The organism is Acinetobacter sp. YH16042 (genome assembly GCF_013417245.1).
GTDB lineage: Bacteria > Pseudomonadota > Gammaproteobacteria > Pseudomonadales > Moraxellaceae > Acinetobacter > Acinetobacter amyesii.
In genome coordinates this window covers 1-57,671 of sequence record NZ_VPEJ01000011.1, presented here as the reverse complement: position 1 = coordinate 57,671, position 57,671 = coordinate 1, and the positions used below count along the sequence as shown (strand labels likewise).

General features: G+C 39.3%; 51 protein-coding genes, 6 tRNA genes and 1 pseudogene (1 of these 58 running past the window's edge). 33 read left to right on the top strand and 25 right to left on the bottom strand.

Going from position 1 to position 57,671, the window contains the following annotated elements; genetic code table 11:
* From FTV37_RS09740 to FTV37_RS09715, 6 genes are all read left to right on the top strand, one after another.
* Positions 1–149, top strand: partial view of an extracellular solute-binding protein gene (locus FTV37_RS09740; protein WP_180063717.1) — the 3' end only. It extends 1,690 nt beyond the left edge of the window; 149 of the gene's 1,839 nt are visible here — the last part of the coding sequence; its start codon lies beyond the left edge, outside the window; its stop codon occupies positions 147–149.
* Positions 150–182: 33 nt separating this feature from the next.
* Positions 183–1,250 carry a microcin C ABC transporter permease YejB gene (locus tag FTV37_RS09735; RefSeq protein WP_168379372.1) on the top strand — a complete coding sequence of 356 codons (1,068 nt, stop codon included), beginning with the start codon at positions 183–185 and terminating at the stop codon, positions 1,248–1,250.
* A complete protein-coding gene (locus FTV37_RS09730) occupies positions 1,250–2,263 on the top strand; it encodes an ABC transporter permease (protein WP_180063715.1) in 1,014 nt (337 codons plus the stop codon). The genes FTV37_RS09735 and FTV37_RS09730 overlap by 1 nt, the downstream gene beginning before the upstream one ends.
* Complete coding sequence (locus FTV37_RS09725) at positions 2,238–3,839, top strand: ABC transporter ATP-binding protein (protein WP_180063743.1); 1,602 nt, start codon at positions 2,238–2,240, stop codon at positions 3,837–3,839. Before FTV37_RS09730 ends, FTV37_RS09725 begins: the two co-directional genes overlap by 26 nt.
* A 112-nt stretch (positions 3,840–3,951) precedes the next feature.
* Positions 3,952–5,196: an NADH:flavin oxidoreductase/NADH oxidase family protein gene (locus FTV37_RS09720; protein WP_180063713.1), complete on the top strand. Its 1,245-nt coding sequence runs from the start codon at positions 3,952–3,954 to the stop codon at positions 5,194–5,196.
* A gap of 88 nt (positions 5,197–5,284) precedes the next feature.
* Positions 5,285–5,884, top strand: a complete 600-nt coding sequence (locus FTV37_RS09715) for a YiiX family permuted papain-like enzyme (RefSeq protein ID WP_180063711.1) — start codon at positions 5,285–5,287, stop codon at positions 5,882–5,884.
* Between the two features lie 66 nt (positions 5,885–5,950).
* Here FTV37_RS09715 and FTV37_RS09710 read toward each other — a convergent pair.
* The 6 genes from FTV37_RS09710 to FTV37_RS09685 all read right to left on the bottom strand — a co-directional run bounded on the left by FTV37_RS09710 (position 5,951) and on the right by FTV37_RS09685 (position 9,029).
* A tRNA-Glu gene (locus tag FTV37_RS09710) sits at positions 5,951–6,026 on the bottom strand.
* A 58-nt stretch (positions 6,027–6,084) separates the two neighbouring features.
* Positions 6,085–6,160 (bottom strand) — tRNA-Glu (locus FTV37_RS09705).
* Positions 6,161–6,185: 25 nt separating this feature from the next.
* Positions 6,186–6,261, bottom strand: a tRNA-Glu gene (locus FTV37_RS09700).
* Between the two features lie 132 nt (positions 6,262–6,393).
* Entirely contained in the window at positions 6,394–7,299 is a 906-nt protein-coding gene (locus tag FTV37_RS09695; protein WP_180063709.1) for an alpha/beta fold hydrolase, read from the bottom strand.
* 112 nt (positions 7,300–7,411) lie between these two features.
* On the bottom strand, positions 7,412–8,830 hold the full coding sequence (locus FTV37_RS09690) for an amino acid permease (RefSeq protein ID WP_078189154.1): 1,419 nt from the start codon (positions 8,828–8,830) through the stop codon (positions 7,412–7,414).
* 123 nt (positions 8,831–8,953) lie between these two features.
* Positions 8,954–9,029: transfer RNA gene (locus FTV37_RS09685), tRNA-Glu, on the bottom strand.
* A gap of 155 nt (positions 9,030–9,184) precedes the next feature.
* Between FTV37_RS09685 and FTV37_RS09680 the strand changes: the two genes are divergently transcribed.
* Positions 9,185–9,706 (top strand): hypothetical protein, encoded by a 522-nt coding sequence (locus FTV37_RS09680; RefSeq protein ID WP_180063707.1) that lies wholly within the window; start codon positions 9,185–9,187, stop codon positions 9,704–9,706.
* Between the two features lie 39 nt (positions 9,707–9,745).
* On the opposite strand, the gene FTV37_RS09675 is transcribed toward FTV37_RS09680, so the two are convergent.
* The 9 genes from FTV37_RS09675 to pyrC all read right to left on the bottom strand — a co-directional run bounded on the left by FTV37_RS09675 (position 9,746) and on the right by pyrC (position 17,694).
* Positions 9,746–11,176: an amino acid permease gene (locus tag FTV37_RS09675; RefSeq protein WP_180063705.1), complete on the bottom strand. Its 1,431-nt coding sequence runs from the start codon at positions 11,174–11,176 to the stop codon at positions 9,746–9,748.
* 128 nt (positions 11,177–11,304) lie between these two features.
* Positions 11,305–11,457 carry a hypothetical protein gene (locus FTV37_RS09670; RefSeq protein WP_168379378.1) on the bottom strand — a complete coding sequence of 51 codons (153 nt, stop codon included), beginning with the start codon at positions 11,455–11,457 and terminating at the stop codon, positions 11,305–11,307.
* Positions 11,458–11,522: 65 nt separating this feature from the next.
* Entirely contained in the window at positions 11,523–12,194 is a 672-nt protein-coding gene (locus tag FTV37_RS09665) for a hypothetical protein (protein ID WP_180063703.1), read from the bottom strand.
* A 92-nt stretch (positions 12,195–12,286) separates the two neighbouring features.
* Positions 12,287–13,123, bottom strand: coding sequence for a hypothetical protein (locus tag FTV37_RS09660; RefSeq protein WP_180063701.1), 837 nt, complete (start codon positions 13,121–13,123; stop codon positions 12,287–12,289).
* Between the two features lie 59 nt (positions 13,124–13,182).
* Entirely contained in the window at positions 13,183–14,448 is a 1,266-nt protein-coding gene (locus FTV37_RS17910; protein ID WP_257224275.1) for a hypothetical protein, read from the bottom strand.
* Positions 14,411–15,718 (bottom strand): TonB-dependent receptor plug domain-containing protein, encoded by a 1,308-nt coding sequence (locus FTV37_RS17905; RefSeq protein WP_257224274.1) that lies wholly within the window; start codon positions 15,716–15,718, stop codon positions 14,411–14,413. Before FTV37_RS17905 ends, FTV37_RS17910 begins: the two co-directional genes overlap by 38 nt.
* A 201-nt stretch (positions 15,719–15,919) precedes the next feature.
* Positions 15,920–15,995, bottom strand: a tRNA-Glu gene (locus FTV37_RS09650).
* Positions 15,996–16,015: 20 nt separating this feature from the next.
* Positions 16,016–16,675 (bottom strand): ribonuclease T, encoded by a 660-nt coding sequence (gene rnt / locus FTV37_RS09645; RefSeq protein WP_078192915.1) that lies wholly within the window; start codon positions 16,673–16,675, stop codon positions 16,016–16,018.
* On the bottom strand, positions 16,660–17,694 hold the full coding sequence (pyrC, locus tag FTV37_RS09640) for a dihydroorotase (protein ID WP_111885770.1): 1,035 nt from the start codon (positions 17,692–17,694) through the stop codon (positions 16,660–16,662). Before pyrC ends, rnt begins: the two co-directional genes overlap by 16 nt.
* 151 nt (positions 17,695–17,845) lie before the next feature.
* Between pyrC and FTV37_RS09635 the strand changes: the two genes are divergently transcribed.
* Positions 17,846–19,102 carry a diguanylate cyclase gene (locus tag FTV37_RS09635; protein ID WP_180004192.1) on the top strand — a complete coding sequence of 419 codons (1,257 nt, stop codon included), beginning with the start codon at positions 17,846–17,848 and terminating at the stop codon, positions 19,100–19,102.
* A gap of 82 nt (positions 19,103–19,184) precedes the next feature.
* Here FTV37_RS09635 and argG read toward each other — a convergent pair whose 3' ends face one another.
* The gene (gene argG / locus FTV37_RS09630; protein ID WP_078189146.1) at positions 19,185–20,528 is read right to left on the bottom strand and encodes an argininosuccinate synthase; all 1,344 of its coding nucleotides are present in this window, start codon (positions 20,526–20,528) and stop codon (positions 19,185–19,187) included.
* A gap of 619 nt (positions 20,529–21,147) precedes the next feature.
* Here argG and lldP point away from each other — a divergent pair.
* The 7 genes from lldP (at position 21,148) to FTV37_RS09595 (ending at position 30,070) form a co-directional block, all read left to right on the top strand.
* Positions 21,148–22,815 carry an L-lactate permease gene (gene lldP / locus FTV37_RS09625; RefSeq protein ID WP_180004194.1) on the top strand — a complete coding sequence of 556 codons (1,668 nt, stop codon included), beginning with the start codon at positions 21,148–21,150 and terminating at the stop codon, positions 22,813–22,815.
* 32 nt (positions 22,816–22,847) lie between these two features.
* A complete protein-coding gene (gene lldR, locus FTV37_RS09620) occupies positions 22,848–23,591 on the top strand; it encodes a transcriptional regulator LldR (RefSeq protein ID WP_180004196.1) in 744 nt (247 codons plus the stop codon).
* Between the two features lie 2 nt (positions 23,592–23,593).
* Positions 23,594–24,748, top strand: a complete 1,155-nt coding sequence (gene lldD / locus FTV37_RS09615) for an FMN-dependent L-lactate dehydrogenase LldD (protein WP_078192909.1) — start codon at positions 23,594–23,596, stop codon at positions 24,746–24,748.
* A 320-nt stretch (positions 24,749–25,068) separates the two neighbouring features.
* Positions 25,069–26,760, top strand: a complete 1,692-nt coding sequence (gene dld / locus FTV37_RS09610) for a D-lactate dehydrogenase (protein WP_180063741.1) — start codon at positions 25,069–25,071, stop codon at positions 26,758–26,760.
* 182 nt (positions 26,761–26,942) lie between these two features.
* On the top strand, positions 26,943–28,979 hold the full coding sequence (locus tag FTV37_RS09605) for an NADPH-dependent 2,4-dienoyl-CoA reductase (RefSeq protein WP_180063700.1): 2,037 nt from the start codon (positions 26,943–26,945) through the stop codon (positions 28,977–28,979).
* 87 nt (positions 28,980–29,066) lie between these two features.
* Positions 29,067–29,156: transfer RNA gene (locus FTV37_RS09600), tRNA-Ser, on the top strand.
* A gap of 701 nt (positions 29,157–29,857) precedes the next feature.
* The gene (locus FTV37_RS09595) at positions 29,858–30,070 is read left to right on the top strand and encodes a hypothetical protein (protein WP_078189132.1); all 213 of its coding nucleotides are present in this window, start codon (positions 29,858–29,860) and stop codon (positions 30,068–30,070) included.
* Between the two features lie 59 nt (positions 30,071–30,129).
* Here FTV37_RS09595 and FTV37_RS09590 read toward each other — a convergent pair whose 3' ends face one another.
* The 4 genes from FTV37_RS09590 to FTV37_RS09575 form a co-directional block, all read right to left on the bottom strand.
* On the bottom strand, positions 30,130–30,423 hold the full coding sequence (locus FTV37_RS09590) for a hypothetical protein (protein ID WP_111885765.1): 294 nt from the start codon (positions 30,421–30,423) through the stop codon (positions 30,130–30,132).
* A gap of 167 nt (positions 30,424–30,590) precedes the next feature.
* Positions 30,591–30,947 carry a hypothetical protein gene (locus tag FTV37_RS09585; protein WP_078189130.1) on the bottom strand — a complete coding sequence of 119 codons (357 nt, stop codon included), beginning with the start codon at positions 30,945–30,947 and terminating at the stop codon, positions 30,591–30,593.
* A 217-nt stretch (positions 30,948–31,164) separates the two neighbouring features.
* Complete coding sequence (locus tag FTV37_RS09580) at positions 31,165–31,911, bottom strand: hypothetical protein (RefSeq protein ID WP_168379386.1); 747 nt, start codon at positions 31,909–31,911, stop codon at positions 31,165–31,167.
* 88 nt (positions 31,912–31,999) lie between these two features.
* Positions 32,000–32,698 carry a 3'-5' exonuclease gene (locus FTV37_RS09575; protein WP_168379387.1) on the bottom strand — a complete coding sequence of 233 codons (699 nt, stop codon included), beginning with the start codon at positions 32,696–32,698 and terminating at the stop codon, positions 32,000–32,002.
* A gap of 625 nt (positions 32,699–33,323) precedes the next feature.
* Here FTV37_RS09575 and FTV37_RS09570 point away from each other — a divergent pair.
* The 5 genes from FTV37_RS09570 to FTV37_RS09550 all read left to right on the top strand — a co-directional run bounded on the left by FTV37_RS09570 (position 33,324) and on the right by FTV37_RS09550 (position 38,553).
* Positions 33,324–34,547, top strand: coding sequence for an alpha/beta fold hydrolase (locus FTV37_RS09570; protein WP_180063698.1), 1,224 nt, complete (start codon positions 33,324–33,326; stop codon positions 34,545–34,547).
* A 156-nt stretch (positions 34,548–34,703) separates the two neighbouring features.
* A complete protein-coding gene (gene glyA, locus FTV37_RS09565) occupies positions 34,704–35,957 on the top strand; it encodes a serine hydroxymethyltransferase (RefSeq protein WP_180035998.1) in 1,254 nt (417 codons plus the stop codon).
* A gap of 160 nt (positions 35,958–36,117) precedes the next feature.
* Positions 36,118–36,522 carry a nucleoside diphosphate kinase regulator gene (gene rnk / locus FTV37_RS09560; protein WP_180051201.1) on the top strand — a complete coding sequence of 135 codons (405 nt, stop codon included), beginning with the start codon at positions 36,118–36,120 and terminating at the stop codon, positions 36,520–36,522.
* 246 nt (positions 36,523–36,768) lie between these two features.
* Entirely contained in the window at positions 36,769–37,731 is a 963-nt protein-coding gene (locus FTV37_RS09555; RefSeq protein WP_180063696.1) for a TauD/TfdA family dioxygenase, read from the top strand.
* A 117-nt stretch (positions 37,732–37,848) separates the two neighbouring features.
* Entirely contained in the window at positions 37,849–38,553 is a 705-nt protein-coding gene (locus FTV37_RS09550; protein ID WP_180051207.1) for a Crp/Fnr family transcriptional regulator, read from the top strand.
* Positions 38,554–38,615: 62 nt separating this feature from the next.
* Here FTV37_RS09550 and FTV37_RS09545 read toward each other — a convergent pair whose 3' ends face one another.
* Complete coding sequence (locus tag FTV37_RS09545; RefSeq protein ID WP_078189122.1) at positions 38,616–39,104, bottom strand: TIGR00645 family protein; 489 nt, start codon at positions 39,102–39,104, stop codon at positions 38,616–38,618.
* Positions 39,105–39,431: 327 nt separating this feature from the next.
* On the opposite strand from FTV37_RS09545, the gene FTV37_RS09540 reads away from it, so the two are divergent.
* The 3 genes from FTV37_RS09540 to FTV37_RS09530 are packed head-to-tail and all read left to right on the top strand — an operon-like array spanning position 39,432 to position 42,332.
* Positions 39,432–40,223, top strand: a complete 792-nt coding sequence (locus tag FTV37_RS09540) for a tellurium resistance protein (RefSeq protein ID WP_180063694.1) — start codon at positions 39,432–39,434, stop codon at positions 40,221–40,223.
* A 16-nt stretch (positions 40,224–40,239) separates the two neighbouring features.
* Positions 40,240–41,370: a toxic anion resistance protein gene (locus FTV37_RS09535; RefSeq protein ID WP_180009477.1), complete on the top strand. Its 1,131-nt coding sequence runs from the start codon at positions 40,240–40,242 to the stop codon at positions 41,368–41,370.
* A gap of 41 nt (positions 41,371–41,411) precedes the next feature.
* Positions 41,412–42,332, top strand: a complete 921-nt coding sequence (locus FTV37_RS09530; RefSeq protein WP_180009481.1) for a hypothetical protein — start codon at positions 41,412–41,414, stop codon at positions 42,330–42,332.
* A gap of 85 nt (positions 42,333–42,417) precedes the next feature.
* On the opposite strand, the gene FTV37_RS09525 is transcribed toward FTV37_RS09530, so the two are convergent.
* A complete protein-coding gene (locus tag FTV37_RS09525) occupies positions 42,418–43,029 on the bottom strand; it encodes a DsbA family protein (protein WP_180063692.1) in 612 nt (203 codons plus the stop codon).
* A 432-nt stretch (positions 43,030–43,461) separates the two neighbouring features.
* Between FTV37_RS09525 and ahpF the strand changes: the two genes are divergently transcribed.
* Positions 43,462–45,027 (top strand): alkyl hydroperoxide reductase subunit F, encoded by a 1,566-nt coding sequence (ahpF, locus tag FTV37_RS09520; RefSeq protein WP_078189029.1) that lies wholly within the window; start codon positions 43,462–43,464, stop codon positions 45,025–45,027.
* Between the two features lie 286 nt (positions 45,028–45,313).
* Here the strand turns inward: ahpF and FTV37_RS09515 are convergent, their stop codons facing one another.
* The 3 genes from FTV37_RS09515 to FTV37_RS09505 all read right to left on the bottom strand — a co-directional run bounded on the left by FTV37_RS09515 (position 45,314) and on the right by FTV37_RS09505 (position 47,469).
* Positions 45,314–45,568: a YfhL family 4Fe-4S dicluster ferredoxin gene (locus tag FTV37_RS09515; protein WP_168379317.1), complete on the bottom strand. Its 255-nt coding sequence runs from the start codon at positions 45,566–45,568 to the stop codon at positions 45,314–45,316.
* 9 nt (positions 45,569–45,577) lie between these two features.
* Positions 45,578–46,972: a tRNA 5-hydroxyuridine modification protein YegQ gene (yegQ, locus tag FTV37_RS09510; protein ID WP_180063690.1), complete on the bottom strand. Its 1,395-nt coding sequence runs from the start codon at positions 46,970–46,972 to the stop codon at positions 45,578–45,580.
* Positions 46,973–47,052: 80 nt separating this feature from the next.
* A complete protein-coding gene (locus FTV37_RS09505) occupies positions 47,053–47,469 on the bottom strand; it encodes a Cd(II)/Pb(II)-responsive transcriptional regulator (protein WP_180063688.1) in 417 nt (138 codons plus the stop codon).
* Between the two features lie 76 nt (positions 47,470–47,545).
* Here FTV37_RS09505 and FTV37_RS09500 point away from each other — a divergent pair, with 76 nt between their 5' ends.
* The 9 genes and pseudogenes from FTV37_RS09500 to FTV37_RS18090 all read left to right on the top strand — a co-directional run.
* Positions 47,546–48,181: a cation transporter gene (locus FTV37_RS09500; protein ID WP_180009473.1), complete on the top strand. Its 636-nt coding sequence runs from the start codon at positions 47,546–47,548 to the stop codon at positions 48,179–48,181.
* A gap of 302 nt (positions 48,182–48,483) precedes the next feature.
* Positions 48,484–49,047, top strand: coding sequence for a TetR/AcrR family transcriptional regulator (locus FTV37_RS09495; RefSeq protein ID WP_168379321.1), 564 nt, complete (start codon positions 48,484–48,486; stop codon positions 49,045–49,047).
* A 689-nt stretch (positions 49,048–49,736) separates the two neighbouring features.
* Complete coding sequence (locus FTV37_RS09490) at positions 49,737–52,628, top strand: type VI secretion system Vgr family protein (RefSeq protein WP_180063686.1); 2,892 nt, start codon at positions 49,737–49,739, stop codon at positions 52,626–52,628.
* On the top strand, positions 52,628–54,028 hold the full coding sequence (locus FTV37_RS09485) for a hypothetical protein (RefSeq protein ID WP_180063684.1): 1,401 nt from the start codon (positions 52,628–52,630) through the stop codon (positions 54,026–54,028). Before FTV37_RS09490 ends, FTV37_RS09485 begins: the two co-directional genes overlap by 1 nt.
* A 14-nt stretch (positions 54,029–54,042) precedes the next feature.
* Positions 54,043–55,023: a PoNe immunity protein domain-containing protein gene (locus FTV37_RS09480; protein ID WP_180063682.1), complete on the top strand. Its 981-nt coding sequence runs from the start codon at positions 54,043–54,045 to the stop codon at positions 55,021–55,023.
* A 38-nt stretch (positions 55,024–55,061) separates the two neighbouring features.
* Positions 55,062–56,042 (top strand): PoNe immunity protein domain-containing protein, encoded by a 981-nt coding sequence (locus FTV37_RS09475; RefSeq protein ID WP_180010880.1) that lies wholly within the window; start codon positions 55,062–55,064, stop codon positions 56,040–56,042.
* Positions 56,043–56,109: 67 nt separating this feature from the next.
* Positions 56,110–57,378 (top strand): type VI immunity family protein, encoded by a 1,269-nt coding sequence (locus FTV37_RS09470; RefSeq protein ID WP_180009468.1) that lies wholly within the window; start codon positions 56,110–56,112, stop codon positions 57,376–57,378.
* Positions 57,375–57,587, top strand: a complete 213-nt coding sequence (locus FTV37_RS09465; protein WP_180063680.1) for a hypothetical protein — start codon at positions 57,375–57,377, stop codon at positions 57,585–57,587. The genes FTV37_RS09470 and FTV37_RS09465 overlap by 4 nt, the downstream gene beginning before the upstream one ends.
* A 17-nt stretch (positions 57,588–57,604) precedes the next feature.
* Positions 57,605–57,671 (top strand): annotated as a pseudogene (locus FTV37_RS18090) (helix-turn-helix domain-containing protein); the annotation flags it as partial.

The following is a 57,671-nucleotide window of genomic DNA, read 5'->3' as shown; positions in this document are numbered from 1 at the left end:
CAATGTTTGGGCAAAGTGAGAACTGGTTTGCCTATTGGCATATGTATAAGCAACCTTATGTCAAACCTAAACTTTCTGCAGGGATTGACTATTGGTGGAGTGATGCAGCTCAAGCCAAGCAAATAACACAATATCTACGGCAGCAATAAATACACCTGAATGACAAGGAATGTGAAAGCAACATGGGCACATATATTTTAAAAAGATTGCTCCTGATTATTCCAACATTGTTTTTCATTTTACTGATTAACTTTGTCGTGATTCAGATTGCGCCGGGAGGACCTGTTGAGCAAGCTATACAGCAAGCAGAATCCTTTCAAGGTATGGGAAACACAGATGGTGGTGAAACTGCGACGACAGGCAGTAAATACCAAGGTGCAAAAGGCCTCAGTGAAGAAATGGTGGCAAAAATCGAAGCGCAATATGGTTTCGATAAACCATTATTCGAACGTTTTTGGCTCATGTTAAAGGGCTATGTAACGCTAGATTTTGGTACAAGTTTCTTTAAAGATAAGCCTGTGACTCAGCTGCTTTGGGAAAAGCTGCCTGTATCCTTATCCCTTGGCTTATGGAGTACCTTGCTGATCTATATGGTGTCTATTCCATTAGGCATTAAAAAAGCCCGTCAACATGGTCTGTTATTTGATAAAAGTACGTCTATTTTATTGGCTATCGGCTACGCCATTCCTGCTTTTGCCTTTGCCATTTTACTCATTGTCTTTTTTGCAGGTGGTTCATATTTTCAGTGGTTTCCTCTGCAAGGTTTAGTTTCAGAGAATTTCGCTGAGTTAAGTGTATTTGGCAAAATTGCAGATTATTTTTGGCATATGGCGTTGCCTTTGTTTGCTATGGTAATTGGTGGTTTTGCAGGCTTAACTTATCTGACCAAATACTCTTTTATGGAAGAGTTGAATAAGCAATATGTTCTTGCTGCTCGTTCTAAAGGTTTGACCGAATCACGTGTGCTGTATGGGCATGTATTTCGTAATGCAATGCTCATTGTCATTGCTGGTCTGCCAGAAGCATTGATTGGGATCTTCTTTGTGGGAAATCTATTTATTGAAATTATTTTCAATTTAGATGGTCTGGGATTGTTGGGGTTTGAAGCCATCGTACAGCGCGATTATCCAGTCATTTTTGGCACCTTGTTTATTTTTACCTTGATGGGGCTGATCTTAAGATTAATCAGTGATGTCATGTATCAAATGATTGATCCGCGAATTAATTTTGATTCGCAGGGGGCAAAATAATGTCTCCGATCATGCAAGCACGTTTTCAACGTTTTAAAGAAAATAAATTAGGCTTTACATGCTTTATCAGTTTTGCCTTGATTTTTATGTTGTCCCTAGCTGTCAAGTTTATTGCCAATGATAAACCGCTCTTGGTTAAATACGATGATTCTTTATATGTGCCCGTATTGAAAAGTTATCCAGAAACCGCTTTCGGTGGGGTATTTGAAACTGAGGCAGATTATAAAGATCCTGTTGTTCAGCAACTGATAGAAGATAAAGGCTGGGCGGTTTGGCCACTGATTAAATTTTCCTATCAAACACCGAATTTAGAACTGGCTGTGCCCGTACCATCTGCACCAACTGCACAAAATTGGCTCGGTACCGATGACCAAGGGCGTGATGTGCTCGCACGTATTTTATATGGATTACGTGTGTCGCTCCTGTTTGGTTTTGCATTAACTTTTGCTTCAGCCATATTGGGCATCATGGTTGGGGCGATACAGGGCTATTATGGTGGCTGGGTAGACCTCATTGGTCAACGGATTTTAGAAGTCTGGGGCGGACTACCGATGCTATTCATGGTGATGATTTTGGTCAGCATGTTTACGCCGAGTGTGTATTGGCTCTTTGTCATTATGCTGCTGTTTGGCTGGCCCACTTTGGTCGGCTTGGTTCGTGCAGAGTTTTTGCGTGCTCGTAATTTTGATTATGTCCGTGCAGCACGGAGTCTTGGCGTTACAGATAGCACCATTATGTTTCGGCATATCTTACCAAATGCGATGAGTTCCAGTCTTTCACAGCTACCTTTCATGCTCACGGCAAATATTACGGCACTGACAGCCTTAGATTTCTTAGGTTATGGCTTACCGCCTGATGCCGCGTCCTTAGGTGAGTTATTGCTTCAAGGGAAAAACAATCTGAATGCACCATGGCTTGCCTTATCGGGGTTTTTTACCTTAGCGATCGTGCTGTCTTTATTGATTTACATTGGGGAGGCGACACGTGATGCATTCGATCCTAGACGTCAATAATCATCAAGTTAATGTACCTTCCATCGTATTAGCGGTTGAACATTTACATATTTCCCATGCAGCACAGGTCTTGGTTGAAGACCTGAATTTTAATTTGCATGCAGGTGAAACGATAGCCATTGTTGGAGAAAGCGGTTCTGGTAAATCGATTAGCAGCCTAGCTATACTCGGTTTGTTGCCAAGTGATCTGCAGGTCACAGGCAGCGTCAGCCTGAATGGACAGAATATTCTTGGACTGAGTCCTGAGCAGCATCGAAACATTCGTGGACAGAAAATTGCCATGATTTTTCAAGAGCCGATGACGGCCTTAAATCCCTTACATCGTGTGGAAAAGATTGTTGGTGAGTCATTGTTGTTACAGGGATGGTCGAAGGCAAAAACACGACAGCGCGTTATAGAATTATTAAATGATGTGGGTATTCCTGATGCTGAAGATAAGTTAAGGCGCTATCCACATGAATTATCAGGCGGGCAGCGGCAACGTGTCATGATTGCCATGGCATTGGCCTTAGATCCTGATATTTTAATCGCTGATGAGCCAACCACGGCTTTAGATGTCACTTTGCAGGTGCAAATCTTAAATTTATTAAAGTCGCTACAACAGCAGCGCAATATGGCGATGATATTAATTAGCCATGACCTGAATTTGGTCAAGCGCTATGCCGAACATGTGATTGTGATGAATCGTGGGCAAGTGGTGGAGCAAGGTGGTGTTCAGGAAATTTTTGAGCAGCCGAAGCAGGCGTATACCAAAAATTTATTAGACCATGATTTTGGTTCAGCAATACAGGTTTCGCAAACGCAGACACTTTTAGAATTACGCCAGTTAGGAGTGAAGTTCCCAGTCAAACAAGGCTTATTGAACCGCATTAAAAATTATGTCGTTGCGGTAGAAGCTTTGGATTTAACAGTGGCTGAAGGTGAGTCGATCGGTATTGTTGGTGAGAGTGGTTCAGGGAAAAGCTCTTTAGCACTGGCTATTGCTCGGCTCATAGAAAGTGATGGTGAAATTATGTTAAATCAACACGCCATCAATCAACTTTCAGAAAAACAGCTCAGACCTTTACGTCGTGAATTTCAAATCGTCTTTCAAGATCCATTCAGTAGTTTAAATCCACGGCTCAATGTAGAGCAAACCATTGGCGAAGGTTTGGCCTTACAGCATTTATCTGCAAATGAAATTGTACAGCGTATAGATGAAGCTTTGCAGAAAGTCGAATTAGCCAGCTCATTTAAGCAGCGTTATCCACATGAATTATCGGGTGGGCAACGGCAGAGAGTCGCCTTAGCACGTGCGTTGGTATTACGTCCTAAATTATTGATACTCGATGAACCCACATCGGCACTAGATCGGACGACACAAAAAGCCATCGTGAAGCTGCTACGGCGTTTGCAGCAAGAATTTAATATGAGTTATTTATTTATCAGTCACGATTTACACGTGGTCAAAGCCCTGTGTCAAAAAGTGTTGGTACTGCGCCATGCCAAAGTCATGGAATTTCAAGACACCGCAGATCTATTTGCACGACCACAAACGGACTATACCCGTAAATTAATTGAAGCCAGCCAATACTAAAATCAAACTTATGGATATTTTGACAAGTGTCATTGTCAAAATATCCTTGACCTTTAGAAAATAATAATTAGAGTAAATACTCAGGACTTATTATTTCATTTTGGACATTGTCATGAGCCATTTAGCTGAAAGCTTTAAAATTCGTAATACCACGTTTAAAAATCGCATCATCAAAGGTGCAATGAGTGAAGCATTGGCCAATACCGCAGGCCAACCCAATCACTTACATTTTGGGTTATATGAAGCTTGGGCGAAGGGTGGTTTAGGCTGTGCCATTACCGGTAATGTCATGGTGGATTTTTGTGCTAAAAATGAGCCGGGGGTTGTGGTCGCTGAAACAGAGCGAGATTTGGCGCAGTTAACACAGTGGGCTGAGTTAGGTAAGAAGCACGGCATGGTGCAATTGGTTCAACTTTCACATCCGGGCCGTCAATGTCCTAAAGGTTTAAATAAAGAAACGGTTGCACCATCTGCTGTGCCATTTAGTCCGATGTTAGCTACAACTTTTGGAACACCGCGCGAACTTCGTGAAGATGAAATTTTAGATATTATTCAGCGTTTTGCACGTGCCGCACACATTTGTGAAAAGGCAGGCTTCGAAGGCGTGCAATTGCATGGTGCACATGGTTATTTAATTAGTCAGTTCTTGTCGCCACTGACCAATAAACGTCAAGATCAGTGGGGCGGTTCAAATGAAAATCGCATGCGCTTTTTGCTTGAAATCTATAAGGCAGTTCGTGCTGCGACGACCGATGATTTTATCATTTCGGTCAAACTGAATTCTGCTGATTTCCAACGGGGCGGAATTAGCGAAGCAGATGTGATTGAGGTTTTTAAGGCAATCGATGCCGCAGGGATTGATATGATTGAAATCTCGGGCGGTTCCTATGAAGCGCCAGCGATGGCGGGTGCTAAAGAAGAAAAACGTAAAGCCAGTACCATTGCTCGTGAAGCTTATTTCCTCGATTTTGCGGACAATATCCGTAAAGAAGTGAAATGCGCGTTAATGGTTACCGGCGGGTTTAGAACCGTCCAAGGCATGAATGCTGCACTAGACAGTGGAGCTTGTGATTTTATTGGTATTGCACGTCCATTTGCTGTTGAAGTCGATTTGGCTGATCATTTATTGGCGGGGCAGGATGTTCGTTACGGCGTAGATAAAATTAAAACTGGCATACCGATGATAGATAAAATGGCGATTATGGAAATTATTTGGTATGCCGCACAGTTTAAATCGATTGGTGAAGGAAAACTGCCAAATCCTAAACTTTCGCCCTTAAAAGTGTTTTTTAAATATCTCAAAGGTAATTTAACCGCGGTCATTAAAGGGCAAGTCAATTCACGTAAGTCGGCTTAATCAATCATTGAATTTTTAGAATCAGGGCAACCGACATATATTCATGTTATGGTTGCCTTCATTCATATCAATATTGCTTACAATAAAAATGTCTAAAATTTTAATATTAACGGTCATTCTTTCGGGGCTCAGTTCTGCCCTCTATGCCCAGTCCGTATTTCAGACGGGAGATATTATTTTTCATATCTCAAAGTCACAGCAAAGTTTAAGCATTCAAAAGGCCACACATTCGCCCTATAGTCACATAGGTATGATCGTAAATAAAAATAACCAAACGTGGGTGCTTGAAGCCATTCAACCTGTGCAATATACCGCTTTAAATCAATGGATCACGCGTGGGGAAAATGCTCACTATGTGGTGAAAAGGCTCAAACAACCCTTAAATGTGCCGCAGAAAACGAAGCTGGTACAAAATGCTGAAAAGTACTTGGGCAAACCCTATGATATTTACTTTGAATGGGATGACCGTGCAATTTACTGTTCTGAAATTGTTTGGAAAGCTTATCAGCATGCTTTAGGAATCGAACTTTCTCCATTACAACAACTGAAACAATTTGATTTAAAACAAAATGAAGTACAGCGTCTAATGCGGCAGCGCTATGGTCAAAAAATTCCGCTAGATGAGCAAGTGATTGCCCCTAAGGCCATTTATGATTCAAAACTTTTAAAAGAAATATTTAGAAATTAAGGCAATAAAAAAGCCCAAGTCGCAATGCTTGAGCTTTTTAATGAGTGGTTAAAACCAACTCGAATATGGCGTCCCTACGGGGATTCGAACCCCGGTTACCGCCGTGAAAGGGCGATGTCCTAGGCCTCTAGACGATAGGGACAGTACAGAAAGCAAATTTTAAAACCGTTTATTTCAGTCTAAGTTTTTAGACTAAATAATGGCGTCCCTACGGGGATTCGAACCCCGGTTACCGCCGTGAAAGGGCGATGTCCTAGGCCTCTAGACGATAGGGACTTAATAAAATGTACTTCTGAAAAATTGGCGTCCCTACGGGGATTCGAACCCCGGTTACCGCCGTGAAAGGGCGATGTCCTAGGCCTCTAGACGATAGGGACGTTTCAGAGGTGGGCGTATATTAGGGTGAAAATCGGGGGGTGTCAAACGCTTTTCTATAAATAAATTCAGTTTTTGTTGTTGAGTGCATAAAATTAAAACAATTTGCTAAAAATGTTTGAAAAATACATTATTTATGTCGATTTTTTCAACACTTGTAAGATTGTAGCAATAACTTCTGGATGCGTTAAATATCCGCCAATATCGTGAGGGTGTTCAATCGATGTCTGAATTTGCTGGTTGATAATGGAGGGTTGAAAATCAAATGGTGCCTGACTCAGCGGAAAAGCGCTGAGAAAATCATCATGTGAATAAAAGTTTAACCAATCGCCTGAAATTGCATCAGGCCGCTGTAAAGGCTGAGGTAAGTGGGCTTGGATGACACGAAAAGCCAAAGGTGAGCCTAAGGTGATAAAGCGCTGTATGTTGAGTTCAGGATGTAGCAGTAAAAAATGATACGCAATCACGCTACCTAATGAATGTGCAATCAACAGGGTGGGTTTCGTTTTATGTAATTGCTCATGCAGACGAGTATGAACTGCCTGAATAAAGTGTGGATTGGATAAATAGAGATAAGTTTCGACCAAAAATTTATGCAAAAGTGTGGCATGTAATTTTGGGAAATAATTCATTAAAACTGCAAAATCGCGTAGGGCAAGATCTTTGCCGAGTGCGGTGATCGATTTGAATGATTGGCTCAATCCAATAGCATCATTGAGGGTGATGTCAGGTAGATTGTTTTGTACGGCGTGATGCTCAAGTACTTTTGGTGATTTTTCTGGGAGTTCAGTGCGATGGATAAACGGAAAATGTGGCCACGTTTGAGGTGTCAAGGTGCTGGCTTGAAGCATATTCTGCAAATGATAACGCGTGAGTAAGTCCCCATAAAAAGGCATGCGCATATGGTGCTGTATATACGATAAAAAAGTCTCTTGATGGCTTTGCTTTAAGCCTTGAGACAACAGTGCAAGCCAATGCTGTTCAAGCGAACGAGCAGTTTGTTGCTGTTGATTCATGCCATGGATAAAGATGATCTGCATATTGCACCTCATCGACGGACCAGTTTTTATTCTACTTTTATTAAAATATAGCCATAAAAAAAGAGCAACCGAAGTTACTCTTTTATCGTGTTTGGTGGTATGACAACGCAGATCAATCTTTGTTGTGATACAAGGTGTAGTAGCTGATATAACACGCCACAATGAAGATCATACAGCAGATAAAGCCAGTCAACATTTCTGGGTCAAATACCATACTAATACAGGTAATAAGACAGAATACAAAACCGAGTATTGGCACGATTGGGAAGAGTGGTGCAGCAAAAGCTAAATCTTTGGCAGTTTTGCCTTCTTTATACCACTGACGACGGAAGTTGAATTGGCTTAAACAAATACTCATCCATACCACCACCATGGTAAATGCCGCAACACCTAACAAGTTTTTGAAGATGGTTTCTGGTGCAAATTGCTCAGAAAGTAAGCCCGGCATACCACCGATCATGGTCACAATTACTGCAACATAAGGAATACCGCGCGAGTTCACTTTAGAGAACACTGCAGGTAATTGCTTACTATAGGACAATGACCACATCATTCGAGATGCAGCAAATAAACCTGAGTTTGCAGCAGAAAGTAGGGCTGTGATAATCACAAAGCGGATGATGTCTTCTGCATAAGGAATACCAATGTGCTGGAATACTGTTACGAAAGGTGAACTACTTACACCTTCGGCAGATAAGCCAGCTTCTTGATGGGGCAATAATGCAGTAATAACAACAATGGTACCTACAAAGAAAATCAACAAGCGGAAAATCGCCGTGTTGATGGCTTTAGGTACATTTTTCGCTGGATCTTTGGTTTCACCCGCAGCAACACCAATCAGTTCAGTACCTGAGAATGCAAAGTTAACAATCAACATAGTAGCGAAGATTGGGAATAAACCTTCAGGGAACCACCCTTGTGCAGTGAGGTTGCTAAACAGTGGTGCAGCTTCATAGCCTCGATAGCCTAAAACACCAAAAATGGCCAATAGACCTAAAATAATAAAGGCTACAACGGTAATCACTTTGACTAAAGCTAGCCAAAATTCAGATTCAGCAAACCATTTGGTTGAAATCATATTCAAGCAGAATACAAAAGCACCAAAGATTAAGGTCCACATCCACATAGAGCTGTCTGGGAACCATTCCTGCATTAAAAGTGCAGCAGCGGTAAATTCAGTTCCTAGCGTTACTGACCATGTCAGCCAATACAGCCAAGTGATGGTATAACCCGTACCCGGTCCGATATAGCGTTTAGCATAAGCGCCAAATGAACCTGATTCTGGCATATGTACAGCGAGCTCGCCTAAGCAAAGCATCACCATGTAGGCGATAATACCGCCTAAAAAATACGAAATAATGGCACCTACAGGCCCCGTTTGTGCAATGACTTCACCCGAACCAAGAAATAAACCAGTACCGATTGCGCCGCCAAGCGAAATCATCACCAGATGTCGAGTACTCATAGCGCGTTTTAACGGCGCAGAATTGCCCTGATGCGAAGCATCATTCGGAGAATGAGATGACTGCATAGAGAAAAAGGAGATTCAAATAATGAAGCGAGTAATTGTAGAGAAGAATGCAATGATGATGCAATCAATTAATATAAATTATAGATAAATAAACTTTAAGTTTGTCAGAACTGACAGAAGAATTGGCGTCCCTACGGGGATTCGAACCCCGGTTACCGCCGTGAAAGGGCGATGTCCTAGGCCTCTAGACGATAGGGACGTTTCGAGGTGCTGCGTATATTAAGGATTTTTATTTTAGGTGTCAAACCGATAATTAGAAAAAAAGAGAGAAAATATATCAGATTGATTAAAAAGATAGCAAAATAACTAAAACTAATTTATTTTCAAATAAATATTTAGAATTTAAGTTATAAAATGGATAATGTAATTCAACACCTAAAAGATTTTCAGACACTGTATGCTGCCTTAATAGGAGCGACAGGTTTGATTTTAACTTTCTTTTTTACAGCATTAATGACATTTCGATTTCATAAATCAGATAAGTTAGCGGAGCAACGACTCAAGATATACTTAGAACTAACAGAAAAATATATAGATTTTTTAGTCTATCTGGAATTAACTAGTCAAGGTGTATTTTTGGAATCTATTGATCAAGAAAATGAAATAATGAAAAAATACAAAGAAATATTAATTATTTATAATAAATTTTGTTTACTTAGTACTTCATTAACAAAGAAAAAATCAATGGGGCTAATGAATGAGCTTCAAAAAATTTATGAATTGGCAAAAAAATTAGATGTAAAAGATCAAAAGGAAGTATTTATATTTATTCAAAATTTAAAAGCTGTCGAAGATGAAGGAATTAAATTTTCCTGGATATTAAGAAAAGAATTAGAAGTTGCCACAGATTTGAAAATTGAAAAAGAATTGATTTAAATAAAAAGCACTTTCGTGCTTTTTATTTAATAGGCATATTTAAGCTTTATCGTGATATAACCAATAATAACCTACATAACATGCCGCCATAAAGATCAGGCAGCCAATAAAGCCTGAAAGCATTTCAGGATCTGCAGCCATACTTAAACCTGTTGCGGTACAGCAGACAAAGCCAAGGATTGGAACCAGTGGGAACCATGGTGTACGGAATTTAAGTTCTGACACGCTATGACCTTGTTTCAGCCATTGGCGACGGAAGTTAAATTGACTCCAACAAATACTCATCCACACGATCACCATAGTGAAAGCGGCAACCCCCATCAAGTTTTTGAAGATCACATCTGCGCCAAATTGTTCTGACAATAGACCTGGTAAACCACCGATCATAGTGACCAATACAGCAATATAAGGCACACCTGTTTTGCTTAATTTGCCGAAAGCACGTGGTAATTGTTTTTGTGCAGACAGTGCCCACATCATACGCGATGCAGCATATAAACCAGAGTTAGCTGTAGACAGTAAAGCTGTAATAATGACGAAACGAATTAAGTCTTCTGCATAGGGAATGCCCATCAGGTTAAATACGGAAACGAATGGGCTACTACTTAAGCCGCCATGTCCACCAACATTTAAACCTGCATCGGTATAGGTCAACAGTGAACTGATGACGATAATAGTGCCGACAAAGAAAATGATTAAGCGCCATACCGCAGCATGAATGGCTTTAGGCACATTCTTTTCAGGGTTTTCAGTTTCACCTGCAGCGATACCAATCATTTCTGTACCATTAAAGGCAAAGTTCACAATCAATAATGTGGCAAACAGTGGGAACAAACCATTTGGCAGCCAACCATGTTCAGTCAAATTGTGGAACATTGGAGCTGATTCATAGCCTTGGAAAGGCACGAAACCAAAGATGCAGGCAAAACCAAGGATGATGAAAATCAATACTGTTGCAACTTTCACCATGGATAACCAAAATTCTGACTCTGCGAATGCGCGTGTAGAACTTAGATTAGAAATCAGTACACCAGCAGCAAAGATCAGTGTCCATAACCAAATAGAGGTTTGTGGAAACCATTCCTGCATCAAAATAGCCGCCGCAGTAAATTCTGTACCTAAGGTGGCAGACCAGCCCAACCAGTACATCCAAGACACCATATAACCGGTACCCGGGCCAATATAATTTGTTGCAAAAGCACCAAAAGAGCCAGAAACAGGTAAATGTACGGCAAGTTCACCCAAACAGAGCATGACCATGTAGGCAATTAGACCGCCAATAATATAGGCAAGTACAGCGCCCAAAGGCCCAGCTTGTGAAATAACTTCACCTGAACCCATAAACAAACCAGTACCAATTGCACCACCAAGTGAGAGCATCACAAGGTGTCGAGTCGTCATCGCACGTTTAAGCGATGGACTTTTACCTTCAGCAGACGAGTGTTGCGAAGGTTCAGAGGGAGAATGCATAGTGAAAAGAAAATTGAACGAAAGGTATATTTTATGATTGAATGCAGTGAAATTATTGATAAATCGAATTTTTCTTATAATGTGATAATACTGATCTAAAATTTAAATCTTTAGCACTGACCATTGGATTAATGGTCAGGAGTTTGATACTCAGCTTCAGAAGTTGCAGGTACTTGAGTTTGTTCTGCTACAGGGGCTTTGTTGTCATCACGACTCACAATATACAGATAGAGTGCAGATGGAAATAAGATGGCTAAAACCAAGAGCAACTTTTTAAACATAGGGTGTTCTTACATCAAAATAGATCAAGCTGAAGTATAAACAAAACCAGTCAGGCTGTAATTAATTAAAGTTTACGGTTTTTCTGTTCTAGATTAGACAGGATTACTTGGTAAATGTCAGGGTAGTGTTGTTTAAAGTTCCGTTGTTGCATGATCGTGATGGTTGAGGCATTTGGCTCGACACCCAGTTTTAAAATTTTTTGGGTTAACGCGAGTTGTGAGGAGCGACCATCAAAATGTGTATTCAGTAAGTTACCATCGGTATATTTAACTGTGAGTCCAATATTAAGTAGATAATCAAAAATATCAGGCAAACCAAAACCGGCAGCTTTATAGAGTAAATTATATGTTTCTGCACGATAGCCACGGCCGTATGTTTGATGTGTTTTTAATAATCCTAATGCATTATAAAATTCTAACTTGGCAATAATTTCTTGTTCATTAATAGAACCATCGCCATTTTTTAAAGTCCTATTGATAGTGTTAAAAGTGACATCGTTTGAGCTGGGTTTGCAATCCGCAGCAATCAATCGCTTGATATCTTGAAGTGGAAGTACAAGATGCGCTGTGTCACACATTTTTTTAACTTCTTTATTTTTCATTTTACTGCTTTGAATATTTTTATTTTCAAATTCCTGCACTATGGCTGACCAACCATATATGTTTATAAATTTATAATAACGAGACGTATCATTTGTCATCCCTTTGATCTTTTTAAAGTCTTGAATGTTTTTCACTGATGGTGCATTGGTAGAGAGATTTTGTGGTAATGGAGCATTTGCAAAGCAATGCATACTCATTAGCAGGCAGCTGGTAATAACGATGTTTTTCATGGTTTATGTGCTTTTATTAAATTGTAAACGTCAGGATATTTGGTTGAAAAGTCATTCTGTTCCATTTGTTTATAAACGTTACTATTGGGCTCGATTCCTGCATTCAGTAGTTTTTGAACCAAACTCACAGAAGGGTTACGGCCTTTGATATTGTCTAAAATTAAATTACCATCCACGCCCGTGTAATCGACACCAATACTCAGCAAATAATCAGAAACGTCTTCTAGTCCCCAACCAATTGCGTTAGATTGCAAAGAGCTTTTTTCTTCATACGGGCCAAATTTATACGTAACGTGTGTTTGTAAAACATTTTCCGATTTGTAGAATTTTAATTTTTCAATGATTTCGTTTTGATCTATTTTGCCTTCTGCATTGGTTAATGCGCCATTAATAATCATAGAGGATGAACGGCCATTGAGTGGTTTGCAATTTGCTTTAAATAAGCGTTTGGTTTGATCGGCAGTACTTAGACCCAGTGCAATTTCGCAAAGTTTTTCTTTTTCCCCTTTAGGCATTTTACTTTTTAGAATGGTTCCATTTTCAAAATCACGAACGATTGACTCCCAACCGTATTTGGTTGCTGTTCGATAATACTGTATTGCTTCTTCGCTCAATTTTTTTGGTTTTTTCGCTTGTATTTGAGTGTCACGATCGTTGGTTTTGGGAATAAAAGATTCTTGGTCATCATTCAATGCTGTTTGATTTGTCTGATTGGCATCGTGCTCAACAGTATTTGAAGGATTTGTCGGTAGGCTGGTTTCGGGTCTAAAAATGTAGATGAAGATACCGAGACATACTATGCACAGGCCAAAGAGTAAGATTATTTTTTTCATGTTTTATTCTATTTGAAAATGAATCAAGAGCGTTTTTAGGCGCTCTTGATAGGGGAAGTTTAAAATTTAAATGTGACATCAGCAATGAACTGTCGCCCAATTTCAGATCTAAGTCTGTTGGTCGACTCACTAATACCTGGGGTGGTATAGATATTATGTCGATTGGTAATATTGTTAATGGTTAAACCGAATATTGCTTTGTAGTCTTTAGCGAAATTGAAATCATAAGTGGTACGCATATCCCAACTAAATCGAGGTCTAATCGTATCTGTAGCATAGGCTTCCAACAGGACACCATCATGCTCAACTTTGTTTTTTAGTTTATACGTATCTTTATATTCAGATTTGTAGCTTAAGAAGTTATTAATCTTTAATGGTAAATTTGAAAACTCAATGTCCCAACCAAAACGAGCAGTCCAAGGCTGATTGAAATTTTCAACAGGACGTTCATTAAATTGGATGAGGCTGCCGTTAAAGATAATATCGCGATCTTCAGCAGCCGTATTACTGTTAACGTTATATGACTCAGAATAGTCTAAATAATTTTTTTCTGATTCAGTGTAATCAAAGCCAAAGTTAAACCCGTGCAGAGAGTTTTTATATACCACTGGCAGCGTATTTCTGAGTGTGAGTGTGTAAATGTCAGCTTTTGCTTTACCACTATTACTATATTCAAAATGATCGATGGTGTTGCTGGTGGTTGGATCAATAAAACGATTTTTTGTGATTTCATCTTTGTTATCGCGATTCACCCATTTTAGACCAAGGTTCCAGTTTTTAACTTGGCTATTAATGGCAAACACAATTTCGTCAGCATAAGGGGTCTTTAAATTGGCACGTTGAATATTGGAATTAGCTAATATTAAATCTGATAACCCAGTTTGAGTCCAATAGTCTTCAGTTTGATTTTTTGTGCGTTTTAAATTGTATTCCAAAAATGCAAGTTGATCTTGCAGTTCAGTGGCTAAGGTATAGTTTGCATAATATCGATTCCATCCCGTAGTGAAGGACAGAAGATCATTTTTTAGCGGTTTATAGTTAAAGGCAGTACGAGGTGCAATATTTAAATTTTTCGATAAGCTATCATAATCTGCACGTAAACCTAAACGCGCTGAAAAATTATCCCAAGTCGATGTGTTTTCAATGAAGGTATGCACACGTTGTTGGTCAATATTAACTTTACCTTTTTGATAATACTTGCCATTTGTTTGATATTGGCCTTGATAGTTATTTTCATCCGTTGCTTCATCACAAAGAATATCACCTGCCGTACAGCTAATGCCTGAACTAGATAAAAGTCTTAGGCTGATTATACATATAGGCATCGTTAGGCCGTTCCCATGCAACTTTAGAATAGTCATAGCCCATACCAAAGCTTAATTGTTGCATGCTGTTGCCAATCTGAATGGTATCAAACGCATTTTTTAGACTATACGAAAATGTATCTTGGTGTAATTCAATATCACTACTTGTGGCACCTTCACCAGGATTGGAACTCCAGTTTTTAGTTGGTGTTTGCTTCCAAAGAATGCCGGTAGTTGAATCATTTTCACGTGCTTGGCTTAGCGTTTGATAGCTAATATTTTGTTTTAATGTTGAATTATTGAGTTTACTTTCTAATTCACCAAAAAATGTCAGCGTTTCTGTATTGCTAATACTTTTTGAATTTATTCGCTTATCAACGAAATTTAGACTGTCCAAATCCCCTAAATCAAAGCCAAACTTCGCTTTGGTTGTGTCCGAAGGTGTGTAAAAAAGGGTAGTCCCTAAGTTGATATTATTACGCTCGCTTTTGACTTTACTGCGATCTTCTAAACCACTCATTACTGGAACGATGGATTCACGTTTAGAGGCATAACTATTGATGCCCCATTGTTCAGAGAGTTTGCTGTATAGATTCAGGCTTAGGCCGTGTTTTTTATATTCTTTATTATTTGATGATGTTGGATCTTCAAACTCTGCAGCTTCTTCTTCATCGGTAAAATGATAACGTGACCAATCACTTTCCGTGTAGTCGTAAGTAACGGAGCCGTGGATTTTGCCAATTTCAGTATTTGGTGCACAAGTTTCAGCATTAACTACACCACCTGTAAATTCGCCGTATGCTGCAGAAACATTACTATCGATCAATTCTAATTTACAAATTAAATCGGTATTTAGGGCAATCCCTTGTGAGCCACCATCAAGCTTGCCTGAATAGGAGTTGCCGCTTGCCAGAGGGTCAAGGTTATTGGTGGTATTGACGCCGTTAATTACAAATTTATTTCGGTAAGATTGCGCGCCATTAATAGAAATCTCGGATGGTCGTAGCTCAGCCTGTGAATCTGCAGAACGTTGTTCACGGCTAAACTGCACATTTGGATTAACTTTTAAAAAGTCTGTGATATTTTTCGAACTATTCGGCGTTTTTTCTAAATCTTCTTTGGTGTAGATGGTTTTACCTACTTCTTGCTTGGCTTTGACTTCAACCTCAATAGGTGTCATCGACACCGTATTGGTTTTGATTTCTTCGGAGATCTGGCTTTCATTTGCATACGTTTGAGATGCTAAAGCAGTCAAAATTGCGATATTAAGGGGAGAATAGGCAAAGCGCATGGCTGTCAATAATTATGCAGATAAAAACGATAGCGATTATCATTAAATTTACAAGAATAATCAATAGAAATGAGAATTATTTGCAATAAGTGATTTTTTAATACACAACAAATTCAATGAAAATTTTGAATAATCAGGAGAGATGGTGATGTGTATTCAATAGACTTGAATATTCAGCTTGGAGAAAGTCTGAATAAGAATTGGCGTCCCTACGGGGATTCGAACCCCGGTTACCGCCGTGAAAGGGCGATGTCCTAGGCCTCTAGACGATAGGGACGTTTAGAAGATGGCGGTATCTTATTGATCCGCCATCATAGTGTCAAGTAGGTGAGGGCCGAGTTTATTCAAAATATAGCAGAACAGTTCAGCGGTCTTCTGAGTATCGTAAAGTGCAGAGTGTGCTTCTTTACCATCAAACTCAATACCTGCCTGAATACATGATTTTGCCAGCACAGTTTGTCCAAACATTACAGCGCTCAAAGTCACTGTATCGAATACGGAAAAACTATGGAAAGGATTTTGATTTTTTGTCCCTGTACGTGCAATAGCTGCCTGTACAAACCCTAAATCAAAATGGGCATTGTGACCAACTAAAACAGCATGAGTGCAGTTTTGTTGACGACGTACTTCATTCACTGACTTAAAAATACGTTTTAATGCTGATTTTTCATCTTCAGCCATGGCCATACGCATCGGATTAAATGGATCTACACCAATAAAATCCAGTGAACGACGGTCAAGGTTGGCACCTTCAAATGGATTGATATGTGCATGGTGGGCTTCACCCGGTACAAAATTACCTTCTGCATCATACACAATAGGAATCGCTGCAATTTCCAGTAAGGCATCGGTCTGTGAATTAAAACCTGCTGTTTCGACATCGACAACAACAGGTAGGAATCCACGGAAACGTTGACCAATGACTGGTCGAGTTTCATCTGTCACACTTTTCTCCATTGGATGGTCTTACCCGCATACAACGGAATAATTTTTTCGCCATCCAAATAGTCTAAACTTTCAGGGATCACTTGATCTTCTTTTACCAAAGTAATGGTATTGGTATTTCGAGGGAGTCCGTAGAAGTCTGCACCAAAGTGGCTTGCAAAACCTTCTAAACGGTCGATTTTACCGACTTGATCAAATGCTTGAGCGTATAGCTCAATTGCTGTTGGTGCACTATAACATCCTGCACAGCCACATGCATTTTCTTTAGCATTTTTTGAGTGCGGCGCACTGTCTGTACCTAAGAAAAATTTAGGGTTCGCACTGGTCGCGACTTCGAGCAAAGTTTGCTGATGGGTTTGACGTTTTAAAATCGGTAAGCAATAGAAATGCGGTTTAATACCACCCACCAACATATCATTACGGTTAAACAATAAATGTTGCGGTGTGATTGTCGCAGCGACATTACGGTCTTGTTCTAATACAAAATGCGCAGCTTCACTTGTGGTGATGTGTTCTAGCACCAATTTTAATTTAGGGAACTGTTTTAACAGTGGAGAAAGTACTTCATCAAGGAAACGTTTTTCACGGTCAAAAATATCGACATGGTTATGCGTCACTTCACCATGTAAGAGTAATGGCACTTGGTGTTCTTCGAGTTGCTCAATCACACCATATACTTTACTAATGTCACTGACACCACTGTCCGAGTTCGTGGTTGCACCTGCTGGATAGAGCTTAATGGCATTAACATGCTCAGATTCTTTAATTTTTTTAACTTCACTTGCAGGTGTGTTGTCTGTGAAATAGAGCACCATGCGCGGGTCAAAGTGAACGCCTTCAGGAACATGTGCCATGATACGTTCACGGTATGCATTTGCTTCTTCAACGGTTTTTACCGGTGGTACGGTGTTTGGCATACAAATCGCGCGAGAGAATTGTTGTGCTAAATCAGGAACTGTACGCTTTAGGGCTAGACCGTCACGTAAATGTGCATGCCAATCATCTGGCTGAAGAAGAGTAATCGTATTCACAGCGATTCCAAGCTTGGAAATAAAACAAATGATAATGCAAATAATGTGAAAATGGTAACGAGATTTCTGTACAAATGACTGAACAGATATAAATAAAGAATAAAACTGTGGTATTTTTAAATGACTAAAAGAATTAGATAAATGCTTGGAAATGGAATACAAGTATAACCTTGCAAAGTTGCAATACGATAAAGAAAAAATAGAGGAACTGATTACACGGCAAACTCGTCGTGTAGGGGAAATGTTTCCTAAAAAACTGGAAACTCAATTTTGGACTTTAAGTCTCGATCGTGCGCAAACCAACATACGTCATTTTTTTTGGATGGGAGTGTTGATCTACTTTGTGCTCACGATGCTGATCATTCCCGGAGATTACTGGATAATTAATCAACAGCATTTTGTGCATGATTTTATTCGTTGTTTGCTTGGTCAGCTCAATGGTGCGCTGTGTCTTTTGGCTTTATATACCTTTGCCCGTTACGACCGTCTGAAGCCTTATTTTTCACATGCCAGTATGTTTGTAGTGTTTTGGGCTGTTATTTCAATGTCTTGGCTCACCATGACCGTGTATACCGAAGCACTTAAACATCAGGCCATGATGATCCTTTGTATGATTTACATCTTGAGCTATATTTTGACGGGGGTTAAACCAGTCCAAATGTTGATGTCTGGATTGTTGGCTGCTGTGGTCACCATGTTGATGCTTTTTTCATTAGAAGTGAAATTTGATGTGATGGTATTGGGGCGTGTACTGATTGGAAGCTGTGTATTGGGTTTTGCAATCAGTAAGATGCTCTGTGCGCGTGAACGGATGATATTTTTGAATATGCTGCGCGCGGATATTAGTGAAAAAATCCATCGTATTCATACCACAGAGCTTTTACATTTAAGTCAGCATGATGAATTAACCAAGATTTCAAACCGACGTACTTTTGATGAAATGCTTGATACCTTTTATGAGCAATCTCGACGTAATAACACCTCGCTTGCTGTGCTATTTATCGATGTTGATCATTTTAAAAACTATAACGATTTCTACGGTCATCAAAAAGGCGATGATGTAATTTCAACCATTGCCAAAACCATTAAAAATGCCATTCGACATATGGATTTTGTAGCGCGATATGGTGGTGAAGAATTTGTGGTTTTATTGCCTGAAACCGATGCGCATGGTGCTTATGCGGTAGCGTCAAATATTTATAAAGCAATCGATCGTTTAGAAATTCCACATGCCAAATCACAGGTTTCAAATCACGTCACTATTAGTTTGGGTATTACGGTATATCGTGCTGAAAATATGACGAAGGATGAACTGTTAAATATTGCCGATCAGGCGTTGTATCGTGCGAAACAATTAGGCCGGAATCAAATTTACTATCAGTCGATTCGTTCAGCACATGTGGCTTAATGTTTAATAAAATTGAGAACTTCTCTGAAATCGGCAATAAAAAACCGCGCAAAATGCGCGGTTTTTTATGACTCAACAAATCTTATTTGTTTTTGTCTTTTAATTGAGGCACTGCAGAACCTGTACCTACTGCAAGTAAGCCAGAGTTTGTGTAGATACCTAATTTAGCGCGAGTATCTGTGATATCCAAGTTACGCATAGTCAATTGACCGATACGGTCAGCAGGGCTAAACATAGAGTCACCTTTCTCCATAGTTAAACGCTCAGCTTCATAAGTGAGGTTAGGAGATTCAGTGTTTAGAATAGTGTAGTCATTACCACGACGAAGTTCTAAAGTCACAGTACCAGTGATTGCTTTAGCAACCCAACGCTGCGCAGTTTCACGAAGCATTAATGATTGAGAATCGAACCAACGACCTTGGTAAAGAAGACGACCTAAACGCAGACCGTTAATACGGTATTGTTCGATGGTGTCTTCGTTATGAATACCAGTCACAAGACGCTCATAAGCGATATGAAGAAGTGCCATACCCGGAGCTTCGTAAATACCACGAGATTTTGCTTCAATGATACGGTTTTCGATTTGGTCTGACATACCTAGACCGTGACGACCACCGATACGGTTGGCTTCAAGAATGAATTCAACAGGGTTTTCGATGCGTTTGCCGTTTAATGCAACAGGGAAGCCTTCTTCGAAAGTTACAGAAACTTCTTCAGCTTTAACTTCTACGTCATCTTTCCAGAACGCAACGCCCATGATTGGGTCTACGATTTTGATACCCGCATTAAGGTATTCAAGATCTTTTGCTTCGTGAGTCGCACCTAACATGTTTGAGTCAGTTGAGTACGCTTTCTCTTTTGACATTTTATAGTCAAAACCGTTGTCGATTAGGAACTGTGACATTTCTGCACGGCCGCCTAGCTCGTCAATGAAAGTTTGGTCTAACCAAGGTTTGTAAATTTTTAGCGATGGGTTAGTCAACAGACCATAACGATAGAAACGTTCAATGTCGTTACCTTTATAAGTCGAACCGTCACCCCAGATGTTTACGTCATCTTCTTTCATTGCGGTTACAAGCATCGTACCTGTAACTGCACGACCAAGAGGAGTCGTGTTGAAATAAGGCATACCACCAGTTGAAATGTGGAAAGCGCCACATTGAATAGCCGCAATACCTTCTAAAGCAAGTTGTAAACGACAATCAACTAAGCGAGCTTTAACTGCGCCATACGCTTCCGCTTTTTTTGGAATCGCATCGTAGTCGTCTTCATCAGGTTGACCTAAGTTTGCTGTGTAAGCATAAGGTTCTGCACCTTTTTGTTTCATCCACAAAAGCGCAGCTGAAGTATCTAGACCACCAGAGAAGGCAATACCAACTTTTTTGCCAACTGGGACATTCTGCAAGATAGTTGCATTATCAGTCATTGTTAATCCTAACGATATAAATATAGGCACCGAGAATGGGTGGCCTGAAAGAATACATATATGTGCATGATTGTAGCACTTTTCTGCGGGGTTTTTCTAAAAAATCATGAGATACAAGCGATGAGGTGGAAAAAAATGATCGTTGAAATCTATTGGTGAATACTTCATCCAGTTTTTGCGGGCGGAAAATGCGTTTTCTGAATGGAATAGGATGTAAATATAAAGAAATCTATTTGATTTAAATTAATGGTCATACCATTATTGGGTTAATTTGGTTTTTATGCTTTTCATTGAAATGAGACTGAGGTCAAACAAAGCGTGGTTATTAGACTAAAGTATATTTTATAAAGTTTAGTTGTAAATAATAAATACAAAACAGATATTTAAAAGTTGATATGGAGGTTTTTAAACGGAAAAATAATGTTTTTGTATTTTATATTGGTCATACCAAAAACAAGAAAAGCTTGAATGATTGAGTTGAAATAATTAAAAATTGCGGAGTATTTCAGCAATAGTATGAGTTTTTATGTGTTTAATATTTATATTGGTCATACCAATGATAAAAAGACCACATGCTGATATTGCTCAATAATTAAATCTTAGTAAGCATTTCAAGGAGATGACAATGCTTCAATGGCAGCAAATATATGACCCAATGGGGAATATATGGATATCAAGTTTAATTGCGCTCATTCCGATTATCTTTTTTTTCTTGGCGCTTGCTGTATTTCGTTTAAAAGGCAGTGTGGCAGGTACGATCACCGTTGTACTGGCACTGTTGGTGTCTTTATTTGCCTATGACATGCCTGCGCTTATGGCATTGGCTTCGATGGTCTACGGTTTTTTCTATGGTTTATGGCCGATCGCATGGATCATTATTGGTGCGGTGTTCCTGTATAAAATCTCAGTCAAAACAGGGCAGTTTGACATCATCCGTTCTTCGATACTTTCCATTACTGAAGATCAACGTTTACAGATGCTATTAGTCGGCTTTGCTTTCGGTACTTTCCTAGAAGGTGCTGCGGGCTTTGGTGCTCCTGTGGCGATTACCGCAGCACTATTGGTAGGTTTAGGCTTTAAACCTTTATATGCGGCAGGTCTTTGTCTGATCGTAAATACAGCGCCAGTGGCTTTTGGTGCGATGGGTATTCCAATTATCGTTGCTGGACAAGTGTCTGGTGTAGATACGATGGAAATCAGTCAGATGGTTGGTCGACAGTTGCCATTTATGGTGCCGATTGTACTGTTTTGGATTATGGCGATTATGGATGGCTGGCGCGGTGTGAAGGAAACTTGGCCTGCGGTTGTGGTTGGGGCGAGTAGCTTTGCGATTGCACAGTACCTAACCTCGAACTTTGTCGGTCCTGAATTACCCGATATTACTGCGGCGATTGCCTCTTTAGTGTCATTAACGATTTTATTTAAATATTGGCAGCCTAAACATATTTTCCGCTTTGCAGATCAAGATGCGACGATGAGTGAAGATGTGGCTGCACAAAAACAGCAAAAATATAGCTTGGGTCAAATTGCAAAAGCGTGGTCGCCATTTGCGATCTTAACGGTGATGGTCACGATCTGGAGTATTAAACCGTTTAAGGATTTATTTACCAAAGACGGTGCTTTACATGATTTGGTTATTTCGATCAAAGTGCCATTCTTACACCAATTGGTTCAAAAGATGCCGCCAGTCGTACCTGAAATGAAGGACTACGATGCCATCTATAAATTTGATTGGTTTTCGGCAACAGGTACGGCAATTGTCATTGCTGCGATCATTACCATTATTTTCTTAAAAATGAAGCCGAAAGACGCGATTGTGACCTTTGGTGAAACCATTAATGAATTAAAAATTCCAATTTATTCGATTGGGATGGTGTTGTCTTTTGCTTTTATCGCCAACTATTCAGGTATGTCTTCGACCTTGGCTTTGGCCCTTGCACATACAGGTCAAGCCTTTACCTTCTTCTCGCCATTTTTAGGATGGCTTGGTGTATTCCTCACGGGTTCAGATACGTCAGCCAATGCGCTATTTGCAGCATTGCAGGCGACTACTGCACAACAAATCGGTGTGCCAGAAGTATTACTCGTTGCTGCTAATACCAGTGGCGGTGTGACAGGGAAAATGATTTCACCACAGTCAATTGCAATTGCATGTGCGGCAGTCGGGTTGGTAGGTAAAGAGTCGGATTTATTCCGTTTTACCGTAAAACACAGTATAACGTTCACAATCATGATGGGGATTTTAATCACCCTACAAGCTTATGTGTTCCCTTGGATGATTCCATAACACGAATTGTGTAACAACGTTAAGGAAAGCAGATGAAAGTCTCTGATAAAACTGTTCAAAGTCTTCGTGTATTGATTGAACAAAGCAATATGCAAGTTGGAGATCGTCTGCCTGCTGAACGGAAATTGTGTGAACAACTTGGCGTCTCACGCACCTCTTTACGCGAGGCGATTTCTCAATTGACTAGCATGGGCGTGTTGGTCAGTAAAGTGGGTGCGGGGACTTTTTTAAAGCAATTACCAGCGACTTGGTCGAGTTATCAAATTGTGCAGCCCATCAGCAGTTTGATTAGTGAAGACCCTGCCTACCGTTTTGATGTGCAAGAGGCGCGCATTATTTTAGAAGGTGGTACTGCATGGTATGCGGCACAACGTGCTACAGCAGAGGACTTGGCACATATCCGACATTATTATGATCAGATCAATCATTTTCAGGCTTTAGGGAATGACGATGAAGCAGCGCGTGCAGATGCCAAATTTCATTTAGCAATTGCTGAAGCATCACATAATTTAGTGTTGATTCAGATGATGCGTGGTCTATTTGATCTGTTGCAATTTAATGTCGTTTTAGGTCGTCGAAAAGTTTATAGCGAAGCACACCGATTTGATCAATTGCATGATCAGCACTTCCAAGTCATGAATGCAATTGAACGTCGTGATCCTGAAGCTGCACGTAAAGCAGTCTGTGGACACATTGAGTTTGTAGTACAACAGGTGCGCATGATTGATGAAGAAGAAGCTCGTCGTCAGCGTGCCAGTCGATTAAACAGGATATAAGCATGATTATTTCTTCTGCCAATGACTATCGTGAAGCGGCACGTCGTCGTTTACCGCCATTTTTATTTCATTACATCGATGGCGGGGCGTATGCCGAATATACCTTAAAGCGTAATGTAGAAGATTTATCAAAAATAGCGTTGCGTCAACGTGTGCTGAATGACATGTCACAGCTGAGTCTAGAAACCCAACTGTTTAATGAAACCTTATCGATGCCTGTGGCTTTATCACCTGTGGGTTTAACAGGGATGTATGCACGTCGTGGTGAAGTTCAAGCAGCCGTTGCCGCAGATAAAAAGGGCATTCCATTTACGCTGTCCACCGTTTCAGTTTGTCCAATTGAAGAAGTGGCGCCAGCGATTCAGCGTCCCATGTGGTTTCAGTTATATGTGCTACGTGACCGTGGCTTTATGAAAAATGCCTTAGAACGTGCCAAAGCTGCAGGCTGTTCAACTTTAGTGTTTACCGTGGATATGCCTGTTCCGGGTGCGCGTTACCGTGATGCACACTCGGGGATGAGCGGCCCAAATGCTGCCATGCGCCGTTATATGCAGTCGTGTTTCCACCCACACTGGGCGTGGAATGTGGGTTTATTAGGTCGTCCGCATGACTTAGGGAATATTTCTAAATACTTGGGCAAACCAACAGGTTTGGAAGATTATATCGGCTGGTTGGGCAATAACTTTGACCCATCAATTTCATGGAAAGACCTTGAGTGGATTCGTGAATTTTGGGATGGCCCGATGGTCATTAAAGGCATACTTGACCCTGAAGATGCCAAAGATGCAGTGCGTTTTGGTGCAGATGGCATTGTGGTGTCAAACCATGGTGGCCGTCAGCTCGATGGGGTTTTATCATCAGCGCGTGCATTACCGCCAATTGCAGATGCAGTAAAAGGCGATATTAAAATTCTTGCTGACTCAGGTATTCGAAATGGTTTAGATGTGGTGCGTATGCTGGCTTTGGGTGCAGATACCTGTATGCTCGGTCGCGCATTTGTTTATGCACTCGGTGCAGCAGGTGGTGAGGGTGTTTCCAATCTTCTAGAACTGATTGATAAAGAAATGCGTGTTGCGATGACCTTAACTGGTGCAAAAACCATTGCGGATATTACATCTGATTGTTTGGTGAAGTTAGAGAAAGAGTTGGCTGGGTGATTTTTTGAATAGATCTCTTGGGAAAGTTATTCGTTATCAAAAAAAATTAAAAAATGAAAGTTCCCTCTCCTTGTAGGAGAGGGTTAGGGAGAGGTATTTATTGATTAATTCTCCTAACCCTCTTGTGTAGCATTGCTACTCATCCCAAAGGGAGAAGCGATATTCATTATAGATTTTAATAACAATGACTAAAAACTTTTGATATGTGCAAATAAACCTACGTTGTTTAAATTATTTAAATCAATATTTTTCTATTGCATAACAATGCAATTCCTCTCTAGCGAGGAGAGAAAATAATGAAAATGGAAAATTCTACGAGCATGCAAAGTCAATCATCACAAACCATTCAAAACTTTATCAACATCGTCGGTAAGCAACACGTTTTAACTGAAGATAAAGACACACGTTTATACCGCCAAGGTCGCCGTTACGGTGCAGGAAAAGTATTGGCTGTGGTTACACCGGGCTCTTTGCTTGAGCAATGGCAAGTGCTGCAAGCGGCTGTGGATGCAAATTGTATTGTGATTATGCAAGCCGCCAATACAGGTCTGACAGGTGGTTCAACGCCGTTTGGTGATGACTATGACCGTCCTGTGGTGCTGATAAGTACACGTCGTTTGGTTGGCATCCAAGTGATTAATGAAGGTAAACAAGTAATTTGCTTACCAGGTGCGACATTAGACAAGCTTGAAAAAGATTTGCTGCCATATAATCGTGAACCTCATTCGGTGATTGGTTCTTCTTGTATTGGCGCATCGGTTTTGGGCGGCGTATGCAATAACTCAGGGGGTGCTTTGGTACGCCGCGGTCCTGCCTATACAGAGCTTGCACTGTATGCACAAGTGAATGAGTCAGGTGAGTTAGAGTTGGTCAATCATCTAGGTGTCCATCTTGGCAATACGCCTGAAGAAATCCTCACAGCGCTAGAAAATAAAAACTATCAAATCAATGATATTGTGAATAATTCAAGCTGCTGTGCGTCAGATCAACGTTATTCACATGACGTAAAGCAGGTTGATGAAAATACGCCTGCACGTTTTAATGCCGATCCAAGCCGTTTATTTGAAGCATCGGGTTCAGCAGGTAAGGTCTGCGTCTTTGCAGTACGTTTAGATACCTTTGAAAAAATCCCTAGTCAGGTGTTTTATGTAGGGACCAATTCACAAGATGATTTAACCGAAATTCGTCGTTTTCTATTAAAAGATCTTGCACGCCTCCCGATTGCAGGTGAGTACATTCATCGTGTGGCATACGATATTGGGGCTGAATACGGTAAAGATTCTTTTGTATTTATTGAAAAATTTGGCACGGCAAAAGTTCCAGCTGCTTTTGCCATGAAAGATAAAGTCGATGGCTATTTAGAAAAACTGGGCTTGCGAGGTTTGTCAGATAAAGTCTTGCAGCTAGTGACAAAATTTTTGCCGAATCATTTGCCGAAACGGATGAATGCCTTCCGTGATTTATATGAACATCATTTGATGATTCGTATTGAAAATCAGGATGTTGATCAAGTTGATGCGTATTTGAAAACGTATTTTTTAGATAAAACGGCAGGCAATTATTTTAAATGCACAGACGAAGAAGGGCGTAAAGCATTTTTACACCGTTTTGCGGTGGCAGGTGCTGCAATTCGTTATCGTGATACGCATCGTTCGGAAGTGGAAGATATTGTTGCGCTGGATATTGCGCTACGTCGCAATGATCGAGAGTGGGTAGAAACTTTGCCGAAAGCCATGGATGAGCAAATTATCCATAAACTCTATTATGGACATTTTCTCTGTCATGTTTTTCATCAAGATTATATTGTGAAAAAAGGTGTAGACCCTTTGGCAATGGAACATGCAATGTGGCATTTACTCGATGATCGTGGTGCTGAATATCCTGCGGAACACAATGTTGGACATTTATATGTTGCCAAGCCTGCATTAAAAAATCATTATCAAAAGTTGGATCCAACCAATAGCTTTAATGTCGGGATTGGGCAAACCAGTAAGCTGAAGCATTGGAAATAATGCTTTTAAAAATAACACGCCGTGATGTGAAAGTTCACGGCTTTTTTTATGGTTAGAGGATTTATATATCAGGCGGTATTGACCATAAAAGCGAAGAATATTTTCTAAACTGTCATCCCAAAATATAAAAAAACCGCTAAAGTATTATGCAACAAGTTGCAAAGCCAAAATAAGGATTCAGCATGACAACGACTAGCTATGCAAATATTTTAAAGCCTTTACATTTGGGTTTTACCACGATTAAAAACCGTGTCGTGATGGGGTCCATGCATAGTGGGCTGGAAGATCGTTTTTATAATTATCCTAAGCTTGCAGCTTATTTTGGTGAGCGTGCGAAAGGTGGTGTCGGCCTGATTATTACAGGCGGTATTTCGCCAAACCGTCAAGGTTGGCTGTTACCTGCTGGCGGTACCATGAATACGTTAGGTGATATCGCTCCGCATCGCTTGGTGACCCATGCCGTACATAAACATGGCGCCAAAATTTTAATGCAAATCTTGCATGCTGGGCGTTATGGCTATCAGCCTTTTGCAGTGTCAGCAAGTCCGATTAAATCTCCAATTTCACCGTTTAAACCGCGTCAATTAACGGACAAACAAATTCTTTCAACCATTGATGATTATGTCAAAACGGCAAGCCTTGCACATAAGGCCGGCTATGATGGTGTAGAAATTATGGGTTCAGAAGGCTACTTGCTGAATCAGTTTTTAAGCCGTCATGTCAACCAACGGACAGACCGTTGGGGTGGTGAAATTGAAAATCGTATGCGCCTTGCGGTTGATATTGTAAAATCAATACGTGCTGAAGTGGGTGAGAAATTTATTATCTGCTTCCGTTTGTCATTGCTTGATTTGGTTCATGATGGGAACACCATGGCAGAAGTCATTACTGTTGCTAAAGCATTGGAAGCAGCAGGTGTGACGTTATTGAACACGGGGATTGGTTGGCATGAAGCACGTATTCCGACAATTGTGACCTCAGTGCCTCGCGCAGCGTTTGTGGACTATACCGCTGAAGTCAAAAAACATGTTGCGATCCCTGTCATTGCGTCCAACCGTATCAATATGCCAGATACTGCTGAAGAAATTTTAGCTTCAGGCAAGGCGGATATGGTGCAGATGGCACGTCCATTCTTGGCAGATCCGTTTTGGGTAAATAAAACGGCGACCAACCGTGTCGATGAAATTAATACCTGTATTGCCTGTAACCAAGCCTGTTTAGATCATACTTTTAAAAATCAGCGTGCGACGTGTTTGGTCAACCCACGAGCGGCATATGAAACTGAATTGGTTTATTTAAAGACCAAAAAACCGAAGCGTATTGCAGTCGTCGGTGGTGGCGTTGCTGGGATGTCTGCTGCAACGGTAGCGGCAAGCCGAGGCCATGCGGTGACACTATTTGAAGCTGGTGCAGAGGTAGGTGGTCAATTTAATTTGGCGAAAGTCGTTCCGGGCAAAGAAGAATTTCACGAAACGATTCGCTACTTTAAAGTTCAAATCGAAAAAACAGGGGTTGATTTGCGTTTAAACACGCGTGTAAACCGTGAACAACTTGAACGTGAAGGGTTTGAGGAGGTTGTTATTGCAACAGGTGTGGTTCCTCGCAGCTTAAAAATTGAAGGTAGTGATGCACCGAATGTCTTATCTTATGCAGAAGTGCTGAAAGGCGCAGCTGTGGGCAATAAAGTTGCTGTGATTGGTGCAGGCGGCATTGGCTTTGATGTATCTGAATTTTTACTCAAACCACCACATCAGCCACAACCAATGCCTTTAGCGGATTGGCAGCGGGAGTGGGGTGTTGATCCGAATCCAAACTATGTAACAGAAGGCGGTATGCAGGCTGCTGAGATCGAACCTCCCGTTCGAGAAATTTATTTATTACAACGTAAAACAACTGCACTTGGTGCTGGGTTAGGTAAAACATCAGGCTGGGTACATCGTGCACAATTAAAGAAAAATGCGGTTCGTATGCTGCGTGGTGTTCAATACAAAGCCATTACTGATGAAGGTCTTTGGGTTGAATATGAAGGGCATGATCAATTATTACGTGTAGATACGATTGTCGTTTGTGCAGGTCAGGAATCGGTAAAGCATTTGATGCCAGAACAGGGTGAGAAAACCCTTGCCAATTACCATATTATTGGTGGTGCAAAACTAGCAGCAGAGTTAGATGCGAAACGCGCAATACGTGAAGGTGCGGAGCTTGCTGCTAAACTTTAAGGATTTGGCGAAACAATATTCATTTGAAAGGTTTAGTTGTAATTTTTACTTGTCAGATGAATAAAACCTCCGTATTATGGCGCACATGGAAGCGTGGCAGAGCGGTTTAATGCACCGGTCTTGAAAACCGACGAGGGCGCGAGTCCTCCGTGAGTTCGAATCTCACCGCTTCCGCCAAATTCAAAAAAGCCCCTGTAGTGATACAAGGGCTTTTTTTTGTCTTAGATTTTAATTTGAGACGGCAATCTTATTCATTAGTATTTTTAAGCAATGCTAAAAATGGATATCAGACTTAAAATTCAAGTCAGAAATTAATACAAGGGTTGTCAAAGGTAGAATTAAAAGTAAGAGAAAAGAATGTTTATAGATTGATAGTGTAGAATTTATTTTTAATGGCTTATTTATTTAAATCTTTCACAAGCATTGGGCAGAGCTATGATCGCTTATTTTGAAAAAATATCAATTGTATTTTATTTGATCAATTGTTTTGAAGTGTTAGCAAGGCTTGGCAAGAGAATTGAAAGTGCTATATTTAAATCACGGTAGGTCATAAAACGACGCTACCAATAAGTTGGACGGATCAATGACAGCTCGTTGAGTTTCGTAATATTTTAGTCTTAAGATATTGCAGACAATAAATCAGCACTAGCCTTCCAACATAGAGCCCGCAGCGACGCGGGCTTTTTAATACCATTTTAGATTTGAAAATATAGTGCTTTTGTCAAACAATAATTAAATAGTCAACCTATGTTATTGATATATAGTTACTAAAGTAAAATAAGTTTACATTGCCATGAAATCTAACATTTACAAAGCAAGTTGTTGTGTAAAGATGTGATATAAAAAATTCAATTATTAAAACAAGTAGAGACGTCACTATGACACAGATGATCGATATTAAAGTGAAAGACCAATTTAGTCAGGTTTATGAAGCACAAGCTTTGGTGCGTAATCCTTCAGAAGAAGATTCTCGAGCGCTATTTCATCGCATTGAACATATCATTATTGCAGGTGAAATCATCCTACCCAGTATCGAACTACTTTTTGAAAGTCAAAAATCGGACAGTATTTACAAGCTTTTAGAAGCTTAAATTGAATGAATAAAAAAAACTCACCTTATGGTGAGTTTTTTATTTTTAGAGACTGAAATTTAAGCTGTTTGATCTGCTTTAAATTGATTCAAAATATATGAAAGTAACTGATAGCGCGTCATCGGGTTGCTAGAAGACAGTTCAACGTCTTGTTTACGTACTTGGATTTCTTGAGTTAAAACCCCAGCTTGAAAACGTTGCACGATCATATGATCTTTCGATACATCATGGTCGGTCAGCACTAGTTTAGGGCCAAGGTGCAGATGTCCAATCGCATCTAGACATTGTTCTAGGCTGCTATATAGGTTGAAAAGGATGAGTGCCTGATCATTAGAATAATTGGCTAAGTTCATTTTTATTATCCATGGTCAAAAAATTATTGAGCAGGAATAGTGTATACGAATTGAGCAACATTAATCTGTATGGATTATTTTTCATTTAATGTCTGTCTAGCTAACTTTGGTTAAATCATTGAGACAGCTTAAATCTTTATGAAAAATAAGTTGGAATTCGCTTTAAATTATAGGGGCTTGAATACCAATGGGACATCATAACGGGCAAATTCCTCAATGATACTGTTTAAAACCAATTGAGCTTGTGGCTCAGCTGCTGTAAAGGTGAGTTCTTGGTTCGTTTGGCTGTTGAAGCATTCGACTTGTTCTATACGCCAAATTGTTTCAATGGCTGTATTTTGAATGACCACTCGTCGAGGTTGTAATTCATCACTAATTTTTCGTGGCATGACATAGGTAATGGCCAATTGAACATCGGGCAATTCATCTGGTGAGGTTAAGAATGTAAACACCCAATTGCCAATTTTGCTGAGTTGCATTGGATTATCGAAAGAATCAAATTCTAAACAAAACTGTTGCGACATTGACATGCTCAAACGCTGGGAGGTCGGTTTAATTCTTGCGATTTTTTACTGTTGATTGACATTAGGGGAAGGTCGTATAAAACAGCAGTTAAAACCTTAAAAGAAATAAGTGAATCAATAAAATTAATATAATTCAATTTCTTATATTGGGATGTTTGAAAAATAACTCACCTCATTAAGTTGTTTTTTGAATGAGAAGTGAGGAAAAGTCTCTAAGTTAAACCAGTTGTTGCAGATTTTTTAGACTGTAATTAATTTGCTGTAATGCATGTTGTAAGAGTTTAGGTTGAATATTGGATTCATTTAGACAGGTGATCCATTGCATCTGACAGGCTTTTAAGTCTGCAATATCCGTGGCCTGTTGAATATTAATAATTAATTTTTTTGCCATCAGCCCACAATAACGCTGTAAGTAACTGCACATAAAACTCTGTAACTCATCAAAATCATGCTCGATGAAATCAACGGTTTTTTCTGCTAATACAGGGTTGTGTGATGTTGTGTTTTCAGGTGTGGCTTGTTTGAGTTGATGGGGTGTGGAGCTGATCGGATCTATTGGAAGGGTGTTCGTCAGTTCGTACTGTGTCTGAGTTTGAGGAACTTCCATCGTAGGCATTGAAAGTTCATTAAAAGTCACATTTTTTTGCGCTGTGAGATCGGATGCAGGGCTAAAGGTATTGAGATCGGACGTATTGCTAGGCGCTTTTTTAGGAGGATTAAAAGCAGAAAAATCTGAGCTTTGAAGGCGTTGATGATCATGTGCTGTAATTGGCTGAATCAGCCCAAGTTCCATTAGTTGCTCAAGCAATGTCGCTTCAGCAATGCGCTGCTGATAATGGACTGGCATTTGGTTAAAGTCATCACTACCAATTAAGAGTAGTAGACGACGTTGTCTTGCGTTTAATGCGAGCTGTCGGTCTTTTAATGTTTGAAAACCCAGCTCAGTTTTTTGATAGTTGAACATGCCTTAATTCCATAGCTCAAAAGAATTAAGGCAATCCTATGCAGTGATAATGACAGTAATATTAAGAAAATATTAAATAATCAATGATTTATAGGGTAATGACAGCAGAGTTTTCTAAAGCTTTACGCAAGTACGGGTCTAAGTCATCTTGACGTAATAGCCATTGCACATAGTCTGCAGGTAATTCTGCAATTGCGGTACCACGATGTTTACCAAAATTAATACTGCGAGGAATGCGAGCATCTTCCGAAGCTTCGTATAATTCTTCGATGCTATTGATTTTTAAGTGATGGACGATATGCATCAAAATATTGGCAGTTAAAATGATATCCATATCTGCGCGGTGAGCTTTACGGATCATTTCACGTGCTTTTTCACTGCCTTTGGTGATCATATATATCAAGGCAGAAATATTATGCGCTTCTGCATCAGGCCAAACTCGACGAGCAAGGGCAAGGGTACAAATGGCTTTAATTTTTGAACCATCTACACCGCATTTTTCGAGCGCTCGAATATCGTAGTCGATATTATGCCCAATGATATATGTCGTCTCTGATGGGAGTTCAAAACTGCTGTAGTGGGGCTGACCTTCAAGATCTGATTCTAAAATATGATGTACAGCCATTGCTGCAAAAGAAATTGCTTCATCACAACGATAAAGTTGATCAAAAATTTTAGATTTATCTAGGGTAATTTTGGCATCTGCCACCTGAATTGGAGCATAGGCAATCTCGATGGGTTGTCCATTTAGTGTATGGGTTTCTGTGTCGAGAATGATGGCTTGCATGTCCAGTTCCAGCATGTTGAATAATGTTTATGAATGTACATGATCACATCCACACTGACAAACCCATGCTGTGATTATTTGTAGGAATATTATGAAGATGGCTGCGCAGTGTTTAAATAATCTGCTTTTATCGCATCTGCCGAAATAAAACCTTTACAGCGGGATAAAGCTAAACCATCTTCTAAATCGACTTATTTTAAAGGCTTTTGTCCATCGTGATATCCAAAAATGTCGCTAAGTGGATTAAGCACTAGAGTATGTTCACGATCAATGGCATGGTGGTTTTTCGGCTTTACTTTTGTGCATATGTTTGTGTAGTTGGCAGGGGGTACAGCATTTTTGTTGATTTTACATTTTGCTTTAACCTCCGAAAAATAGCCCAATCTGTATCCAATGATCAGAAATATAAGTTCAGCCATTTTTCTGAGATCGGGGTGGCTGATTTATTTGAATGCTGTTAATCCATATCGAGTTAAAACAAAGTGTTAATTCAAGATTATTTCAATAAATTAAAATAAGAGCAATTGCTTGAAAATTAGGCTTGAACAAAAGTTTGTTCCATGTATTTAATGATTCATATTCAATGAAAAATTGACTTTAAAACAACAAACAAAAGGATCATGGAATGAAAATGCTGCGTTTAACGGTTTTAGTCAGCAGTGCGCTATTTTTAGCAGCCTGCGGTAATGATAGTAATGACCAACAATTTAGTAATCCTGAAACAAACGCTGATCTCAATCAGATCAAAAATCCGGTGGTAACTACAACAGCCTATAGTCAAGACAATATGCCTGCTGTGAGTGCAGACAGCCGATTGATGACCTATAAAATGCTAGGAGTAGATGGCAAAGTTGTTCAAGCCACAGCCTTAGTCTTTACCCCAAAAACAGTTGCTCCGGCAGGTGGTTGGAAAATTGTGGCTTGGGCACATGGAACGACAGGTGTGGCTGATAAATGCGCTCCGAGCCGACAAGGTTTGCAAGGCACTGAATACTTGTTACAAATGTTATTGGCAAAGGGTTATGTCGTTGTGGCACCCGATTATGAAGGATTAGGGGAACCTAGTGGACGTGAAAACCATCCTTATCTGAATCTAAAAAGTGAAGCCTTTTCGATTACCGATGCCGTTGTCGCAGCTCGAAGTTACTTAACCAGCCAAGGTAAAACGGTGTCGAAGGATTGGGTGTCAATCGGGCATTCTCAAGGTGGTCAAGCCGTATTAGGTGCAGCTGAATTCGCATCGCGTGCTGACTTAAATTATAAGGGAACGATTGCCATAGCACCTGCAAATAATCTTGCGCTCATTCTTGACGCAGGCGAGAAGTTAGCCAAAGACAAACCTGCAACCGTGCAAAGTATGATTTATGCGCCTTTAGACAGTTTTACTGCGCAGATCATTGCGGGTATGCAAGGGCATAAAAACAGTGTGGATTATTCAAAAGTATTTAGTGGACATCTGGCTGCGATTGCACCTCAGGCTGAAACAGTGTGTTCAGGCGAGTTAACCAAGTTAATTCAAGATGACATGCTCAGTTATGCGAGTCAGAACACGACTTTGGATAACTATGGTCGAACTCAGCCTGATTTCTTAACTTTAAAGCCAATCCAAAACTTTATGAGTGAAGGTTCACAGCCTTTAACGACAGCGGTGAAAACGCCGATCATCATTTATCAAGGTAAAGCCGATCAGACCATTCCAGCAGATGCGACTAAATTTATGATTAGCCTTGCTAAGCCGGGAACATCGATTGACTATCGTGAGCAAGCGACAGCAGATCATATTAGTATTTATACCGATAATCTGGCAAATTTTGTGCAAGATGTAGAGACTCTCATGCCAAATCAATAAGTTGATTTGACTTAAATAGTGCTCGTGCAGATTCAACATGGGCATTATTTATTTAAAAACAGCACAAACTTCCCTCTCTCATTTCTAAAACTTCATGCTACAATACGCGCCAATCTTAGCACGGCTTAAAAGCCCTAATTTAATAGGACCTCGCTAATGTTTGCCAACACCTCTATTGCTCAATTTGACCCTGAATTAGCTCAAGCGATCTCGAATGAAGATGCTCGCCAAGAAGCGCACATTGAGTTAATCGCTTCAGAAAACTACTGTTCACCTGCAGTAATGGAAGCTCAAGGTTCAAAACTTACTAACAAATATGCAGAAGGCTACCCTGGTAAACGCTACTACGGCGGTTGCGAGTATGTAGACGTGATCGAACAATTGGCCATTGACCGTGCTAAAGAATTGTTTGGTGCTGATTATGCAAACGTTCAACCACACGCTGGCTCACAAGCAAACTCTGCAGTTTACCTTGCGCTACTTAACCCAGGCGATACAGTTTTAGGTATGAGCTTGGCTCACGGTGGTCACTTGACTCACGGTGCTAAAGTTAGTTTCTCTGGTAAAACTTACAACGCAATTCAATACGGTTTGAACCCAGAAACTGGCGAAATCGACTATGAAGAAGTTGAACGTTTAGCTGAAGAACACAAGCCAAAAATGATCGTGGCTGGTTTCTCTGCGTATAGCCAAGTTGTTGATTGGCAACGTTTTCGAGATATCGCGGACAAAGTTGGTGCTTACTTATTCGTAGATATGGCTCACGTAGCTGGTCTAGTTGCTGCTGGCGTTTACCCAAGCCCAGTACAAATTGCTGACGTAACAACAACGACGACTCATAAAACACTTCGCGGTCCACGTTCTGGTTTAATCCTTGCGAAAGCAAACGAAGAAATCGAGAAAAAATTACAATCAGCTGTATTCCCAGGTAACCAAGGTGGTCCTTTAGTTCACGCTGTAGCGGCTAAAGCGATCTGCTTCAAAGAAGCAATGGCGCCTGAATATAAAGCTTACCAACAACAAGTTGTTAAGAATGCGCAAGCAATGGCTGAAGTTCTAATCGAACGTGGTTATGATGTTGTTTCTGGCGGTACTAAGAACCATTTGTTCTTATTATCTTTAATTAAACAAGACATTACTGGTAAAGATGCCGATGCTTGGTTAGGTGCTGCTCACATTACTGTGAACAAAAACTCAGTACCAAACGATCCACGTTCTCCATTCGTGACTTCTGGTATCCGTATCGGTACTCCTGCTGTAACAACACGTGGTTTTGGTGAAGCTGAAGTACGTGACCTTGCAGGCTGGATCGCTGACGTTCTAGACAGCAAAGGTGACGAAGCTGTGATTGCTACAGTGAAAGAAAAAGTTGCTGCTGTTTGCGCTAAATTCCCAGTTTACGCAAAATAAGTCTGACTTGAGAAAGCCCCCTCAAGGGGGCTTTTTTTATGTCATCAGAAAAATTCAAAAGTTATCTAAACATTTATATTTCTGATATAACGGAATAAGAGATAACAAAAAATTTGCCCATCGCTATAGATCTGTTGGCAAGGTCGCAAAGGAACTTTATATGAAAAAACCCAATATTATTCTTTCAGAACAAGATTTACATCGCTTAGAAACCATGTTGGAGCATCAGTCTAAGTTGACGCCGACGATGGAGCATTTGGAAGATGAGATGGCGCGCGCTGACGTGGTTGCTCCACAAGATGTCCCTGCCAATGTGGTGAGTATGAATGCCAAAGTTCTCATTAACATTGCACCTGCGACAGAAGCAACCGAAATTACACTGGTCTATCCACATGATTTTCGTGGCGATAAAGGTCAAGTCAATGTTTTGGCTCCAGTGGGCGCTGCCATTTTAGGTTTGGCGGAAGGGCAGGAAATAGAATGGCCGCAGCCTGATGGTCATACCATGAAAGTCAAAATCATTAAAGTGCTCTATCAACCAGAGCGTGAAGGGGATTATTTATAATTCCGCTGCGTTATACAGATAAAATCTACACACAAAGCCATCGATATCGATGGCTTTTTTATTTTTCGATATCGCATTTTTAGATATGAAATGTGCAAATGTTGTTAAGCAGATTTCATTACAACCATAGCAGTTTAACTTGGGAAAACTGTCAAAGAATTGACAGAGTCATGGGCACGAAGTCGGCACACTGTATTTCAACAACACCATCGTTGCTTAATAATTTGAAGAATAAGGTAGAGCCCTATGACACAATTAGAATCGAATCATTACAATCCGGACTATCAATATCAGCATATTGAAGTAAAACCCGTAACCGGTCGTATTGGTGCCGAAATTTCTGGCATTCAGTTGTCTGGAAGTTTAGACAAAAGCGTGGTCGATGAATTTAATCATGCACTATTAAAATATAAAGTTTTATTTGTGCGTGGGCAGCAAGATCTCACCGATTTAGAACAAGAAGCCTTTGCACGACTTTTAGGAAATCCGTTGAATCATCCAAGTGTGCCACTCAAAGATGGTACAGCACATACGTTGTCAATTGACTCACGTGGTGGGCGCGCAGATTCATGGCATACCGATATTACATTTTTACCCAATTATCCCAAAGCCACAATTTTAAGAAATGTAGTTGCACCTGAACATGGTGGCGATACAGTTTGGGCCAATACCGTGACGGCTTATGAAGATTTAAGTCCGGAGCTGCAAAAACTGGCGGAACAATTACGCGCGGTGCATAGTAATAGTTATGACTATGCGACTCCCAAAGGTCAGTACAATGAAGAAGGTCGCCATTTATTCCGTACCGCGGTAGAAGTGGAAACCGAGCATCCATTGGTGCGTGTACATCCTGAAACAGGTGAAAAAAGTTTGGTTTTAGGTCACTTCTTTAAACGCTTCAGTGGATATAGTCCGGCACAGTCACGTCGTTTATTTAAACTGTTTCAAGAGCAAATCGTGCAATGGGAAAATATTGTGCGTTGGCGCTGGGCGGTTGGTGATGTTGCCATTTGGGACAATCGTGCAACGCAGCATCGTGCCATCAATGACTATGGTGATGAGTTACGTATCGCCTCACGTGTCACCATTGAGGGTGATGTACCTGTCGATGTAAATGGTCAGCCGAGTACTGTACTGAAAAATATTCAAAACACCGATATTTCAAACTTGCGTTCAGAAGCAGGCCGTATTTATGAGAAAGCATCTTAAGTATGAGAGCGTCATTTAAAACAGCATAAAAACAGATAAATAATGCGAAAAACAATGGTTTTACATTTTTAAGCACTTGCCTAAGATCAATGAGATCTTAGGCATTTTTTTATAGACGTGAGCGATCAAAAGAACACCGCCCAACAGCATTTGTTGCAAATTTTACGTAATGAAGACATCTTTCAGGGCTTTAGCGATCAGACTTTAGAACAGCTTGTGCAACAGGTGAAATATTCACGGTTTCATGCGCAGCAGCACATCTTAAAACAACAACAAATCGTGCAAGATATTTATATTTTGCTTTCAGGTACGCTACAAATTGGTTGGTTGCAAAATAATGGTGAATTGATTGTCAATGATTATATTCGTCGCCAGTCGGTATTTAATTTTGTCGCACTCTTACAACAAAAGCCTTTGAATTATGATTATTTTGCTGCGACACACGTCGAGGTGGCAATCATTTCTGGAACAAGGTTTTTAGCAGTTTTACAGCGTGATCCGAAGGCGCTTTGGAATGTCGTGCAATCTCTCAGTCGACGCATGTATTTGATGTTTGAGCATAATCGTTATTTGCGAACGGCAACGCTAGAGCAGCGTATTGCTAGACATTTGATTCGACTCTATGAGCAATATGGATGTCGGCAGGAAATTCCTTTGAGACTCAGTCAGCAGGAATTTGCAGAGTCTTTTAATATTTCACGCCAAACGTTGAATAAACATCTGCAGCAATTTGTCCAAACACAAGTGATCGCGTGGAATTATGGACAAATCGTGATATTGGATCTTGAGCGTTTAAGGCAAATGAGTGAACTAGATGAATAACTAGATTTAAAATTTGACGAGAAGCCATGATCGCAAATGGCTTCATTGGACTTGTTTTTAGATTAGTGCTTACTGATTTTATCCAAATATCCCATCATAAAAGCAGAAAAAACAAAGGTTAAATGCATGATGATGTACCACATGATTTTGTCATTAGGGATGTTTTTCGCATCCATAAAAATACGTAATAAATGAATCGAAGAAATTGCCACGATTGATGCTGCAACTTTGAGTTTTAATGAATTGGCATCCATGGTGCCGAGCCAGTTCAAGCGATTGGTCGATTCATTAATTTTTAATTGCGAAACAAAGTTTTCATAGCCTGAAAACATCACCATTACAATCAGTCCACCCACCATAGTCATATCGACCAAAGAGAGGATGACTAAAATCAGGTCAGCTTCTGAATATTCTAAAATATGCGGAAGGACATGAATGACTTCTTGGAAAAATTTAATCGCGAGCAGTAGCAGTGCAAAGGATAAACCAAAGTACACGGGAGCCAGAATCCAACGTGCAGCATACATTGTATTATGGAAAAAACGTTCCATTTAAGCCTCTAAAATTATTGATCTATTATTTGGTTCTAAAGTATATGAATTAAATTTTACGATAATTTTGATAATAATTCATGTAGAGTCAGTTGTTTAATTTAAATCTAGATTGAATCTTTGGGTGTCTTAAGCTTGAATTCATCTGTGTAGGTCATCATATCAGTGGAAATGATGCTGTATGGCTGCTTAGGCGGATCTATAGGCAACGGTTGAGTTTGATGGCGAAATTTGACTGATGAAATAGATGTATTTTTTGCAAAATACTACAAGACTTTTATGGCAAAACTTGTAGTATAAAAATGATTTTATTGAGTTTAATTGGCTATGTCACAAATTGATGTATTGGTGCCGTTAAAGGATATTACGGTAGATCGGGCGGAAGTGCTTTCGATTAAGCGGAATGACCTTGTGCCATTACTGACCGATCAATATCGTCTAAATCATTATGCAGATCAATTAATTCAAGCACAGTCGGTACTGCTAGATGGTGTTGACCCTCAGTTGACGAAGCAACTTAGTCAAACCATTGAGCAGTTGATTCAAGCCTTAGCCAATTCAAAAAAATATTTAAAAACACGCAAATTTAATGCCTTGCAAAAATGGTTAGGCATTGATTTGGAGTACGGTTCAGGACAAGTTGAATATTATAAAAATTTGGATCAATTGCTTGATCGGGCAAATCATCTGAGCCAAAAATTACAGTTAGAAATTCAAAAGTCCCAAACACGTTTTAATCAATTACAGGGTTTACGTGAGCAAATGGCGCGCTATATCGTCGCGGCTGAAGAATTTTTGCTGGAATACCCACAGTTTGTTAAAAATCAGCATCCGCTTGATAACTTTGCAGAACGCTTATCGAAAAAGGTGAATACGTTGCAAACCTTACAAGCCAGTAATGATATTGCAATTACACAAATGCAGCTTTCTCAGCAGCTTTCTTTTGGATTATTAGATCGATATAAGGAAGCTCAGCAAGTGTTGATTCCGGCATGGCAATATCATGTGAAACAAAGTCGTCAAAGTAACTCGACAAGTTCATTGGAAAAGCTTGATAATAGCCGTGAAAATTTGATTAAAACTTTAAAAAAATCATTAGAGAATTCCTCTAAGTCTTAGAAATATAAGGTGAGTTATGACCGATTTAGATGCCAAAAATTTACCCGTTGAAGTAAGTAAAGAATTGACTGAAGAAAAGTTTCAGCAACTCAATTTACAGGAAATTGGCTTACAAACTTCCGATTTTCACGAAGTCGAAGCTGCACGTAAGGAATTGGCAGATTTAAGTCATAATAGTGTTGCCGAATATGGTAAAAACATTGCCACCAAGACGTCGACCTATACCGATGAATTATTAAATTTGGTGCAAAATAAAGATCTGGATGCGACAGGTCAAAAGCTCAATCAGGTGGTACAAGTCGCACAGCAATTGAATACCACGAGCATTTTAAATAAATCGAAAAGCTCAGGATTTTTTGGTGGTTTACTGAGTAAATTTAAAGGTGCCAAGCAAAGTTTTGATCAGCACTTTAATACCACCAAAGAGCAAATTGATGCTTTGGTTAAAGAAATTGAAACTTCGCAAAATGGCTTAAAAGCGCGTGTAAATACATTAGATAAAATGTTTGAAGGCGTGCAAGACGAATATAAACAATTAGGGGTGTATATCGCCGCAGGTAAGTTGAAAGAGCAGGAAATCCAACAGGAAATTGCAAGTTTAACTACCCAAGTTCAAGATCAAACCACTACGCAAAAAATCTATGACCTCAACCATTTGGCCAATAATCTTGAAAAACGTGTGAGTGATTTACAGATCTTGCAACAGTCTGCGATGCAGACCTTGCCGATGATTCGTATTATTCAATCCAACAATTTGATGTTGGTTGATAAATTTTATGCTATTAAAAATATCACCTTACCGGCTTGGAAAAACCAAATTAGCTTGGCGATTTCATTGCAAGAACAAAAGAACAGCGTGCAATTGGCAAATAGCATTGATGATGCGACCAATGACCTGTTAAAACGCAATGCAGATTTGTTGCATCAAAACTCTGTCGATACAGCGAAAGCCAATCAGCGTTCAGTGATTGATATTGACACACTTGAACATGTGCAAAATACCCTCATTAAAACCGTTAATGATGTGATTCAAATTCAGAAAGAAGGTGTACAAAAGCGTGAAGAAGCGACGACACGTATTCGTGCCTTACAAAATAATTTGAATCATTTAGTAATTGAATCGAGTGGTTCAAACCCTTCTTCATAAACGGTGAGGGGGGTGAAAATATAATCTGAAGGAGTATGTCTTTGCCTCCCATTGATGAATATGCGCTAAATCCGCAGCAACTGGAAACAGGGCTTCAAACCATTAAGAAGCGTCAACGCAATTTGACGTTATTGACTTTAACCAGTGTTTCTGTGCTGATCGTTTCGGCTGTGATGCTGTTTATTCAGCATGATATGGTCTATAGCTTTTTTGGCCTAAGTTCTAGCGTACAGCAACTGCATATCCCTGTTAGTGCAGGTGATTTGGCATATCAACTCGGTGAGTCCTCCGACTATTTTTCAAATTTTTTATCCTTTATTGGTTGGTTATTTCTCAAACTTATCGTTTCATTTATTGGCGCATTTTTCTTGGTTGGATTTCTAAAGAAATTTCAATTTTTTAGAATTCGATTCCAATCTTTTGTATTGAAATTTGTCGGCTGGATTTTATCGTTTATCGTGCTTTGGTCAGGCTTAACTTATGTGCAATATGACCTTAATCATGATGACCGTGCAGCAGATCAAAAATTGGTACATTATGAAAAAAATATTCAAGAAAGCCAGCTGGCTTTCGAGATGGAAGATGCACAATTGGCAAAACCCGTGCAAGCCTATTTACTTGCACAAGCTGCTTTGATGCATAAGCCTGTAGATCGTGCGACAGCAATTCCTTTGGTGCAATCCTTAATCAATGCCGAGCAACAAAATCCAGCAAAATTCCGTGAATACGGTTTTCAGCCTGAACAGCTTTGGGCAATGCAAAATCAGCTATTTGATAAAACCATGACACCGATGGCGCAAAGCGTGGAAAAACAAGTTCAGCAAGCCAATGTAGTAGAAGTTGTTGTACGTTGGGTGTTGATCGCAGTGATGGTACTCACGCTGGTTTTGAGCTTAATTTTGTATCTACTATCTCAGCATTTCAAATCACGGATTAATCGAATTGAGCAGGGACTTCATTAACAGGCCTATTTTCTTTTTAGATCATTGCATTGCTCAGAATAAAAATCCCCATCACATTGTATGGGGATTTTTGATCTTGGGTAGATTAACTTGCGCGATGAAACAGTTGTCGAAGTTCCTGTGTAGAAAAAGTCTGATCATTCACTTCGCCATCCACAAGGTAAAAAGGAATGGGGTGCTGTCCCTTTGATTTTACATATTGTGTAATTTCATGCTGACGGTCTGCAATATCTTTATGTTGAATTGAGCGCAGTACTTTTGAGCCATCTAAACCAATGCCTTCAATGATGCTTTTTAAAACCTGAATATCAGCAATATTTTGACCGTGTGCAAATAATGCATGGAATAATAAGGCTTGAGTCAGGGCATATTGATCCAGAATATTGTCCAAGGCCAAAATACCTTGATGAGCCAGTTGACTGTTTGGCATACGTTTCATGTGCTCAATATTGACAATCACATCTTCGCTATAAGCGGCAAACTTTGTCATTTCGAGTTTTCGATTTGCTGCACTTGAGCCATACTTATTGGTTAAATACTGCAGCACATCTAAGCCTTGTTCAGGAATTTCAGGAACGCGTTGAATCGGCAATAGCTCTACACGGGTTGCTGTATGTTCATTCCAGTTTTGTTTTAACTTTTGAAATCCGACATAACTCATGGGATAAACAATATCAAAGACAAATTCAATTTTCATTATTTTCCTCACTGTTGATTTTATACTTGTAGATCGATGGCTGATTGATGCAAGGGATTGATTGTGGCTTTATTGATGGAACTCAAAAGCAGTCAAATCATCTGATATTTCCTTTGATTTAAAGCCGACTTGCTGAAATGAAACTTAAAGCTTTATAAAGATTTTGTAATTGATCAGGTCGTGCGTATGTCTTGCATAGACTTGGTGTAATTTCAATAAAAAAGAAAAAAATGAGGAATTTATCACGATATATGTGTGCGAATAAATCATTTTAATGTTAATATGCGAACATATATTCATGATTTAGAAAGAAATTTAACTATTTGATTTGTAAAACCGATTAATTTTATAAAAACAAACCGTTTCACCTATTTAATGGTTTGTTCTATCATTCTCTCATCAAATAAATTTACTCCTCTGGAGACGTTAGCAATGTTAGATCAAAATACTTCTGCTCAATTAAAAACCTTACTTGAACGCCTTGAAGGCCCGATTGAAATCGTCGCGACCTTAAACGGTACTGACAAATCAGACAAAATTAAAGAATTGGTAACTGAAGTTGCGGCTTTATCTGATTTAGTGACTGCACGTTTTGACGGTAACAACAGCCGTGCGCCAAGTTTTGGTATTGCAAAAGCAGGTGAAACTCCACGCGTATTCTTCGCAGGTCTACCTATGGGCCACGAATTCACATCTTTGATTCTAGCTTTGCTACAAACTTCAGGTTATGCACCGAAAGTTTCTGACGAAGTACTGAACACTATCAAAGGTCTAGGTCTTAAAACTGACTTTGATGTGTTTGTATCTTTAAGCTGCCATAACTGTCCTGACGTGGTTCAAGCACTTAACTTGATCGCAATTTACAACCCGGGTACAACTGCAACCATGATTGATGGTGCATTCTTCCAAGACGAAGTGGAAGAACGCAAAATCATGGCTGTACCAATGGTATTCCAAGACGGCAACCACATCGGTCAAGGTCGTATGACCTTGGAAGAAATCATTGCCAAATTAGACACCAACTCTGCTGCAAAAGATGCTGAAAAGCTAAATGCCAAAGAAGCCTTTGATGTCCTTGTGATTGGTGGTGGCCCTGCGGGTAATACCTCTGCAATCTATGCAGCACGTAAAGGCATTAAAACCGGTATCGTGGCTGAACGCATGGGCGGTCAGGTCATGGATACGATGGACATTGAAAACTTCACGTCGATTCAAAAGACTCAAGGTCCTAAGTTTGCTGCTGAAATGGAAGCACATGTACGTGAGTACGGTGTGGACATTATGAACTTGCAACGTGTATCTGACATCAAAGGTGCTGACCAAACAGCTAATGGCTTAGTTGAAGTGACTTTAGAGAATGGTGCAAAACTTGAATCTAAAACAGTGATTCTTTCAACAGGTGCACGTTGGAGAGAAATGAACGTTCCGGGTGAACAAGAATACCGTACACGTGGTGTTGCATACTGCCCACACTGTGACGGTCCATTGTTTAAAGGTAAACGTGTTGCGGTGATCGGTGGTGGTAACTCAGGTGTCGAAGCGGCGATTGACCTTGCAGGTATTGTGGAACATGTAACACTTGTTGAATTTGATACCAAACTTCGTGCTGACCAAGTCCTTCAAGACAAGTTAAACAGCTTACCGAATACCACTGTGATCATGAATGCATTATCTACAGAAGTGGTTGGTGATGGTTCACAAGTGACTGCACTGAACTACAAAGACCGTGCAACTGATGAAATCAAAACGATTGAATTGGCAGGTATCTTTGTACAAATCGGTTTGTTACCAAACACGGATTTCTTAAAAGAAACAGCAGTTGAACTTTCAAACCGTGGTGAGATCGTAATTAACGAACGTAACGAAACCAATGTAAAAGGTGTATTTGCTGCCGGTGACTGTACAACAGTACCTTACAAACAAATCATCATTGCAACAGGTGAAGGCGCGAAAGCTTCATTGTCTGCTTTTGATTACATCATCCGTTCGGGTCAATAAAAGAAAGGCCAGTGTGTTTCGAGAAACACGCTGGCCGCGCTGAATGTTGTCATTTGAATATTATTTTTCTTAATATTCTCGTTTTACAGGAACTTTGGATGCTAACACCGGAGTTCCTTTTTTTGTCTGCAAAATTAGGATTCAAAAATGTCCCCACACATTTTGAATCCTATTCGTTGCCCAGCTATTTTTGTTTTACAACCTTATTTTTATACTTTCCCCAAGGTTGTTTCTCTATAAAATATAAAGCGGAGTATGCAATTAATATACCAATCACATCACGAATTTAAGATTTAAATAAATTCAAACCTTTAAACTTCTCCATTAACTGCTCATCTGTCTCCATGTATTCAGGATGAGGCACAATGCACTCAATCGGACAAACTGAAACACAAGTTTGGTGCGCATAGAAACCGACGCATTCAGTACAACGTGCGACATCGATTTCATAAATCTTTGAGCCTTCATAAATGGCATCATTGGGACATTCAGGTAGACACATGTCACAATTGATGCATTTGTCTGTAATCAACAAAGCCATAAAGTAAACTCAAGCCTGATAAGCTAAAGTTGAAGCCGAAATATCCACTGTCGAATTGGGTAAGTTACGAATCAGTAAGGCGTATCGCATATCCACATCGGCAGGTACAGGAATATCCACGATATGACCTGAACCTTTGGCATCGTCAATTAGATTACCTTTTTTATCTTTCATTTCAGTTAAAACGAAGGTGATGTTGCCTGAAGTGGTCATCAGTTCTAAAGAATCACCTACAACAAAACGGTTTTTCACTTCGATTTTAAGAGAGTCACCATTGCGTTCTAAGACTTCACCTACAAACTGTTGATGATCAAAACGTGAAGAGCCGGTTTCATAGTTTTGATATTCACTATGTACATGGCGGCGTAGAAAACCTTCGGTATAACCACGGTTCGCAAGACCTTCAAGCTGAGACATGAGAGCAGGGTCAAATGGTTTACCAGAAAGGGCATCATCGATGGCTTTACGATAAATTTGAGCGGTACGCGCACAGTAGAAATAAGACTTGGTACGGCCTTCAATTTTTAAAGAATGAATGCCCATTTTGGTTAAACGGTCAACATGCTGTACAGCACGCAAGTCTTTCGAGTTCATGAAATAAGTGCCATGTTCATCTTCTTCGGCAGCAAACATGTCTTCTTCATTGCGTTGTAATAAAACCGGCTCGCCGAATTGGTGTTGTTCTAGGGCGTGTTGCTCATCGGCATTTTTATTATTGCAGCATGATGATTCTTCAATTTGTGTGACTGGAATAACATCACCAGTTTCATCTTCAACTGCATCGTGAATTTTATAATCCCAACGGCATGCATTGGTACATGCACCTTGGTTTGCATCACGTTTATTCATATAGCCAGAAAGTAAGCAACGACCGGAGTAAGCCATACATAATGCACCGTGTACGAAAACTTCAATTTCCATATCAGGTACATTGTGTTTAATTTCTTCAATTTCTTCGATTGATAATTCACGTGACAGAATGACACGTGTCAGTCCCATATTTTTCCAAAATTTAACCGTTGCCCAGTTCACCGCATTGGCTTGTACAGACAAATGAATGGACACTTCTGGAAAATGTTCACGCACCATCATGATCAGACCGGGGTCAGACATGATCAGTGCATCAGGATTCATGGCAACCACAGGTTCAAGGTCACGGATGAAATTTTTCAGTTTTGAGTTATGCGGTTGGATATTCACCACCACATAAAAATTTTTACCTAAAGCATGGGCTTCTTCAATGCCAATTTTTAAATTGTCATGGTCGAAAGCATTATTGCGCACACGTAAGCTATATCGCGGCTGACCTGCATACACGGCATCTGCGCCATAAGCAAAAGCGTAGCGCATGTTTTTCAATGAGCCAGCAGGTGAGAGGAGTTCGGTTACGTGTTGAATCGTCATGTCAATAAAGGCATAAAAAATTTATGGCTTTATTGTAGTGATCTAAAAAAAGGATTCAACCAAGTATTTTAGTTGGGTTTTCAAGATATTCCGTTTTCCAAATGTTTTAAAATTTGGCAATCATTAATTTGACTGGTTTCATTACAACTGGCACGGAGCTTACTTAACTGTATTTTAAAATTTTCTAATTCTTTAATTTTTTCAGAAACTTGACGAATGTGATTATCAATTAATTCATTCACAGCATGACAGCTTTGCGTAGGGGATTGCTCAAGTTCAAGCAGGGTTTGAATCTCGGTGAGAGAAATATTGAGGTTTCGACAGCGCTTAATAAAAACCAAACGTTTGTACATTTCTTCATCATAATAGCGATAATTGTTGTCTGCGCGGAAGCTAGGTTTCAGCAGTTTTTTCTTTTCATAAAAGCGAATACTGTCAACGCTTACCCCAGATTTGGTGGACAATTCTTTAATCAAATAATGTTTTTGTACGTTCATGCTTGACCTTGGAGTGAGTCCATAGTTTTGAATAAGAATAATACAAATCCATTGATTTTTAAATTGGAGCATATTTATGGCATGTACATGTAGTCATGAGCCAGCACCAAACAAACCCAACAGTAAATTTCGTATTGCACTTTGGATTGCCTTAATCATTAACGCCATGATGTTTTTGGTGGAGCTGATTGGTGGGGCTTATGCACATTCTTCTGCGCTTTGGGCGGACTCGCTGGATTTCTTTGGTGATGCTGTAAATTATGGGGTTTCATTAGCCGTGCTTGGCGCCAGTTTATATTGGCGTGCAACAGTTGCCTTGGTGAAAGGTTTTGTCATGGCAGCGTTTGGGATCGTTGTGATTGCCAAAGTGCTCTATGCCTATGCCAATGGGATCGCTCCTGAACCAATCACCATGGGTGTGATTGGTATTCTGGCCTTAGTCGCTAATGTCATCTGTGCATACGTCTTATATGCCTTCCGTGAAGGTGACTCCAATATGCAATCCGTTTGGCTATGTAGCCGTAATGATGCGATTGGTAATGTCGCAGTGATCTTGGCTGCAGTCGGGGTGTTTGGTACAGGCAGTCTATGGCCAGATTTGATCGTGGCCGCAATCATGGCGATCTTAGGTTTAACGGGTGGTTATCAGGTGATTCGAAAAGCACTGCAAGAGCGTAAGCAAAAAGATATTCTGAGTACCCCTTGCTCTTAAAATACTTACTCTTAAATCCACCGTTAATGGCATTCATTTTATCCATGTTTTTAACGCAGATGAATAGTCGTTAAATCGCTAGTTGAAATTAAAATAGCAGTCAGTTTTATACGAAATTTTCCTGACTGCTAATTCGATAAATCATCTGAAATCAGACTGTATTTAATAGGGTGCTGAGGTTTTATCTACAGACTCCAATTAAGTTATGCTTTACAATAGCGCGCGAAAATCATGTTTAAAAATTAGGTTTTCTACCTTGAAAGCTTTATGTTTAGGCCCCATTGGTGCATCAGGTAAATTAAATGTCGAAAAAGCAAGACATCATTAACGTTGCGCTCCAACTCTTCAATTCTTATAGCTATAACTCGATTGGTATAGATCGAATTATTGGGGAATCGGGCGTTGCTAAAATGACGTTTTATAAATATTTCCCCTCTAAAGCCAAATTAATTGAAGAATGTCTCGTGATTCGAAATCTTAATTTACAGGAATCACTTGAAGCTGCTATTGCAGAATGTGATCCAGAAGACCATCTTTCGCATATTAAAACCATTTTTGCTTGGTACGATGCTTGGTTTCATACTGCAGATTTCAATGGTTGTATGTTTCAAAAAGCAGTAGAAGAAATATCTAAAGTTTATCCTTCGTCATTACAACCTGCGATCGATTATAAAGATTGGCTCAAATCAAAACTAAGTACTGCCTTACAAAATCTGGGCATTCAGCAAACTGAACAACTAGCTGCATTTCTGAGTAGTATTTTGGATGGCATGACCATCCAAGCCCAAATTGACCCCAACCAAGTGCATTTAGCAGATTATTGGAAGCGAGTTGAAACCTTAATTCGTTTGGAATTGGCTGCTTAAAAATTTGTTTGTAGGCATTTAGGTTTTAAATCTAGCGACGACTTATTTGTATTGATTAACAATCAATTTTTTCACATGACTTAAGATTCTAAGAAAATAAAAAGCGCGATTATTTGGGGTAATCGCGCTTTGCTGACAATTGTGCGTTCAAATCATTCACTTTGTTAGCTTAAGTCAATGATTTGATTTTCGAACGTTTTATACGTTTTCTCTCATTTATATTTTTACCCTCTGAATGCTAAATTCATTCGGTTTTTGCAGCAAAATAGACAGACTTGTCTGTTTTTTTGAATTATAGGGGATCTTAGGTGAATTACAAGACAGGAAAGAAAGGTTTGTGTGTTTTTTAATCTAGCTTAAGTTTAAATTAATCCACTATTTTTAAAGATAATATTAAAAAATTGATCATTAAGCTCGATGTTAATTAGACGATAAAACTATTTTTACAGTTGCGTGCATGACGCTGTTCGTTGGGTGCAAGTACATGGTCTAAGACCATTTGGTGAATATTTTATATGCAAGAAGTAATTAGTGAGTGGGTTCTCCGCTTTTTATTTTTAAGTGAATTTTTGAATCGTGGATTTTACATAACGAAACATCTTCTATGGTTTTAAGCATTAAGTTTATTGATGAATTTGACTAAACTAGCAGCAAAATTATTTCCATGATTACAATTTAGAATTTTTATTATGTTAGGCAAAATATTTGCTGTATTAGAACAATTGGGTCTATCCGCCCAAAAACGTGCCATTCATGTGCAATTTTCCAACCCTGCGTTGAATGAAGAGCTTTTTATTCAACGTATTGATGGGGAGCATGTCTTAAACCAAGGCGTGCAAGCGACTTTGATTTGCCTATCTACGAATGCACTTATTCCACTAAAACAATTTATTGGCGTACAAGTCGCCGTTGATCAAGTGACCGATCAGGGCGAACTCTTCCGCACCACGGGTATTATTACCGAAGCCACCCAAGGCCAGAGTGACGGTTCACTCACGCTGTATAAACTCACTTTAGAAGATGCAACATCGCTGTGGCATAAACGCAGGAACAGCCGTGTGTTTATGAACAAATCTGTTCGCGATGTCAGTGAAACTCTCTTTAAAGAATGGCAAAGCAAAAGTCCGCTCTTTGCTGCCAGTCTAAGGCTAGATCTAAGCGGTTTAAGTCAGAACTATGATGTACGACCTTTCATCATGCAGTCGAATGAAAGCGATTATGACTTTTTAACGCGTCTTTGGCGCAGTGAAGGCATCAATTGGCTCATCGATGAAGCGCAGCTGAAAGCACCACATTCCTCAGCGCCAATTGAAAAACAAAAACTCCGCCTGATTGATGACAATAGCCAATATCAAGCACTCAGCCGTCGTAGTATCCGCTTTCATCGTTCTAGCGCCACTGAAAAACAAGACAGCATCACCAGCTTGATTGGTGAACGTAGCATTCAGCCGACTGCGGTACACGTACAGCGCTGGCAAGCCGATGGACTCAGCCAAGAAGAAGGCGCAGGTTCAGTTCAAAGCAAACATCAGCATAGCCAAAGCCAAGACAATGCTAGCTTAAGTCTCGAACAAGCATGGCATATCAGCCCTGCATGGATGCAAGATTTAAAAGGTGAAGACCAAGCTACCGCTTCATCCAATAGCCAAATTGAAAAATTGAATCAAAACCTAACGCGCTATCATGAGCTACAATCGAAAAAATTCAATGCACAATCGACTGTGCGTGATACACAAGTCGGTTATTGGTTTGAACTGAATGAACACCCTGAAATTGATCAACACAGTGGTGCAGACAAACAATTTTTAATCACAGAAAAGAAATTCTATAACCAAAATAACTTACCCAAAGATCTCACTGAACAGGTCAATCAACTGATTGAACAAAGCCAGTGGAATATTAAACCCATCCATGAACAGGCCGAGCGTCAGGCCAATCAGCTCACATTGCAACGCCGCAATATTGCGACCGTTCCTGAATATAACCCACTCGAACACCGTCCAAGCACCCATCCGCAACGCGCCAAAGTCGTTGGGCCAAGCGGTGAAGAAATACATGTCGATGAATGGGGGCGTATCAAAGTCCGCTTCTTATTTACCCGTGGAGATGACCACAGCCATGATGGCGGTGCAGGCAGCAATGACAATGATACGGATTCTGCATGGGTAGATGTGCTTACCCCATGGGCCGGTGAAGGCTATGGTGCACGTTTCTTACCACGTATTAATGAAATCGTGGTCATCGATTTCTTTGACGGCAATATCGACCGACCATTTGTGGTGGGGCGCATACATGAAGCACAGCGCAGTCCAACTCAATTTGATGGTAAAGGCAAACTGCCTGACACCAAAAAATTGGCTGGAATAAAAAGTAAGGAAGTTCAAGGTGAAGGCTTTGGACAACTGCGCTTTGATGACACCACAGGACAAATATCAACACAATTACAAAGTACCCATGGTGCCACTCAGCTTAACCTCGGTAACCTTAGTCATCCCAAAGAAACCGCAGAAAGTGCAGGGCGAGGTGAAGGCTTTGAACTGAGAACCGACCAATGGGGCGCAGTACGTGCAGGACAGGGGCTACTTGTCAGCACACACCCACAACAACAAGCAGCAGCAATGCACCTCGACGCACAAGCGGCGAAAGAACAAATCGAAGCCAACTTAAACAGCAGTAAAGCCTTAAGTGAAGTGGCGAAAAATCAACAAACTGACCCACTTGAAGTCTTGGATAATTTAAAAAACTTCCTTCGGCAAATCGAAAAAGGCAGTAAAGAAAAAGCTGATGCCTTTAAACAAGCCTTAATGATTTTATCTGCACCAAACTCAATTGCTGTAAGTAGTCAGGAAGATGTTCATCTTTCAGCAGATGGACAGATCAGCCAAAGTGCAGGGGATAGCATCAACCTCAGCAGTCAAAAATCCTTAATTGCCCATGCACAAAGCAAGATCAGTCTATTTGCAGCACAAGAAGGCTTACGAGCTTATGCAGGCAAAGGCAAAGTTGAAATCCAAGCCCAAGGAGATGGGGCAGATCTGATTGCCCGAAAAGGTATTCAAATTATTTCCACGGAAGATGTAGTTTATATCACCAGTCCTAAAGAAATAATCCTGACTGGAGGCGGATCACAGCTCAAGATTAATGGTTCTGGCATATTCCCTACCACGGGTGGAAAGTTTGAGGTTAAGGCCGGGCAGCATTTATTTACAGGTGGAAGTACGGCTCAACCAAAAAATATTACTTTACCATTATTAGGTGAAATGCAAAATTGGATGGAATTGAACTACCATTATGATGATTTATCACCAGTTAAAGGGGCTCCTTTTAAAGTCTTTTTTGAAGATGGAAGTTACAGAGAAGGTACTTTAGATGATAAAGGGTACGCTAAATTAGAAAATGTACCTAAAGGAAAATCTGAAATTTATTATGGGGAAGATCCGTCAGAGTTTAAAAAAGACATTCCCGATGACCTAGATGCAGAAATTGAAGATACAGACACTATTGACGATGATATTTGGTCACTATTAGATGAAGAAGCATATCAAAAACTTACAAATAACTTACAGAATGGAGCGAAATAATGGGCTCTGTCGCTAAATATAAACGTTCTGTAGATTCTGTTCCCGGTGGATGGCTACAAAGTTTAAAAAAAGACACTATGACTTTCTTTAAAGGTGAAAGTACTGGTGGTTGGGCAATTTTAGCGGAGACGGTAATTGGGTGTGTACCTGTTTTAGGTCAATTGGTAGACGCGAGAGATATTATTAAAGCGATTATCATTTTATCTGCAAATCCAGCTAGCCCTACTGGATGGTTTGATCTTATTACAGCATTAATTGGCTTAGTTCCAGGTGGTGGGGATGCTGTCAAAATGTCATTAAAAAGTGTCAAAAAAGGCGCTTTACCAATGGATAGTATTTTAGATGGTATCCGAAAACTAGGGAAAGGTGATCCTGAGCAATTGATACGTAAGTGTCTAGATCTAAATGCATTACAAAAAAATTTGGATAAGATACTGACAAACCCTAAAGTATTAAATCAGCTAAGCCCTGAAGCTCGTAAAAATGTTGATCAGATTCGAAAAAATTTAGGTAAACAATTACAAGAATTTAAAAAGGAAGTTGATGGCTGGCTAATAAAAAGTAGAAAAACTTCAGCAGATGCAAATAAAAATTCTAAGAACCAAACAAATAAGCCAAATTCTCCAGCAAATGGTGGACAAAAAGCAAACAATACAAATCAGGGCAAATCTAACAGTACCAATAATTCGTCAATAGGCCAAACAGCTATAACTAATTTATCTAATAAATTTAAAGGTATTCTAGGTGAGCATATGGCAGATTACTATTGCCAAGAAATTAAAGGCTGGGGAACTTCAACACATGATAAGATAGGAACGAAAAACTCTCATAAATTGAATGATAATGGGGAAATGGTAAATCTATTTTCTATTAAAAGTAGAGGGCGTGGTATAGATGGAGTTTGGAAGAAAAATAATAATGACGCAAAACCATATGCAATTATTGAGGCTAAATGTAGCCAAAATCCTGCTGCTTCACTTAGAGATTTATTAGGTGATGCTAATGATAAAAATGGTATTGATAAATCAATACCTCAACAACAACAAAGATCTGGCAGAACTTCTAGAAACCGTACTAACACTAGTTCAACTAATCGTAATCTAACTTTAGGTGGCGAAAAATATAGAGATTCTAGTGGAAAAGTAGTTCAAATGAGCCATCATTGGATAACAAATCGTCTTGTTAAATCAGTAGGAATTAAGCTAGCTCCAATAATATTGAAAAAAAGAAGATATGAAAGATATGTTATTTTTTTTAGTGGATTGCAGGTAGTAGAACATGCTGTTGCATTAATTAAATTCTTATCTAAACAAACAGTAACTGATAAAGAACATTCTATTCATACAGCTACAAAGGTTTGGACTGATAAAGACATTAGTATCGTTGTTAATAATAAATAATTGGAAATTTATTTATGATGGAATTTAAGTTTAATCGTAGACAACAATTTTTAGATGAAAGTTACTATCAATCTACAAGGAGTGAGCTTGTCAGCGCCATAGAAAGTTTTTTAAGTGAATCAAATGATGATGATGATATCGAAGCAGGATGGATAGACTCTTATTCGATAGCGTCTAGATATCAGTTTGATTTGCTTATTTTGGACTATACTGCTGGTAAACCGATTGAGTATTTACGCTTAGAATTTGATAAAGTAATTGAATTATTCAAGGAACTCTCTATAAAACAAAGAGCCTATTATAAAAATAATAATTTTAGTGTTTTTGACATCGAAATTTTAGATGACTATTGTGTATATATATGGATTATCAGCCTTTGTTATTTATTAAAAAGAACTGATTTACTACCGTTGGTAGCTAACCTTGTTGATGGAGAGGATCAAGAAAATGGAGGGAAAGATTGGATTGTAGAGGAATTTTTGGCTTTTAATGACGATAACCGTTTTGATTGTTCAGATGTCCTTTTTTCAAATCCTTATTTTGAGTTATCCAATGCATTTGTGACCCAAGATAATAAAGTTTCATTCAAGCATTTAAACAAATTTTTAAAAAAATGGTATAAAGATTTATCTGGAGCTCCATGGCATGATACCCATAAATCAGAGGGTGGATATTATGGATATTGGGCTTTTGAAGCAGCTTGTGCTGTTATTCTATTAGAAATAGAAAATGATAAAGAATTTCATGAATACCTCTATTATCCTAAAGACTTAATAGAGTTCTATCGTACATTTAAACCTAGTAATGCTGAAATTGACCTCCTAACTAAATATCAAAAAGTATCAATTCAAGCAGGTAAAAAATGTCCTCAATCAGGTTATTGGTTCAGTGTAGCCAAGGAAAACACTCGTAAATACTTTAAACAAGGGGAAATATTCCCTGATTTTGAAAGTGATTGGGGGGATGTATATTGGCAGTTTGACGGTGAAGAATAAGTGAAAATATGCCCTTCGGGGCAGTTTTTGGGCATAAAATGGATTTAGTTAATATAAAAAGACAACAATTTCTTACACCTCAAATGTATGAAACATTAAAGGCGGAAACTCTGAACACTATTGAAACTTTTAAAGTAAATCCTACAGGTGTTGGTGATTCAATAGAAGAAAGATGGGTATACTCTTATGCTATCGTAGCAGAGGACTATTTAAATCTGCTTATATTGGAATATACAGCTGGCAATAGTTTACCTTTTATTAGAAGCCAAATTGAAATAGTTATTGACTATTATGAGCAATATGGAAGTAAATTAAGAAGTTATCATAAAAATATAAACTTACCAGTTTTTGAATTATTTACTATTGATGGCTATTGTCCATGTATTTGGTTAATCAGTTTGTGTTATTTACTCCACCGAAAGGATTTGCTACCTAGAGTTGCGAAATTAATTGACGGAGAAATGAGAGAAAATGTTGCTCAAGATTGGCTAATTGAAGAGTATTTATCTTTTTCAGATGAAAATAGATATGATTGTTCAACAGTATTAGTACCAAAACCTTACTTATTATTATGTGAAGCCTTTTCAAATCAAGATAATGAAATTTCTTTAGCTTTTGTCCGTAAGTTTTTAAAGAATTGGTACAAAGATTTATCAGGTGCGCCTTGGCATGATACTCATAAATCAGAAGGTGGCTATTATGGATACTGGGCTTTTGAAGCAGCGTGCGCTGTTATTCTGTTAGAGATAGAGAATGATACTGTCTTACATGAATACTTATATTACCCTAAAGATTTGGTTGAATTTTATCACAAATTCAAGCTCAAAACTTCAGTAATAAATTTTCTTGAAAATCATAATAAATTTTCAATTAAAGCTGGGGAAAAATGTCCTCAACAGGGTTATTGGTTTACAGTTGCTAAAGTGAACTCACGTCAATACTTTAACTTGGGAGATGTTTTTCCTGATTTTGAAAGTGATTGGGGCGATGTGTATTGGCAGTTTGATGGTGAAGAGTAATTTATGCCTTCGGGACTTGATAATATTGGATCTCTAAAAAAAGAAGTATTAATTAAAAGAATATTTTATGAGCACAGCACAAGTTTATTTAAATGATGAGGAAATAGAAGAATTAGTTCGAGATATTCCTCTTGATACATCAATAATTTATGGGGAAGAAAAAAAAGAGTTCGGAGTTTGCCCTTATATTACATTTTATATTGATCAAAAAAAAACAAATGCGCAAGAATTTTTGATAAAAGTAATTGATATTTATGAGAAATTTGAATTCGAAATAATTGATAAGCCATTTCATTTAAGATTTCGATGTGATACAGAAGTTTGGAAAAAGGCAATTTCATGGATTAGAAGTCGTGAAGAAATATCAGCTGAAATGGCAAAAATTTATAAAAAATATTTCATTTACTATTTAGGTGCAACATCTGCACAATCTCAAGATCAAAGTCCACGTTGGGCTTTAAGTGCAAAGATTAGAGACTCTAGTGAGCGCTATTCTAGTCTAAAATTAACTTTTGGTGATCAATGGTATAGATCCAATAAAGATATTTGGTACTCATTTGTTCAAAAATGTCTAGAAATGCTTAACCCAATTCAAGCATATAGTGGATATGAAATTGGAAACACAAGTCAATTTGCATTTGTTTCTCCTGAATTTGAAACAGTTGAACGGACTTTCACGGATTATTTTTACGGGCTCGATATTGATCATCCTGGTATGGAGTTTTCTCATGAAAATATGTTTATTGCAGAAGATCGGGATGGTTTAGGTGGCGGTATTCGTACCCCAACATGGTGCTTTTTACTTTCTCCCTACTGGCTAGAGAAACTAGGCTTGAGTGAAGAACAAATTCGTGAAAAACTGGATGATCCACGAATTGAAATTACTAAAATTATAGACCTAGAAGATTCAACAAAATACAGCTTATGGATACGTTTGGGAGAGCTTTCACTTTATCCAGTTGAAGAAGGTGTTCCTGATTTATTGGTGATGGCAAATGAACTAATTAAACCGATACGTTGTGATAACTTAAAACTGACCACTTTAGATGCGTGGTCAGATGATCCAAATCCACGTTTTGATGCCGTAAGTTCAAAGCAATGGATTGCACGATTTGATGAAGACAGCACTTGGCCTGAATTAAAACGAGTGAAAGTTGAAGTTCAAGAACCAGAAAGAATAGATATTGTTATTGCCGGTAGCCCATGTCCTCACGCAGGATATTGGTATACTTTTGCTAAAGAAAACTCACGTCAATATTTTAAACAAGGTGATATATTCCCTGATTTTGAAAGTGATTGGGGTGATGTGTACTGGCAGTTTGATGGTGAAGAATGATTTATGCCCTTCGGGGCATTATTTTTGGAATAAGAATGATTTTTGATAAAAAGAAAAGACAATTATTTTTAACAGATGAAGTTTACAATAGAGTAAATATATTTTTAAAAGAATTACCCATTGAAATTTTAGAAAGTAAAAAAATATATGAAGACAGTCCATCTGATAAGTTGACAAAAATAACTAATCATGCGAAAAGGTTTTTTTAGTTAACAGATGTTCACACATGCCTCGGATTGTTTCTGTACCACTTAGTTTAGAACAGCGAGAACGACTCATTTTTCTGGCCAAAC

What these genes read in the sequence shown, in the direction of transcription:
- glyA (WP_180035998.1), top strand. Translation starts at nt 34,704, where the DNA reads ATGTTTGCCAACACCTCTATTGCTCAATTTGACCCTGAATTAGCTCAA.
- FTV37_RS09485 (WP_180063684.1), top strand. Translation starts at nt 52,628, where the DNA reads ATGGGCTCTGTCGCTAAATATAAACGTTCTGTAGATTCTGTTCCCGGT.
- FTV37_RS09585 (WP_078189130.1), bottom strand. Translation starts at nt 30,947, where the DNA reads ATGTCGCAACAGTTTTGTTTAGAATTTGATTCTTTCGATAATCCAATG.
- FTV37_RS09580 (WP_168379386.1), bottom strand. Translation starts at nt 31,911, where the DNA reads ATGTTCAACTATCAAAAAACTGAGCTGGGTTTTCAAACATTAAAAGAC.
- rnk (WP_180051201.1), top strand. Translation starts at nt 36,118, where the DNA reads ATGAAAAAACCCAATATTATTCTTTCAGAACAAGATTTACATCGCTTA.
- FTV37_RS09680 (WP_180063707.1), top strand. Translation starts at nt 9,185, where the DNA reads ATGGATAATGTAATTCAACACCTAAAAGATTTTCAGACACTGTATGCT.
- FTV37_RS09480 (WP_180063682.1), top strand. Translation starts at nt 54,043, where the DNA reads ATGATGGAATTTAAGTTTAATCGTAGACAACAATTTTTAGATGAAAGT.
- FTV37_RS09670 (WP_168379378.1), bottom strand. Translation starts at nt 11,457, where the DNA reads ATGTTTAAAAAGTTGCTCTTGGTTTTAGCCATCTTATTTCCATCTGCA.
- FTV37_RS09555 (WP_180063696.1), top strand. Translation starts at nt 36,769, where the DNA reads ATGACACAATTAGAATCGAATCATTACAATCCGGACTATCAATATCAG.
- FTV37_RS09535 (WP_180009477.1), top strand. Translation starts at nt 40,240, where the DNA reads ATGACCGATTTAGATGCCAAAAATTTACCCGTTGAAGTAAGTAAAGAA.
- FTV37_RS09590 (WP_111885765.1), bottom strand. Translation starts at nt 30,423, where the DNA reads ATGAACTTAGCCAATTATTCTAATGATCAGGCACTCATCCTTTTCAAC.
- FTV37_RS09660 (WP_180063701.1), bottom strand. Translation starts at nt 13,123, where the DNA reads ATGAAAAAAATAATCTTACTCTTTGGCCTGTGCATAGTATGTCTCGGT.
- FTV37_RS17905 (WP_257224274.1), bottom strand. Translation starts at nt 15,718, where the DNA reads ATGCGCTTTGCCTATTCTCCCCTTAATATCGCAATTTTGACTGCTTTA.
- FTV37_RS09470 (WP_180009468.1), top strand. Translation starts at nt 56,110, where the DNA reads ATGAGCACAGCACAAGTTTATTTAAATGATGAGGAAATAGAAGAATTA.
- FTV37_RS09690 (WP_078189154.1), bottom strand. Translation starts at nt 8,830, where the DNA reads ATGCAGTCATCTCATTCTCCGAATGATGCTTCGCATCAGGGCAATTCT.
- FTV37_RS17910 (WP_257224275.1), bottom strand. Translation starts at nt 14,448, where the DNA reads ATGCCTATATGTATAATCAGCCTAAGACTTTTATCTAGTTCAGGCATT.
- FTV37_RS09505 (WP_180063688.1), bottom strand. Translation starts at nt 47,469, where the DNA reads ATGAACGTACAAAAACATTATTTGATTAAAGAATTGTCCACCAAATCT.
- FTV37_RS09525 (WP_180063692.1), bottom strand. Translation starts at nt 43,029, where the DNA reads ATGAAAATTGAATTTGTCTTTGATATTGTTTATCCCATGAGTTATGTC.
- argG (WP_078189146.1), bottom strand. Translation starts at nt 20,528, where the DNA reads ATGACTGATAATGCAACTATCTTGCAGAATGTCCCAGTTGGCAAAAAA.
- lldD (WP_078192909.1), top strand. Translation starts at nt 23,594, where the DNA reads ATGATTATTTCTTCTGCCAATGACTATCGTGAAGCGGCACGTCGTCGT.
- lldP (WP_180004194.1), top strand. Translation starts at nt 21,148, where the DNA reads ATGACAATGCTTCAATGGCAGCAAATATATGACCCAATGGGGAATATA.
- FTV37_RS09545 (WP_078189122.1), bottom strand. Translation starts at nt 39,104, where the DNA reads ATGGAACGTTTTTTCCATAATACAATGTATGCTGCACGTTGGATTCTG.
- FTV37_RS09730 (WP_180063715.1), top strand. Translation starts at nt 1,250, where the DNA reads ATGTCTCCGATCATGCAAGCACGTTTTCAACGTTTTAAAGAAAATAAA.
- FTV37_RS09495 (WP_168379321.1), top strand. Translation starts at nt 48,484, where the DNA reads ATGTCGAAAAAGCAAGACATCATTAACGTTGCGCTCCAACTCTTCAAT.
- yegQ (WP_180063690.1), bottom strand. Translation starts at nt 46,972, where the DNA reads ATGACGATTCAACACGTAACCGAACTCCTCTCACCTGCTGGCTCATTG.
- FTV37_RS09735 (WP_168379372.1), top strand. Translation starts at nt 183, where the DNA reads ATGGGCACATATATTTTAAAAAGATTGCTCCTGATTATTCCAACATTG.
- FTV37_RS09725 (WP_180063743.1), top strand. Translation starts at nt 2,238, where the DNA reads ATGCATTCGATCCTAGACGTCAATAATCATCAAGTTAATGTACCTTCC.
- lldR (WP_180004196.1), top strand. Translation starts at nt 22,848, where the DNA reads ATGAAAGTCTCTGATAAAACTGTTCAAAGTCTTCGTGTATTGATTGAA.
- FTV37_RS09595 (WP_078189132.1), top strand. Translation starts at nt 29,858, where the DNA reads ATGACACAGATGATCGATATTAAAGTGAAAGACCAATTTAGTCAGGTT.
- FTV37_RS09605 (WP_180063700.1), top strand. Translation starts at nt 26,943, where the DNA reads ATGACAACGACTAGCTATGCAAATATTTTAAAGCCTTTACATTTGGGT.
- FTV37_RS09515 (WP_168379317.1), bottom strand. Translation starts at nt 45,568, where the DNA reads ATGGCTTTGTTGATTACAGACAAATGCATCAATTGTGACATGTGTCTA.
- FTV37_RS09540 (WP_180063694.1), top strand. Translation starts at nt 39,432, where the DNA reads ATGTCACAAATTGATGTATTGGTGCCGTTAAAGGATATTACGGTAGAT.
- FTV37_RS09695 (WP_180063709.1), bottom strand. Translation starts at nt 7,299, where the DNA reads ATGCAGATCATCTTTATCCATGGCATGAATCAACAGCAACAAACTGCT.
- FTV37_RS09675 (WP_180063705.1), bottom strand. Translation starts at nt 11,176, where the DNA reads ATGCATTCTCCCTCTGAACCTTCGCAACACTCGTCTGCTGAAGGTAAA.
- FTV37_RS09475 (WP_180010880.1), top strand. Translation starts at nt 55,062, where the DNA reads ATGGATTTAGTTAATATAAAAAGACAACAATTTCTTACACCTCAAATG.
- ahpF (WP_078189029.1), top strand. Translation starts at nt 43,462, where the DNA reads ATGTTAGATCAAAATACTTCTGCTCAATTAAAAACCTTACTTGAACGC.
- FTV37_RS09720 (WP_180063713.1), top strand. Translation starts at nt 3,952, where the DNA reads ATGAGCCATTTAGCTGAAAGCTTTAAAATTCGTAATACCACGTTTAAA.
- FTV37_RS09465 (WP_180063680.1), top strand. Translation starts at nt 57,375, where the DNA reads ATGATTTATGCCCTTCGGGGCATTATTTTTGGAATAAGAATGATTTTT.
- FTV37_RS09500 (WP_180009473.1), top strand. Translation starts at nt 47,546, where the DNA reads ATGGCATGTACATGTAGTCATGAGCCAGCACCAAACAAACCCAACAGT.
- dld (WP_180063741.1), top strand. Translation starts at nt 25,069, where the DNA reads ATGCAAAGTCAATCATCACAAACCATTCAAAACTTTATCAACATCGTC.
- FTV37_RS09635 (WP_180004192.1), top strand. Translation starts at nt 17,846, where the DNA reads ATGGAATACAAGTATAACCTTGCAAAGTTGCAATACGATAAAGAAAAA.
- FTV37_RS09490 (WP_180063686.1), top strand. Translation starts at nt 49,737, where the DNA reads ATGTTAGGCAAAATATTTGCTGTATTAGAACAATTGGGTCTATCCGCC.
- FTV37_RS09570 (WP_180063698.1), top strand. Translation starts at nt 33,324, where the DNA reads ATGAAAATGCTGCGTTTAACGGTTTTAGTCAGCAGTGCGCTATTTTTA.
- FTV37_RS09575 (WP_168379387.1), bottom strand. Translation starts at nt 32,698, where the DNA reads ATGCAAGCCATCATTCTCGACACAGAAACCCATACACTAAATGGACAA.
- FTV37_RS09715 (WP_180063711.1), top strand. Translation starts at nt 5,285, where the DNA reads ATGTCTAAAATTTTAATATTAACGGTCATTCTTTCGGGGCTCAGTTCT.
- rnt (WP_078192915.1), bottom strand. Translation starts at nt 16,675, where the DNA reads ATGGAGAAAAGTGTGACAGATGAAACTCGACCAGTCATTGGTCAACGT.